The sequence below is a fragment of the Sphingomonas sp. ATCC 31555 genome (assembly GCF_000282895.1).
Lineage (GTDB): Bacteria > Pseudomonadota > Alphaproteobacteria > Sphingomonadales > Sphingomonadaceae > Sphingomonas.
In genome coordinates, this window is the sequence record NZ_ALBQ01000020.1 from 1 (window position 1) to 50,375 (window position 50,375).

The 50,375-nt window shown below is 66.4% G+C and carries 62 protein-coding genes and 1 riboswitch; of the genes, 44 read left to right on the forward strand and 18 right to left on the reverse strand.

The genetic code is table 11. The features are described from left to right. Window positions 1-739 precede the first annotated feature (739 nt). Window positions 740-1,171 carry a cupin domain-containing protein gene (locus tag B215_RS0110660; RefSeq protein ID WP_019369636.1) on the reverse strand — a complete coding sequence of 144 codons (432 nt, stop codon included), beginning with the start codon at window positions 1,169-1,171 and terminating at the stop codon, window positions 740-742. Between the two features lie 101 nt (window positions 1,172-1,272). On the opposite strand from B215_RS0110660, the gene B215_RS0110665 reads away from it, so the two are divergent. From B215_RS0110665 to B215_RS0110675, 3 genes are all read left to right on the forward strand, one after another. After that, window positions 1,273-1,635, forward strand: coding sequence for a glycine zipper 2TM domain-containing protein (locus tag B215_RS0110665; RefSeq protein ID WP_019369637.1), 363 nt, complete (start codon window positions 1,273-1,275; stop codon window positions 1,633-1,635). Between the two features lie 92 nt (window positions 1,636-1,727). Beyond that, window positions 1,728-1,877, forward strand: coding sequence for a hypothetical protein (locus B215_RS21355; protein ID WP_019369638.1), 150 nt, complete (start codon window positions 1,728-1,730; stop codon window positions 1,875-1,877). A 54-nt stretch (window positions 1,878-1,931) separates the two neighbouring features. Beyond that, window positions 1,932-2,510, forward strand: coding sequence for a hypothetical protein (locus B215_RS0110675; RefSeq protein WP_019369639.1), 579 nt, complete (start codon window positions 1,932-1,934; stop codon window positions 2,508-2,510). Between the two features lie 60 nt (window positions 2,511-2,570). On the opposite strand, the gene B215_RS0110680 is transcribed toward B215_RS0110675, so the two are convergent. From B215_RS0110680 to B215_RS0110690, 3 genes are all read right to left on the reverse strand, one after another. Further along, the gene (locus B215_RS0110680) at window positions 2,571-2,912 is read right to left on the reverse strand and encodes a hypothetical protein (RefSeq protein WP_019369640.1); all 342 of its coding nucleotides are present in this window, start codon (window positions 2,910-2,912) and stop codon (window positions 2,571-2,573) included. Between the two features lie 132 nt (window positions 2,913-3,044). Beyond that, a complete protein-coding gene (gene recN, locus B215_RS0110685; protein WP_019369641.1) occupies window positions 3,045-4,706 on the reverse strand; it encodes a DNA repair protein RecN in 1,662 nt (553 codons plus the stop codon). Window positions 4,707-4,749: 43 nt separating this feature from the next. Then, the gene (locus B215_RS0110690) at window positions 4,750-5,574 is read right to left on the reverse strand and encodes an outer membrane protein assembly factor BamD (protein ID WP_019369642.1); all 825 of its coding nucleotides are present in this window, start codon (window positions 5,572-5,574) and stop codon (window positions 4,750-4,752) included. 123 nt (window positions 5,575-5,697) lie between these two features. Between B215_RS0110690 and B215_RS0110695 the strand changes: the two genes are divergently transcribed. Both B215_RS0110695 and B215_RS0110700 read left to right on the forward strand, forming a co-directional pair. Next, window positions 5,698-6,540 (forward strand): class I mannose-6-phosphate isomerase, encoded by an 843-nt coding sequence (locus B215_RS0110695; RefSeq protein WP_019369643.1) that lies wholly within the window; start codon window positions 5,698-5,700, stop codon window positions 6,538-6,540. Window positions 6,541-6,623: 83 nt separating this feature from the next. Then, window positions 6,624-7,160, forward strand: a complete 537-nt coding sequence (locus B215_RS0110700) for a glycine zipper 2TM domain-containing protein (protein WP_026009161.1) — start codon at window positions 6,624-6,626, stop codon at window positions 7,158-7,160. 210 nt (window positions 7,161-7,370) lie between these two features. On the opposite strand, the gene B215_RS0110705 is transcribed toward B215_RS0110700, so the two are convergent. After that, entirely contained in the window at window positions 7,371-7,598 is a 228-nt protein-coding gene (locus tag B215_RS0110705; RefSeq protein ID WP_019369645.1) for a hypothetical protein, read from the reverse strand. A gap of 374 nt (window positions 7,599-7,972) precedes the next feature. Between B215_RS0110705 and B215_RS0110710 the strand changes: the two genes are divergently transcribed. Next, a complete protein-coding gene (locus B215_RS0110710; RefSeq protein WP_019369646.1) occupies window positions 7,973-8,314 on the forward strand; it encodes a hypothetical protein in 342 nt (113 codons plus the stop codon). A gap of 244 nt (window positions 8,315-8,558) precedes the next feature. Here the strand turns inward: B215_RS0110710 and B215_RS0110715 are convergent, their stop codons facing one another. From B215_RS0110715 to B215_RS0110735, 5 genes are all read right to left on the reverse strand, one after another. After that, entirely contained in the window at window positions 8,559-8,984 is a 426-nt protein-coding gene (locus B215_RS0110715) for an OsmC family protein (protein ID WP_019369647.1), read from the reverse strand. Window positions 8,985-9,038: 54 nt separating this feature from the next. Then, window positions 9,039-9,446: a glycine zipper 2TM domain-containing protein gene (locus B215_RS0110720; protein WP_019369648.1), complete on the reverse strand. Its 408-nt coding sequence runs from the start codon at window positions 9,444-9,446 to the stop codon at window positions 9,039-9,041. A gap of 84 nt (window positions 9,447-9,530) precedes the next feature. After that, entirely contained in the window at window positions 9,531-10,019 is a 489-nt protein-coding gene (locus B215_RS20655; RefSeq protein ID WP_050990169.1) for a hypothetical protein, read from the reverse strand. Between the two features lie 127 nt (window positions 10,020-10,146). Continuing rightward, on the reverse strand, window positions 10,147-10,815 hold the full coding sequence (locus B215_RS0110730; protein WP_019369649.1) for a TylF/MycF/NovP-related O-methyltransferase: 669 nt from the start codon (window positions 10,813-10,815) through the stop codon (window positions 10,147-10,149). A 155-nt stretch (window positions 10,816-10,970) separates the two neighbouring features. Beyond that, window positions 10,971-11,894 (reverse strand): hydrogen peroxide-inducible genes activator, encoded by a 924-nt coding sequence (locus B215_RS0110735; protein WP_019369650.1) that lies wholly within the window; start codon window positions 11,892-11,894, stop codon window positions 10,971-10,973. A 234-nt stretch (window positions 11,895-12,128) separates the two neighbouring features. Here B215_RS0110735 and B215_RS0110740 point away from each other — a divergent pair, with 234 nt between their 5' ends. From B215_RS0110740 to B215_RS0110750, 3 genes are all read left to right on the forward strand, one after another. Next, a complete protein-coding gene (locus B215_RS0110740) occupies window positions 12,129-12,533 on the forward strand; it encodes a hypothetical protein (protein WP_152997890.1) in 405 nt (134 codons plus the stop codon). A gap of 79 nt (window positions 12,534-12,612) precedes the next feature. Next, on the forward strand, window positions 12,613-15,360 hold the full coding sequence (locus B215_RS0110745; protein ID WP_019369652.1) for a [protein-PII] uridylyltransferase: 2,748 nt from the start codon (window positions 12,613-12,615) through the stop codon (window positions 15,358-15,360). 14 nt (window positions 15,361-15,374) lie between these two features. After that, a complete protein-coding gene (locus B215_RS0110750; protein WP_019369653.1) occupies window positions 15,375-15,773 on the forward strand; it encodes a VOC family protein in 399 nt (132 codons plus the stop codon). 6 nt (window positions 15,774-15,779) lie between these two features. Here the strand turns inward: B215_RS0110750 and B215_RS0110755 are convergent, their stop codons facing one another. Next, complete coding sequence (locus B215_RS0110755) at window positions 15,780-16,157, reverse strand: PRC-barrel domain-containing protein (RefSeq protein ID WP_019369654.1); 378 nt, start codon at window positions 16,155-16,157, stop codon at window positions 15,780-15,782. A gap of 129 nt (window positions 16,158-16,286) precedes the next feature. Between B215_RS0110755 and recO the strand changes: the two genes are divergently transcribed. The 3 genes from recO (at window position 16,287) to B215_RS0110770 (ending at window position 19,246) form a co-directional block, all read left to right on the forward strand. After that, complete coding sequence (gene recO / locus B215_RS0110760; protein WP_019369655.1) at window positions 16,287-17,018, forward strand: DNA repair protein RecO; 732 nt, start codon at window positions 16,287-16,289, stop codon at window positions 17,016-17,018. A 75-nt stretch (window positions 17,019-17,093) separates the two neighbouring features. Beyond that, a complete protein-coding gene (gene leuB / locus B215_RS0110765) occupies window positions 17,094-18,146 on the forward strand; it encodes a 3-isopropylmalate dehydrogenase (protein ID WP_019369656.1) in 1,053 nt (350 codons plus the stop codon). Continuing rightward, window positions 18,143-19,246, forward strand: a complete 1,104-nt coding sequence (locus tag B215_RS0110770; RefSeq protein WP_019369657.1) for a glycosyltransferase — start codon at window positions 18,143-18,145, stop codon at window positions 19,244-19,246. Before leuB ends, B215_RS0110770 begins: the two co-directional genes overlap by 4 nt. A 45-nt stretch (window positions 19,247-19,291) precedes the next feature. Here the strand turns inward: B215_RS0110770 and B215_RS0110775 are convergent, their stop codons facing one another. Then, a complete protein-coding gene (locus B215_RS0110775; protein WP_019369658.1) occupies window positions 19,292-20,407 on the reverse strand; it encodes an NADH:flavin oxidoreductase in 1,116 nt (371 codons plus the stop codon). 84 nt (window positions 20,408-20,491) lie between these two features. Next, a complete protein-coding gene (locus B215_RS0110780) occupies window positions 20,492-21,796 on the reverse strand; it encodes a phospholipid carrier-dependent glycosyltransferase (RefSeq protein WP_019369659.1) in 1,305 nt (434 codons plus the stop codon). A 1,198-nt stretch (window positions 21,797-22,994) separates the two neighbouring features. Here B215_RS0110780 and B215_RS0110785 point away from each other — a divergent pair. From B215_RS0110785 to B215_RS0110795, 3 genes are read left to right on the forward strand one after another with little or no spacing between them, the layout of a single operon-like run. Further along, the gene (locus tag B215_RS0110785) at window positions 22,995-24,203 is read left to right on the forward strand and encodes a trans-sulfuration enzyme family protein (RefSeq protein ID WP_019369660.1); all 1,209 of its coding nucleotides are present in this window, start codon (window positions 22,995-22,997) and stop codon (window positions 24,201-24,203) included. Next, window positions 24,200-24,604 (forward strand): Co2+/Mg2+ efflux protein ApaG, encoded by a 405-nt coding sequence (apaG, locus tag B215_RS0110790; RefSeq protein WP_019369661.1) that lies wholly within the window; start codon window positions 24,200-24,202, stop codon window positions 24,602-24,604. Before B215_RS0110785 ends, apaG begins: the two co-directional genes overlap by 4 nt. Then, complete coding sequence (locus B215_RS0110795; RefSeq protein WP_026009163.1) at window positions 24,601-25,395, forward strand: LysR family transcriptional regulator; 795 nt, start codon at window positions 24,601-24,603, stop codon at window positions 25,393-25,395. The genes apaG and B215_RS0110795 overlap by 4 nt, the downstream gene beginning before the upstream one ends. Here the strand turns inward: B215_RS0110795 and B215_RS0110800 are convergent. From B215_RS0110800 to B215_RS0110815, 4 genes are read right to left on the reverse strand one after another with little or no spacing between them, the layout of a single operon-like run. Then, window positions 25,392-26,174 carry an ABC transporter ATP-binding protein gene (locus tag B215_RS0110800; protein ID WP_019369663.1) on the reverse strand — a complete coding sequence of 261 codons (783 nt, stop codon included), beginning with the start codon at window positions 26,172-26,174 and terminating at the stop codon, window positions 25,392-25,394. The genes B215_RS0110795 and B215_RS0110800 overlap by 4 nt on opposite strands. Beyond that, the gene (locus B215_RS0110805) at window positions 26,165-27,136 is read right to left on the reverse strand and encodes a FecCD family ABC transporter permease (RefSeq protein ID WP_019369664.1); all 972 of its coding nucleotides are present in this window, start codon (window positions 27,134-27,136) and stop codon (window positions 26,165-26,167) included. The genes B215_RS0110800 and B215_RS0110805 overlap by 10 nt, the downstream gene beginning before the upstream one ends. Beyond that, the gene (locus B215_RS0110810) at window positions 27,133-27,960 is read right to left on the reverse strand and encodes an ABC transporter substrate-binding protein (protein WP_019369665.1); all 828 of its coding nucleotides are present in this window, start codon (window positions 27,958-27,960) and stop codon (window positions 27,133-27,135) included. The genes B215_RS0110805 and B215_RS0110810 overlap by 4 nt, the downstream gene beginning before the upstream one ends. Beyond that, entirely contained in the window at window positions 27,957-29,759 is a 1,803-nt protein-coding gene (locus B215_RS0110815; protein ID WP_236704518.1) for a TonB-dependent receptor plug domain-containing protein, read from the reverse strand. The genes B215_RS0110810 and B215_RS0110815 overlap by 4 nt, the downstream gene beginning before the upstream one ends. Before the next feature lie 153 nt (window positions 29,760-29,912). After that, window positions 29,913-30,107: riboswitch (cobalamin riboswitch) on the reverse strand. 161 nt (window positions 30,108-30,268) lie between these two features. Between B215_RS0110815 and B215_RS0110820 the strand changes: the two genes are divergently transcribed. Further along, window positions 30,269-30,877, forward strand: a complete 609-nt coding sequence (locus B215_RS0110820) for a DUF4142 domain-containing protein (protein ID WP_019369667.1) — start codon at window positions 30,269-30,271, stop codon at window positions 30,875-30,877. 21 nt (window positions 30,878-30,898) lie between these two features. Here the strand turns inward: B215_RS0110820 and B215_RS0110825 are convergent, their stop codons facing one another. Next, complete coding sequence (locus B215_RS0110825; RefSeq protein ID WP_019369668.1) at window positions 30,899-31,348, reverse strand: bactofilin family protein; 450 nt, start codon at window positions 31,346-31,348, stop codon at window positions 30,899-30,901. 288 nt (window positions 31,349-31,636) lie between these two features. On the opposite strand from B215_RS0110825, the gene rpsL reads away from it, so the two are divergent. The 28 genes from rpsL to B215_RS0110965 all read left to right on the forward strand — a co-directional run bounded on the left by rpsL (window position 31,637) and on the right by B215_RS0110965 (window position 50,176). Continuing rightward, entirely contained in the window at window positions 31,637-32,008 is a 372-nt protein-coding gene (gene rpsL / locus B215_RS0110830; protein ID WP_010545715.1) for a 30S ribosomal protein S12, read from the forward strand. 62 nt (window positions 32,009-32,070) lie between these two features. Then, complete coding sequence (rpsG, locus tag B215_RS0110835; RefSeq protein WP_019369670.1) at window positions 32,071-32,541, forward strand: 30S ribosomal protein S7; 471 nt, start codon at window positions 32,071-32,073, stop codon at window positions 32,539-32,541. A gap of 66 nt (window positions 32,542-32,607) precedes the next feature. Further along, a complete protein-coding gene (gene fusA / locus B215_RS0110840) occupies window positions 32,608-34,704 on the forward strand; it encodes an elongation factor G (protein ID WP_019369671.1) in 2,097 nt (698 codons plus the stop codon). 80 nt (window positions 34,705-34,784) lie between these two features. Further along, the gene (tuf, locus tag B215_RS0110845; RefSeq protein ID WP_019369672.1) at window positions 34,785-35,978 is read left to right on the forward strand and encodes an elongation factor Tu; all 1,194 of its coding nucleotides are present in this window, start codon (window positions 34,785-34,787) and stop codon (window positions 35,976-35,978) included. 266 nt (window positions 35,979-36,244) lie between these two features. Next, window positions 36,245-36,556, forward strand: a complete 312-nt coding sequence (gene rpsJ, locus B215_RS0110850) for a 30S ribosomal protein S10 (RefSeq protein WP_010545719.1) — start codon at window positions 36,245-36,247, stop codon at window positions 36,554-36,556. A 362-nt stretch (window positions 36,557-36,918) separates the two neighbouring features. Further along, window positions 36,919-37,668 (forward strand): 50S ribosomal protein L3, encoded by a 750-nt coding sequence (gene rplC / locus B215_RS0110855; protein WP_019369673.1) that lies wholly within the window; start codon window positions 36,919-36,921, stop codon window positions 37,666-37,668. Then, window positions 37,669-38,295, forward strand: coding sequence for a 50S ribosomal protein L4 (gene rplD / locus B215_RS0110860; RefSeq protein ID WP_019369674.1), 627 nt, complete (start codon window positions 37,669-37,671; stop codon window positions 38,293-38,295). It abuts the gene before it with no gap. Further along, the gene (locus B215_RS0110865; RefSeq protein ID WP_019369675.1) at window positions 38,288-38,602 is read left to right on the forward strand and encodes a 50S ribosomal protein L23; all 315 of its coding nucleotides are present in this window, start codon (window positions 38,288-38,290) and stop codon (window positions 38,600-38,602) included. The genes rplD and B215_RS0110865 overlap by 8 nt, the downstream gene beginning before the upstream one ends. Before the next feature lie 2 nt (window positions 38,603-38,604). After that, a complete protein-coding gene (gene rplB / locus B215_RS0110870) occupies window positions 38,605-39,456 on the forward strand; it encodes a 50S ribosomal protein L2 (protein ID WP_019369676.1) in 852 nt (283 codons plus the stop codon). A gap of 3 nt (window positions 39,457-39,459) precedes the next feature. After that, window positions 39,460-39,738, forward strand: coding sequence for a 30S ribosomal protein S19 (gene rpsS, locus B215_RS0110875; RefSeq protein WP_019369677.1), 279 nt, complete (start codon window positions 39,460-39,462; stop codon window positions 39,736-39,738). After that, complete coding sequence (rplV, locus tag B215_RS0110880; RefSeq protein WP_010545725.1) at window positions 39,738-40,115, forward strand: 50S ribosomal protein L22; 378 nt, start codon at window positions 39,738-39,740, stop codon at window positions 40,113-40,115. Before rpsS ends, rplV begins: the two co-directional genes overlap by 1 nt. Next, complete coding sequence (rpsC, locus tag B215_RS0110885; RefSeq protein ID WP_019369678.1) at window positions 40,115-40,822, forward strand: 30S ribosomal protein S3; 708 nt, start codon at window positions 40,115-40,117, stop codon at window positions 40,820-40,822. Before rplV ends, rpsC begins: the two co-directional genes overlap by 1 nt. A 16-nt stretch (window positions 40,823-40,838) precedes the next feature. Further along, window positions 40,839-41,270 carry a 50S ribosomal protein L16 gene (rplP, locus tag B215_RS0110890; protein ID WP_019369679.1) on the forward strand — a complete coding sequence of 144 codons (432 nt, stop codon included), beginning with the start codon at window positions 40,839-40,841 and terminating at the stop codon, window positions 41,268-41,270. Between the two features lie 4 nt (window positions 41,271-41,274). Further along, on the forward strand, window positions 41,275-41,478 hold the full coding sequence (gene rpmC, locus B215_RS0110895; RefSeq protein ID WP_019369680.1) for a 50S ribosomal protein L29: 204 nt from the start codon (window positions 41,275-41,277) through the stop codon (window positions 41,476-41,478). Window positions 41,479-41,491: 13 nt separating this feature from the next. Continuing rightward, on the forward strand, window positions 41,492-41,758 hold the full coding sequence (gene rpsQ / locus B215_RS0110900; protein WP_019369681.1) for a 30S ribosomal protein S17: 267 nt from the start codon (window positions 41,492-41,494) through the stop codon (window positions 41,756-41,758). 143 nt (window positions 41,759-41,901) lie between these two features. Beyond that, window positions 41,902-42,270 carry a 50S ribosomal protein L14 gene (gene rplN, locus B215_RS0110905; RefSeq protein ID WP_019369682.1) on the forward strand — a complete coding sequence of 123 codons (369 nt, stop codon included), beginning with the start codon at window positions 41,902-41,904 and terminating at the stop codon, window positions 42,268-42,270. Beyond that, window positions 42,270-42,587 (forward strand): 50S ribosomal protein L24, encoded by a 318-nt coding sequence (gene rplX / locus B215_RS0110910; RefSeq protein ID WP_019369683.1) that lies wholly within the window; start codon window positions 42,270-42,272, stop codon window positions 42,585-42,587. The genes rplN and rplX overlap by 1 nt, the downstream gene beginning before the upstream one ends. Beyond that, window positions 42,580-43,161 carry a 50S ribosomal protein L5 gene (rplE, locus tag B215_RS0110915; protein ID WP_019369684.1) on the forward strand — a complete coding sequence of 194 codons (582 nt, stop codon included), beginning with the start codon at window positions 42,580-42,582 and terminating at the stop codon, window positions 43,159-43,161. The genes rplX and rplE overlap by 8 nt, the downstream gene beginning before the upstream one ends. Window positions 43,162-43,180: 19 nt before the next feature. Then, window positions 43,181-43,486, forward strand: coding sequence for a 30S ribosomal protein S14 (gene rpsN, locus B215_RS0110920; RefSeq protein ID WP_010545733.1), 306 nt, complete (start codon window positions 43,181-43,183; stop codon window positions 43,484-43,486). Window positions 43,487-43,498: 12 nt separating this feature from the next. Beyond that, on the forward strand, window positions 43,499-43,894 hold the full coding sequence (rpsH, locus tag B215_RS0110925) for a 30S ribosomal protein S8 (RefSeq protein ID WP_019369685.1): 396 nt from the start codon (window positions 43,499-43,501) through the stop codon (window positions 43,892-43,894). After that, window positions 43,894-44,427 (forward strand): 50S ribosomal protein L6, encoded by a 534-nt coding sequence (gene rplF / locus B215_RS0110930; protein ID WP_019369686.1) that lies wholly within the window; start codon window positions 43,894-43,896, stop codon window positions 44,425-44,427. Before rpsH ends, rplF begins: the two co-directional genes overlap by 1 nt. Continuing rightward, window positions 44,427-44,786, forward strand: coding sequence for a 50S ribosomal protein L18 (gene rplR / locus B215_RS0110935; protein ID WP_026009165.1), 360 nt, complete (start codon window positions 44,427-44,429; stop codon window positions 44,784-44,786). Before rplF ends, rplR begins: the two co-directional genes overlap by 1 nt. 2 nt (window positions 44,787-44,788) lie before the next feature. Next, a complete protein-coding gene (rpsE, locus tag B215_RS0110940) occupies window positions 44,789-45,517 on the forward strand; it encodes a 30S ribosomal protein S5 (protein WP_019369688.1) in 729 nt (242 codons plus the stop codon). Window positions 45,518-45,523: 6 nt separating this feature from the next. Next, on the forward strand, window positions 45,524-45,703 hold the full coding sequence (gene rpmD, locus B215_RS0110945) for a 50S ribosomal protein L30 (RefSeq protein WP_019369689.1): 180 nt from the start codon (window positions 45,524-45,526) through the stop codon (window positions 45,701-45,703). A gap of 152 nt (window positions 45,704-45,855) precedes the next feature. After that, window positions 45,856-47,157: a cation:proton antiporter gene (locus tag B215_RS0110950; protein WP_026009166.1), complete on the forward strand. Its 1,302-nt coding sequence runs from the start codon at window positions 45,856-45,858 to the stop codon at window positions 47,155-47,157. 136 nt (window positions 47,158-47,293) lie between these two features. After that, window positions 47,294-47,824, forward strand: coding sequence for a 50S ribosomal protein L15 (gene rplO / locus B215_RS0110955; RefSeq protein ID WP_019369691.1), 531 nt, complete (start codon window positions 47,294-47,296; stop codon window positions 47,822-47,824). 310 nt (window positions 47,825-48,134) lie between these two features. Further along, window positions 48,135-49,496: a preprotein translocase subunit SecY gene (gene secY / locus B215_RS0110960; protein ID WP_019369692.1), complete on the forward strand. Its 1,362-nt coding sequence runs from the start codon at window positions 48,135-48,137 to the stop codon at window positions 49,494-49,496. Between the two features lie 26 nt (window positions 49,497-49,522). Next, window positions 49,523-50,176 carry an adenylate kinase gene (locus B215_RS0110965; protein ID WP_019369693.1) on the forward strand — a complete coding sequence of 218 codons (654 nt, stop codon included), beginning with the start codon at window positions 49,523-49,525 and terminating at the stop codon, window positions 50,174-50,176. Window positions 50,177-50,375: the final 199 nt, after the last annotated feature.

Sequence of the window (50,375 nt, forward strand, 5' to 3'; positions counted from 1 at the left end):
AGTTCCTGCGGATATGATCCAGATTGATCGGAAAACGCTCTAAACGTCCATAGTTGGGGCGCTAGCTGCCATGGCGTCAAATGGAAGGCAGTGAACGTTGCTATTCGAGGCTGTATTTAGTGGCTCCGTTGCAATAACCTAGCTTCAGCCACTGCCCGCCCATGTCCAAGCACGTGTCGACCGCTATTTCGCCGCGCAACCAGCAACCGAGTCCGGCTCCGAGCGTAAGAAGCAGAACAGCCAAGGCAACTTTCTTCCACATCCGAGAACATTTGCGCAGTGCATAGGGAACTACAAGCTCGTCACGATTTTGGATGCGCGCGCGGACTCGCCCTTTGGAAGGCCTGCTCCGCGGAGCGGCCGGGATGCGCGGTGCAATCAAAAGGGGGCCGGCGTTGCCGCCAGCCCCCGTGTCGCCGGCCTGTGCCGCGACGATGCGCCGATCGTCGCCGCTCGGTTCGGCGGCATGCATCGCCCCGTCGGCAGGGACAGGAGCGATGCGGCGGATGCGGAACTCTCTCTAGGGCGAGACAGTCCCGATCCTCGATCGCACGCCGCGGTTTCCGGGTGGCACCAGCGTCGATACGACCGTGCAAGAGGTTGAAATTGCGCCGGTTTCCCGCCGTTTCGTTCACCCTTCCTACGCCCTTGAGGGTCGCATCGATGCCGAGTCGCACCAAGCGCTAACCGGTGGCGCCCGCCTGTTGATAGCGTGGATAACGGGGATAAGTGGCCGCCTTCAGTCGCCCGGCGGCGCCCAGCCCGGCGGCGCCAGTTCGAAGCCGGCAAAGTCGAAACCCGGCACCACCACACAGCTCACCAGCCCCCAGCCGCCGCGCGCCTCGGTCGCCTGCCAGCGGCCGGCGGGCACGCGAATCTGGGGCTGTTGCCCGGCAAGCACGTCGCCGCCCAGCGGAACGCGCTCAATTCCTGCCCCCTCGGCCGCGCCGATCTGCACCTCCAGCGGCGATCCGGCGTGCCATAGCCACAACTCGTCGGCATCCACACGATGCCAGTGCGAGCGCTGCCCGGCCTCCAGCAGGAACCATATCGCGGTGCCGATCGATCGCCCGTCAGGGCCGCCAGGCGCCCGCCACGTCTCGCGAAACCAGCCGCCTTCGGGATGCGGCGCCAGGTCCAGCCGGTCGATCATGGCGCGCGCCTCGGTCATCTCGTCTGCTCCCTGCCTGAACGTCCCGTCGTATCAGGTTCATGCAACCCGACGTAAACCCGCCACGTTGGTTTCATCTACAGCACATCGGGGAGTTTGTTATGCGTACTCTGCTTCTTTCGCTCAGCGCCGCGGCGCTCGCCATTCCTGCCGCGACGGTCCTTCCTGCCGTCCAGGCCGAAGCCAAGGTCGTCAAGCAGGATCGCGACTATCGCGATCGCGGCCGTTATCGCGACGATCGTCGCCGGCACAGCTACCGCGAATGGCGCGGCCGGGACGGCCGCCGCTATTGTCGCAAGCCGGACGGCACCACCGGCCTCGTCGTTGGCGGTGTGGCGGGTGCGCTGCTCGGCCGCACCATCGACACCAGCGGGGATCGTACGGCCGGCACGGTGCTCGGCGGCGTAGCGGGCGCGCTGGCCGGTCGCGCGGTCGAACGCGACGGTAATCGCAACTGCCGCTGATGCCAGGACGCGCGGCGGCCGGATCGGCCGTCGGGGAACCTGAAGGATCGTGCATGGTTTGAGTTTCTGCTGGGGACGTGAGGAGTGCCGCCATGCAGAAACCGAAGCCTTATCGCGCACCGATCCGGCGTGGCAGCCCCACGCTGCTGCCGCCCCGGCGCCTCCGGCGTGCCGCGGGCGGCAATGCGCGCGATCTGGAAATCATCTTCGACTGGGAAGATGCGCCGATCACCCAGCATTGACAGTCCGATTCGACTGGCGGAAGCTTGCCGCCGGATCCGAGACGGAGGCATTGCATGGCCGGCAAGAAGGACAAGAAAGCGACCAAGAGCGCCAAGCCGCCGTCGCTGCTGCCCAAGGTGATCGACGGCATCAAGCTGCCCAAGGATGCCCGCCGTCAACTGGCGGGGCTAGCCAAGCACCCGGTGATCGCCGATCTGATCGCCGCCGGGCTGACGGCGCTGGCCCATCGCATCAAGGGCAGTACCGCCAAGACCGATCCTGCCCCGCCTCCGCCGCCTGCCGATCCCGCCCCCGCAGCCAAAGCCGCGCCGCCGAAGCCTGCCGTGAAGCGCGTCCGCAAGCCTGCGGGGGATGCCGCGAAGCCCGAACCCACCCCGTCGCCGCCGCCTGCCGATCCTGCCCCCGCCACCGAAGCCGCGCCGCCTAAGCCTGCCGCGATGCGCGCGCGCAAGCCCGCAGGCACTGGGCCGAAGCCGGCGGTCAAGCGGGTCCGCAAGCCTGTCGAAACGGCCGCAGCGCCCGCAGCACCCGCTGCGCCTGCGGTGAAGGCACCGCCGCGCCGTGTCCGCAAGCCGGCAGACGCCGCCGCCAAGCCCAGGCAGCGTCGTAAAGCGCCCGCACCGGAGAGCTGATCCCAAAACGAAACGGGCCCCGCCTTTCGGCGAAGCCCGTTTCCTGTTGCTGCGGCGGGATCAGCCGCGGCGGCGGTTGCGATCCTGCTTCTCGTAGCGGACCTTGGCCGACAGCACGTCATAGCGACGATCGAGATCGCGGCGTTCCTGCATCGTCAGGCCAGGGCGCGAGGCGCGATAGCGGGCCTCCAGCCGCACCAGCCCGCGATATTCGTTGCGGATCCGGGTCGCCTCGCGGCGGCTCAGCGCGCCCGAGCGGATACCCTGGTTGATCCGCTGTTCCAGCCGGTCCTGCCGGGCGTTGATATTCTGCCAGCCACCCTGGAATGCGGGTGCAGCGGAGGCGGGAACGGCGGCGGCGGCAACGCCAAGGCCGGCGATCAGCAGCATGAACTTCTTCATCGGATACTCCTCACTTCGACTGGACCGCCCCTGCGGTCGAGAGCCGTTGTGGAACGCCGATGTCGCCGCTTTGTCCCAACGCCATGCCTTTTCCGTCACGAATTGTCGCAGGGCGGGTCGCTTCGTTCAGGTTCAGGCGGCGAGCAGCCGCTCCGCCTGCGCCCGCGCCTCGGGCGTGATCTCCGCGCCGGAGAGCATCCGCGCAATTTCCTCGCGCCGCTGCTCGGGCGTCAGCGGCGTCACGCCGGTGCGGGTGACGACGCCGTCATGGCGCTTGGCGATCAGCAGGTGCCGGGCGCCCCGCGCGGCCACCTGCGGGCTGTGCGTCACCACCAGCAGCTGCGAGCCCTGGGCCAGCCGCGCCAATCGCTCGCCGATCGCATCGGCCACCGCGCCGCCGACGCCGCGATCGATCTCGTCAAAGATCAGCGTGCGCGCGCCGCCTTCTTCGGCGAGCGCCACCTTCATCGCCAGGATGAAGCGCGACAATTCGCCGCCGCTGGCGATCTTCATCAGCGGGGCGAAGGGCGCGCCGGGGTTGGTCGAAACCTCGAACTCCACCCGGTCCATGCCCGATGCGCTCCACTGGCCTTCGTCCAGCGGCTCCACCACGGTGCGGAAACGCGCCGCGTCCAGCTTCAGCGGCTTCAGCTCCGCCGCCACCGCCGCGTCCAGTCGCGCCGCCGCCAACGACCGCACCGCCGATAGCGTCCGTGCCGCCTCGCGATAGCTGCGGTGCGCTTCCTCGGCCGCGCGTTCCAGCCGGGCGATCCCCGCGCCACCGCTGGTCAGCCGCTCCAGCCGCCCGGACAGCTCTGCCAGCAGCCCCGGCAGCTCGTCGGGCTGCACCCGGTGCTTGCGGGCGACGGCGCGCAGTTCGAACAGCCGCGCTTCGTCCGCCTCCAGCGCGGCAGGATCGAAGGCCAGCGCCTCGGCCGCGGCATCCACCTGCGCCTGTGCCTCGCTGCCTTCGGTGATCGCACGATCGATCGCGGCCAGCGCCTCGGCCAGCGCTTCGTGATCGTCGGACACCCGCTCCAGGATGCGCGCCGCCTGCCGCAGCCGCGCCAGCCCGCCGTCCGATCCTTCGAGCAGATCGGCGATGCCCTGCAGGTCGGTGGCGATCTTTTCGCCTCGTTGCATCGTCGCCCGGCGCTCGGCGAGCAGTTCCTCCTCGCCTTCTTGCGGAGCAAGCGCCGCGAGTTCGGTAACGGCGTGCTCCAGCCATTCGCGGTCGCGTTCGGCGCTGTCCTGCTCGGCCCGCGCCACCGCCAGCGCATCCTCCGCCACGCGCCATGCGCGGTGGGCCACCGCAACTGGCCCCGCATCGCACCGGCCGAAGGCGTCGAGCAGCAGCCGGTGGCCGCGCGGGTTGAGCAGGCCGCGATCGTCGTGCTGGCCGTGGATCTCGACGAGATGCGGCGCCAGCTCTCGCAGGAACCCGGCCGAAGCCGGCTGGTCGTTGACGAATGCGCGGCTGCCGCCGTCTGCCTTCACCATCCGCCGGATCAGCAGCGGCTCCCCCCGCTCCAGCTCCATGCCGTTCTGCGCGAAGAGATTGGCCACCGCGCTGTCGGCAGCGGGCGGGACGAAGCTCGCCACCACCACCGCCTGGCCCGCGCCGCTGCGCACCAGGCCGCTATCGGCCCGCGCGCCCAGCGCCAGGCCCAGCGCATCGAGCAGGATCGACTTGCCGGCACCGGTCTCGCCTGTCAGCACGCCCAACCCTGCGCCGAACTCCAGGTCCAGCGCCTCGATCAGCACCACGTCGCGAATGGATAGCGCGGTCAGCATCGCGGCCCCCTATCGCAGGAACAGGAGAAGAACGGAAGTGGTTTTAGCTCGCGGGCTTGGGCGGCGGGCTGGCCTTGGCCGCGGCCGCCACCTTGTCCTGGTTGTCCTGCATCAGATCGTAGGCGCGCTTGTACCAATCGGTGCCCGGGTAATTGGCCCCGAGCACCGCCGCCGCCTTGTTGGCTTCCTCGGGCACGCCCAGCGCCAGATAGCTTTCGGTGAGGCGCATCAGCGATTCGGGCACATGCGTGGTCATCTGATAATTGTCGACCACGGCGCGGAAGCGCAGCGCCGCCGCCAGCCACTGGCCCCGCTTTTCGTAGAAGCGGCCGACTTCCATTTCCTTGCCGGCCAGGTGATCGCGCACCAGGTCCAGCTTCAGCCGCGCATCGGCGGCATATTTCGAATTGGGATAGCGGCGAATCAGCTCGCCCAGCGAATCGAGCGCCTGCTGCGTGATCTTCTGGTCGCGGGTGACGTCGCTGATCTGCTCGTAATAGGAAATGCCGATCAGATAATAGGCATAGGGCGCATCGCGGTTGCCGGGGTGCACCGCCAGGAAGCGCTGCGCCGAGGCGATCGCTTCGGGATAGTCGCGGTTCAGATAGTAGCTGAACGCGCCCATCAGCTGCGCGCGCCGCGCCCATACCGAATAGGGATGCTGGCGCTCCACTTCGTCGAACAGCGCGGCGGCGAGCTTGTACTGGTGCTGGTCCAGTTTCTGCTTGGCCGTGCTGTACAGGGTGCCGACGTCGCGCGCGACATAGGGCAGGTCCTTCACCCCGCCGCGCTTTGCGCAGCCGGCGACGGAAAGGGCGAACACCGGAAGGAGCGCGAACGCAAGCGCGCGAGGCAGGGGACTACGCATATGCCGGGGTTCTTAGACCGGGGCCGTGGCTGCAAACAATCCTTTTCGGGGCGGGATTGCGGCGGAACTCGCTTCGCGCCACATGCGCTCCCGTTCCGGTACCGTCATTCAAGGGGATTCCTCATGCCCGCCACGCTTCTCGCCACCCATCGCGTCGAAAAACCCTGGGGCCGCCACACCCTGTATCCGGGCTTTGCCGATCCTGCCGCGGACGGTGAGCCGGTGGGCGAGGTCTGGTTCCAGACGCCGGGCAATTCAACCCCGGACCTGCTGATCAAATATCTGTTCACCAGCGAGAAACTGTCGGTCCAGGTGCATCCGAACGACGAGCAGGCCCAGGCCGTCGGCCTGCCGCGCGGCAAGGACGAATGCTGGATCATCCTCGATGCCGAGCCCGATTCGACGATCGCGCTCGGTACCAAGCAGCCCTATACCCGCGAGGAGCTCCGCGCCGGCGCGCTCGACGGCTCGATCGAGAACATGCTCGACTGGAAGCCGGTGAAGGCCGGCGATTTCTTCTACTCCGCCTCGGGTACCGTCCACGCGATCGGCGCGGGCATCACGCTGATTGAAGTGCAGCAGAACAGCGAGACGACCTACCGCCTCTATGACTATGGCCGCCCGCGCGAACTGCACCTCGACGAAGGTGTCGCGGTATCGGAGCCGGTGCCGTTCGTGCCGCACCCGATGCCGGGGGCGGTCGCGCCGAACCGCACCATCCTGGTCGAAGGCCCCAAATTCGTGCTCGAGCGCTGGGAAGGCGGCAAGCGCAGCTTCACCCTGCCCGAAGGCACGACCGGCTGGCTGATCCCGGTGAAGGGCGAAGGCGTGGTCGACGGCATCGCGTTCAAGGCGGGCGAGTGCCTGACGCTGGAAGGCCATGTCGCGATCCATGCGGAAGTCGGCAGCGACCTGCTGTTCGCCTATCCGGGCGACGCACGTGTCCCGTCGATGGACGCCGAATGAACCAAAGGTAGTTTCCCGTTCACGCAACCAGCCGCCGCGGGCACACGTTCGACACGCATCGATAACGACAAGGATTTCCCACGATGCGCATGTTGTTTGTTGCCGCTGCGGCGGCGCTGACGGTGACGGCGGTGCCCGCGATGGCGCAGGGCCCCCGCGAGCGCGACGCGCGCCAGGATTGTCGCCAGGATCTGCGCCGGGCGGACAGCCGTGGCGAATATCGCCGCGAGATGCGCGATTGCCGCCAGGATATCCGCCAGGCGTCGCGCGCCGACAATCGCCAGTGGCAGCGCGATTGGCGCCGCTACCGCAATTATGACTATAATCGCCTGCCCGCCGGCGAGCGCCGCTATTATGCCGACCGCTATTATCGCGACGGCCGCTATTATCAGGAACGCCGCCTGAGCCGGAACGACCGCATCTATCGCGGCAATGACGGTCGCTATTATTGCCGCCGCAACGACGGCACGACCGGCCTGATCGTGGGCGGTGTCGCCGGCGGGCTCTTCGGCAACGCGCTGTCCTCGGGCGGCAATGCGACGCTCGGCACGCTGCTCGGCGCGGCCGCCGGCGCGGCGCTCGGCCAGTCGGTGGATCGCGGCAACGTCCGCTGCCGCTAAGGCCGCAAGGTTTTCAGGAAGGGGGCTCGGTTCGACGGGCCCCTTTTTCATTGCGAAGGCAAGGAGCTCGGGAAGAGACGCGCGGTCTGTAGTCGTCATTCCGGCGATGGCCGGAACCCATTAGCGCCTCGACATCGGCTTCTGCCGCGCCAGGAATGGCTATCGCCGGGACAACGATGCGAAGCAAGCGCCACCCGAAGACGGCTGCGATCAGATGATCCCGCCGGTCAGCATCAGCCGCAGCCCGCTGACGATCAGCAGCACGAGGTTGAAGTTCCGCCCCGCCGTGCCCCGCGACAGCATGCCCACCACCGCGCCGGTGAGCGCGATCGGGAAGGCGATCCAGTTGATCAGCGGCACGAACGGGATGGGGATGATCCCCACCAGTGCGAAGGGCAGCGCGACCAGCCCGATCAGCAGCGAGAGTGCGTTGAACATGGCCCGAATGTGGGGCAGCCCAACTGTAGTATCAAGACAGAACACCAACAGAAGATTGCGCGCCGCAGCCGCTACCGCCCAGACGCCAGGTCATGATAGGCTGGAAACCGTCCCATATCTCGCGCCCGGAGGTCTGCTATGCTGCCCGCGCTTTCCGTCTTGCCGCTTGCCCTGCTGCTCGTCGGCGCACCGCTTGGGGAACGGACGCTCAACGTCCAGTACACGGTGACCAATGTCGGCGGCGGCCTTGGCGTTTTCGTCGACGAAACGGTGATTTTCGGCATGGTACCGAGCGGGACTGCGGGGCCACGCTGGGTCGCCGAGCGGGTGCGTCACGATCGACACTGGTGTGGAAAGCAGGGCGGGGACGGCAAATGCATCGCTACCGAACCCGCATCCATGATTGGCTGGACGGCGCGGCCTGCGCCACGGTGGCGCCGGCCTTCACCGCGCTCTGGGCCATTCGCCCCGCCGGTTTCGGCCAGGTTCGTGACTTCACGGTTGTATCCGACTCCTCCACCGTCACCATCAAGGGCACGACGACACAGGCAGGCTATTTCACCGAAGTCAGCGTCAGCCAGGACGCAGGCGACTTCGCCCGCTGGTGGCACAATGCCAGCAACGGATGGAAATCCTGCTGGCAGCACGCCGCGCCGGTGGTGGAAGGACAGGTGCTTGCTCCCCGCCTGGCGCTTCCCGCGAATTCGGCGCCATAAGGCCGGAACCTAGGCACTTTTCCGGGGCAGGCTTCGGCCCGCCTCCGATCTGCGTCAGCCCCGCGGATCCCCCAGCAGATAGACGTCCATCGCGCTGGCGCCTTGGCCGTGCAGTAGCTCGCCTAATCGTCGGTTTCCACCAGACCCAAGCAGTTGGATCCCTTGCGCCGGATGACGGCGGCGAGCGATACCAATCTCGGTTATGGCGGGAGGACCTGCCCGGCCGCGATCAGGCCTTGGGGGTTCAGGCCAGCTCCCATTCCAGCCCGATCTCGGCCTGGAGCAGCTTGGAGACCGGACAATTGGCTTCGGCATCGCGGGCGAGCGCTTCGAACTGCGCCCGATCGATGCCGGGCACCTCGGCGCGCAGTTTGAGATCCGAGCGGGTGATGGTGAAGCCGGCGCCATCCTGTTCGAGTTTGACCGCTGCGGTGGTCTCCAGCGTCCCCTCGTCGAACCCGGCCTTGGCGAGTGCGAAGCTGAGCGCCATGGTGAAGCAACCGGCATGCGCAGCGGCGATCAGTTCTTCGGGGTTGGTGCCCTTTTCGTCGCCGAAGCGGGTGTTGAAGCCATAGGGCGTCGCTTCCAGCACGCCGGAGGGGCTGGTGAGCTGGCCTTTGCCAGCCTTGCCGAAGCCGGAATAGCGGGCGGTGGCGGTGCGGGTGGTCATGGCGGACTCCTGGATTGCGGGGCAGGGCCGGGGATCAACCCCGGCCCCTCGCCCTCAACGGCACTTTACGTTGTCGCGGTCGATCGCACGGCCCGCGGCCGCACCGGCGGCACCACCCAAGATCGTGCCGAGCAAGCCCGAACCGCCCGGGGCGATGAGGTTGCCGAGCACGCCGCCGGCGACACCGCCGACGATCAGGCCGGTCGTGCCGTCGTTACGGCGGCAGTAATAGCGCCCGTCCTGCCCGCGATAGATGCGGTCGTTGCGCGAGAGGCGGCGCTCGCGATACTTGCCCTCGCGATAATAACGATCGGCATAATAGCCGTTATAGGCGGGATCCGGCCGGTTATAATCGTAGTCGCGATAGCCGCGATTATTGGCCGAACCTGCGCCAAAGCCGTCGCCGACACAGCCCGACAGCAGCGTGGCCGCAGCGACCGCGCCCAGAGCGAAACTACGCATGGACTCTCTCCTGATCCTGATTGGTATGAAGGGGCAATGCACGACCGCGCCGAAGGTTGCGCGGTCGTGCAGCTTGCCGGGCGATCAGGAGGGGGCTGCGTCGATGCGGCGCAGTTCATCGGCCTGGCCGGCGACCAGGGTGGGGGCCGATCCACCAGCCAGCGCCGGGCGCAGCGCTTCGCGCTCGCTTTCGGGCACGGGTGCGGTGGGATCGGGCCGGAAGGCCTCGATCGCGCGCTCGCCGCCATCGGGATGCGATTGGCCCATGAGATCGGTGGGCACCGTGCCGGGTTCGGCGGCGGCGTTGCGACGGTTGCGCAGCACCCCGAAGGCGATCGCCCCGATCGCGCCCAGCCCGGTCGCGGCGATGGCGGCGAGGCCGGTCTTGCGCAGGGTGGAGCGCTTTTCGACCTTGGTCGCGGGCGCGGCTGCCTTGGGTGCGCGCTTTGGCCGAGCCTTGGGCGCCGGCTTGGCTGCGGCAGGATCGGCCTTGGCGGAGGTGGCGGCAGCGGCGGGCTTGGCGGTGCGCTTGCGCGGCGTCTTGGGCTTGGGGGCGTCGGGAGTGGTGGCCATCGGAATCTCCTTGCGGTTGCGTGCCGATCAACGGGCCGAAGCGGCCGCCTGTTCCGGACCGTCAGGAGAAGCGCGGCGAAGGGCCGCAAAGAACCGCGATTCCGGCGCCCGCCCGGCGCCGCCGCGGTCAGGGTGCGCGGAAGAAGGCGGGGATGACGTAATTGGACAGCTTTTCCATGCGGACGCCGAGGCGATCGCAGGCTTCGTCCGCGGCGCGCGTGGCACCCTTCAGCAGGGCGTAATCGTCGAACACGACCAGACCGCCCCGGGCCATATGCGGCAACAGGCGATCAAGCGCGAAGGCGGTCGGCTCGTACACGTCCATGTCGAGGTGCAGCAGTGCGATCTTCAGCGCGGGATGCGCTTCGAGGAACTGCGGGATGGTATCGAAGACATTGCCCTCCACCAGCGTGGTGTTGGCGAAGCCCTTGGCGTCGAGCAGATCCTGCAAGCCGGCACGGGAAATGCCGTCGCCGCCGGCCGCCTCGAACCGCTTGATGAAGGCCTGATCGGTGGCTTCGGCGACGCCGTCGCTGGGGAAGCTGCCGAAAGCATCGAAGCCGACGACCATCCGGCTATAGGCATTTTCCAGAAGCTGGCGGAAGCTGGCAAAGCGCATCAACGACGCGCCCTTGTATACGCCAAGCTCGACGATCGCGCCCGGCAGGTCGACGATCTGCCGGTACAGCTCGTAGTGCGCCAGCAGCTTTGCCATGCGCGAGGGATGGGAGCGCAGGTAGAACTGGTTTTCGACCTCATAGGGGTCGAGCTGGTCCGTGGGCTGGTAATGCGCCATGTTATTCCCCTGCATTCTCGAACGTCGGTGCGGCGTCGTCGGTGGATCGGGCGCGGACCGAGGTTAACAGCGCCCGCACGCTGCCTATTGCCATCATAGCAGGCGTTGTGGCGCGCGGGACAAGAGCACCGCATTGTACCGCATCGCCCGGGGCTTCAGACGTCGGCGGCGATGCCGCGGGCGAGGATGGCGTTGGCCGAGCGACGTACCTCTTCGGCGATCAGCTGGAAGGCGGCATCCATGCTGCTGGCCTTGCGCCAGGCGAGCGCGATCGACCGATAGCGCGACCAGCCGGCGACGTGCAGCACGCGCAGGCCGGAGGTGCCGCCCACGTCCGAGGCAAGGTACAGCGTCGGCAGCAGGGCCATGCCGAGGCCGCTCGCTACCATCTGGTGCAGGCTGTCCAGGCTGGTGCCTTCGTAATCCGGCGTCATCCGCATCCCATAGGCTTCGGCGATGTGCGAGCATTGGCGGTGGAAATGGTGGCGCGGATCGAGCGACAGCAGCGCCCGGCCGCGCAGCAGCGCCGGATCGACTCGATCCAGCTTGGCCAGCGGATCGTCGACCGCCGCGACGAGGTGCAGCGGTTCGCGGAACAGCGGCTCCACCACCAGCTCGTCGCCCTCGATCGGCATCGGCCCGAGCAGCAGATCGAGCGCGCCGCGCGACAGTTCCTGCGTCTGTTCGGCGGGGATGCCCTCGCGCACGTACAGGTGCAGATCGGGCGCGACGCGGTGGAGCTCCGCGACGATCGGCGAAAGCAGATAGGGGCCCAGCGTGGGCGTGGTGCCGAGCTTGAGCGTGCCGGTGAGCGTGTCGGACGAGCGCGCCGCCAGGCTCTCGATCTCGCGAACCTCCGCCAGCACCTCGCGCGCCTTGGCGACGATCGCGCGCCCGACCGGCGTCAGCATCGCGCCGCCGGCACCGCGATCAAGCAGCCGCACGCCTAGTCGATCTTCCAGCGCCTTGATCTGATGGCTGAGCGTTGGCTGCGATACATGGGCGGAGCGCGCCGCCCGCACGAACGAGCCGGTGTCGGCCAAGGTGACCAGATAGTGGAACTGGCGAAGCGTCGGCATCAAAGGGGTATAGAGCCGTTCTATCGAATCTGCGCAAGTCTTTCGATTGGCCGGGCGGGCGCGATCCGGCTATTCAGTGTCTACCGGAGCGGCAGAGGAACCAAGTGCGTTGCCCCCTCGCACTTCCCAAGCCGACAGGCCTCTGCCGCTGCGGACCAGCTCACGCCCCATGGGGGCAGGCGATATCGCCCCTTGCGGAGACAGCTTCTCCGCCCTTCACCAGAAAGCTTTTTGATGCTGAAGCTATTGCTGCTCTCTATATCCATGGTCGTCGCCGGTGCGGCGGGCGCGACGACCATCCGCGTCGAGAACCACTCGGCGGCAACCCTCAGCCTATCGGCGCACGATGCCACCGGCGGCCTGCAGCGCCAGCTGCGCGGCACGTTGCTGCCGCATGCCAGCACCTTCGTGCGGCGGCCCGGCGGCAAAGTGCTGGCGCTGCGGCGCGAGGCCGACAAGCATCTGTTCGACATCGTCGTGACCAGCGAAGACGGGCGCGGGTGCCGGTTCCGGACGGTCGCCGAGCAGCATAGCGAGGAATGGGTGCTGATCATTCCCGTGGCGCACCCGATCGGGACCGGTCGCTGCGAGGCGCGCACCGGCCGCACCATCGGCGATTTCGTGTTCATCGCTTCCTGAACAGGGGCAGGCGCGCGAAGTTTGCCCGAAACCGCCTTGATGGGTGAACTTCATGGTGAATCCTCCTATCTGACTCGCCATGCCCACCCGCTTCGCTTCCGTTCCCCATCGGCGCTCCCTGATCGACCGCCGTGCCGTCGCCGAGCAGCTCGCAGCGCTCGACGCGCGCGACACCGCGGCACTGCGCCAGGCCGCGACCGGCGTGCTGAAGGCGGCGCTGGACCGCGGCCGCGCGGAGATTGCGCGGCGGCTGGCCGAGCATCCCTCGCGCGGGCTGGAAGCGGCGGCGGCGGGCGCGTTCCTGACCGACCAGATCCTGCGGCTGCTGTGGGACTTTACCGTCGAGCGGCTGCACCCCAATGCGAACCCCACCGCCGCCGAGCGGATGACGCTGATCGCGGTGGGCGGCTATGGCCGCGGCGAGATGGCGCCGCATTCGGACATCGATATCGGCTTCCTTACCCCCTGGAAGGTCACCGGCTGGAGCGAGCAGGTGATCGAATCGATGCTCTATTCGCTGTGGGACATGCGGCTGAAGGTGGGGCATTCGTCGCGCTCGCTCGACGAGATGGTGCGCCAAGCCAAGGCGGACGTGACCGTGTGCACCGCGCTGCTCGAGGCGCGCTATGTGTGGGGCGATACCGACCTGTACGAAGAGGCGGCAGTACGCTTCAAGGCCGAGGTGCAGGCCGACAGCGCGCGCGGCTTCATCACCGCCAAGCTCGACGAACGCAATGCGCGCCACAAGAAGATGGGCGACAGCCGCTATGTCGTCGAACCCAATGTGAAGGAAGGCAAGGGCGGCCTGCGCGACCTGCACACGCTGTTCTGGATCGGCAAGTTCGCCTATAACGTGCGCGAGCCCGCCGAGCTGGTGGAAGCCGGGCTGCTGACGCCGGCCGAATATCGCCAGTTCCGCCGAGCCGAGAATTTCCTGTGGGCGGTGCGCTGCCAGCTGCATCTGATCACCAACCGGCCCGAGGACCGGCTGACCTTCGACGTACAGCGCGAGATTGCCGAACGGATGCGCTTCGCCGATCGGCCCGGCATGTCCAAGGTCGAGCGCTTCATGCGCTATTACTTCCTGCAGGCGAAGGTGGTGGGCGACCTGACCGGCGTTTTCCTGGCGCATCTGGACGAGAAGTTCGCCAGTAGGGGTCGGCGGTTCGGTTTGCCGGCGCTGTGGCGCGGGCGGCGCAAGCTGAAGGGATTCGTACTGGAGCGCGGGCGGCTGGCACTGCCGCGCGACGATTTCTTCCGCGAAGATCCGGTGCGGCTGATCGAGCTGTTCGCGCTGGCCGATCAGCACGAGCGGGAGATCCACCCGCTGGCGATGCGGGCGGCGGCGCGCGACGCCAAGCTGGTCGACGACGTACGCACCGATCCGCGCGCCAACGCGCTGTTCCTTTCGGTGCTCACCTCGCCGCGCGATCCGGAGACGGTGCTGCGCTGGATGAACGAGGCGGGTGTGTTCGGCCGGTTCGTGCCGGACTTTGGCCGCGTCGTCGCGCAGATGCAGTTCGACATGTATCACCACTATACGGTGGACGAGCACTCTATCCGCGCGATCGGGCTGCTCAGCCGGATCGAGAAGGGGCAGCTGAAGGAAGACCATCCGCTTGCCAGCGGGATACTGCACCAGTTGACCTCGCGCCGGGCGCTGTATGTCGCGGTGCTGCTGCACGATATCGCCAAGGGCCGCAGCGGCGATCATTCCATCCTGGGTGCTGAAGTCGCCGAGCGGCTTTGCCCGCGACTGGGGCTCACCCCCGCCGAAACCGAAATGGTCGCGTGGCTGGTGCGCTGGCACCTGCTGATGTCGGCCACCGCGTTCAAGCGCGACCTGGCGGACTTCAAGACGATCCTCGACTTCACCGCGCAGGTGCAGAGCGCGGAGCGGCTGCGCATGCTGCTGGCGCTGACCGTGGTGGATATCCGCGCCGTGGGGCCGGGGGTGTGGAACGGCTGGAAGCGCCAGCTGCTCGGCAACCTTTACGAAGCCGCCGAGGAAGTGCTGCGGCTGGGCCATAAGCAGCGTGGGCGCGGCGAGCGAATCGCCGCCAAGCAGGACGATCTAGCCGCGGCGCTCGGCTGGGACTCTGCGCGGTTCGAGGCGTTCAAGAAGCGCTTCACCGAAAGCTACTGGATCGCCGAGCCGTCCGACGTGCTGGAGCGCAACGCGGTGATGGTGGCGCAGGCGGGCAACGCGACGCTGCACGTCGAGGCGCAGGTATATCCCGATCGCGGCGCGACGCTGGTGACGGTCTATGCGTCCGACCATCCGGGCCTGTTCTATCGCATCGCCGGTGCGATCCATGTCGCGGGCGGCAACATCATCGATGCGCGCATCCACACGACCCGCGACGGCATGGCGCTGGACAATTTCCTCGTACAGGACCCGTTCGGCCAGCCCTTCGACGAGGAGGCGCGACTCAATCGGCTGAAGGCCGGCATCGCCGATGCGCTGGCAAACCGCGCGCGACTGTCCGAACGGCTGAAGACCAAGGCGCCAGTGCGGCTGCGCGCCGATGCCTTCTCGATCGAACCCAATGTGTTCATCGACAACAAGGCATCGAACCGCTTCACCGTCATCGAGATCAACGCGCGCGATCGACCGGCGCTGCTCTACAGCCTGGCGCACGCGCTGTTCCAGTCGAAGGTTACGATCCATTCGGCCCATGTCGCCACCTATGGCGAGCGGGCGGTGGATACCTTCTACCTGACCGATCTCATCGGTGATAAGATCACCTCCACGTCGAGGCTCAAAACGATCGAGCGGCGGTTGCTGGAGGCAGCGGCAGGCGAAGAGATCGCGCAGGCCGCCTGACAGGGGGGCGGGGCATGCCGGTGGTTGGACTGGGCGGATATTTCTTCCGTGCGCGGGATCCTGAGGCGCTGGCGACCTGGTATCGCGAGATGCTGGGCGTGGGGGGCGGGTGCGGGACCGATGCCCAGGGGCAGCCCAGCCCGTGGTTCTGGTATCCAGAAGCCGGGCCGGTGGTGTTCCAGCCCTTTGCCGCGACCACCGACTATTTCGCCGCCGACAAGCAGGCGATGCTGAACCTGCGCGTCATCGATCTGGACGGGCTGCTGGAGCAGCTGCACGCCGCCGGCGTGGCGATCGAGACGCGCGCCGAATGGGACACGCCCGAAATCGGGCGTTTCGCGCGGATCCACGATCCGGAGGGCAACCCGATCGAGTTATGGGAGCTGCCGGCCGAAGCCGACTCCGCCGCCTGACGCGGCTCAGCCCGTGGGCAGGCGATCGACGCGGGCCGCCGACAGGCCGTAATAGCCGGACACGCGATCGGCATAGGCCTGGGTAAATTCGGGGGGATTGCTCGCCCAGCTCGGCCCGCCTTCGAGCACACGCCGATCGATGGTGACGATGTAATCATCGCCACCGGCATCATAGGCGATCAGTTCGAACGGCAGCGGATAATAGCTTTTGCCCATGCCGAGAAACCCGCCGAGGCTGAGCACGGCATAGAGCGTCTGTCCGCTGCCCTTTTCGACCATGAATGCCTGGACCTGACCCAGCGAATCACCATCGCGGCTGCGTACCTTCAGCCCGTCGACGCGGGCGGTGACGAGCAGGCTGGTGGTTTCGGTCGATTCGGACATGACGGGTCGTTCCTCTGCTTGGCTGCAGCGTTTGGAATGCCTGAAGCGCATTGTCGTTCCGGAGGCGCGACGAGCGGCGTGCCGGCAGATGGCATTTCCTATCGCCCGCGCTCCGCCTAGAGGAGAGCGATGCATCTGCGCGCCGAGGCCCTGATCCTGAGCGTTCGCCCGCATGGCGAACATGGCGCGATCGTACGGGCGCTGACCGCCGCGCACGGGGTGCAGCCCGGCTATGTGCGGGGCGGCCGATCGCGGGCGTTGCGGCCGGTTCTGCAACCTTCGAACGCCGTGCTGGGCGAGTGGCGCGCGCGCACCGATGAACAGCTTGCGGGGCTGGCCGTCGAATTGCTCCACAGTCGCGCGCCGCTGTTCGGCGAGCCGTTGCCGGCGGCGGCGCTGGCGTGGGTGACCGCGTTGACCGCGGTGACGCTGCCGGAAGCCTTGCCCTTTCCCCGACTATATTCGGCGCTGGAAGGGGTGCTGGCGGCGATCGAGGCGGCGCCCGCCGCACGGGGATGGGCCGTCGCGCTGGTGCGGTACGAGCTGCTGCTGCTGGCGGAACTCGGCTTCGGGCTGGACCTGACGCGGTGTGCGGTGACGGATGCGACCGAAGATCTGGCCTTTGTGAGCCCGAAAAGCGGCATCGCGGTGAGCCGTACGGGCGCGGCAGGCTATGAGGCGCGGCTGCTCGCGCTGCCTCCCTTCCTGCAGATGGGGGGCGAAGCGGGATGGGACGATATCCTCGCCGGATTGCGGCTGACCGGCCATTTCCTCGCGCGCGACTTGCTGACCGGCAAGGGGGCTGAGCCGATCGCGGCGCGCGAGCGGCTGGTGGACCGATTGTTGCGGGCGGTTGCCTAAACCGCCCCCGGGCGGCTAAGCGGCGTCCCCAGTCTCTCGCCCGTCGATCCCGATGGGCGTCGTCAGGGAAATGCGATGCCGTTGATTGCTGTTCTGCCCGGTGACGGGATCGGCCCCGAAGTGACGCGCGAGGCGCGCCGGGTTCTCGAAGCGCTGGACCTGGGCCTGACCTTCGAGGAAGCCCCGGTGGGCGGTGCCGCCTATCTGGCCACCGGCCGCCCGCTGCCCGAGACGACGCTGGCGCTGGCCAAGCGCGCCGATGCGGTGCTGTTCGGCGCGATCGGCGATCCGCGGTTCGAGGGGCTGGAGCGGGCGTTGCGCCCCGAAGCGGCGCTGCTGGGCATCCGCCGCGAGCTGGGCCTGTTCGCCAATCTGCGCCCGGCCACGCTGTTCGCCGGCCTGGAAGACGCGTCGCCGCTCAAGCCCGAGGTGGTGCACGGCCTGGACATCGTGATCGTGCGCGAACTGACCGGCGACGTCTATTTCGGCGAAAAGGGCCGCCGCAGCACGATGGAAGGGCTGCGCCAGGGGTTCGACGTCATGAGCTATGACGAGCGCGAAGTAGAGCGGATCGCACGGGTGGGCTTCGAGATGGCGAAGCGTCGTCGCAAGAAGCTCTGTTCGGTCGACAAGGCGAACGTGCTCGAGACCTCGCAGCTGTGGCGCGACGTCGTCAACGAGATGGCGACCGACTATCCCGAGGTCGAACTGACCCACATGTATGTCGACAATGCCGCGATGCAGCTGGTGCGCGCGCCGGCGAAGTTCGACGTGATCGTGACCGGCAACCTGTTCGGCGACATTCTGAGCGACCAGGCGAGCATGTGCGCCGGATCGATCGGGATGCTGCCGTCGGCATCGCTGTCCGACTGGTCGGGCGCGAACGGCATGTACGAGCCGATCCACGGCAGCGCGCCCGACATTGCCGGCCAGGGCAAGGCGAACCCTTGCGCTGCCATCCTTTCCGCTGCCATGTTGCTGCGGCACTCGCTGGACGATGAAGCATCGGCCCAGCGCATAGAAAAAGCGGTTGCCGCAGCGCTCGCCAAGGGCGCTCGGACGGCCGATCTCGGGGGTTCCCTTCCAACCACCGCGATGGGGGATGCGGTGCTGCTGGAGCTTCAGTGAGCGACACCCTGCTCGAACTTGCGATCGTTATTCCCACGTTCAACGAACGCGCCAACGTTCCTTTGCTGATCGCCAAGCTGGATGCGGCCCTTGCCGGTCGCGCCTGGGAAGCGATCTTCGTCGACGACGACAGTCCCGATGGGACCGCCGATGCCGCGCGTGCGATCGGGCGGGCGGACCCGCGCGTGCGCGTGATCCAGCGGATCGGGCGGCGCGGGCTATCCTCCGCCTGCATCGAGGGGATGTGCGCCACCGCGGCGCCGTGCGTGGCGGTGATCGACGGCGACCTGCAGCATGACGAGACGCTGCTGCCGAAGATGCTCGATGCGCTGCAGGCGGATGCGACGCTGGACGTGGTGGTCGGATCACGCTTCTGCGAAGGTGGCTGCACCGGCGACTGGGACCGCGAACGTGTGGCCAAGTCCGCCTTCGCGACCAAGCTCTCCCGCCAGGTGCTGAAGGCCGACCTGACCGATCCGATGAGCGGATTCTTCATGATCCGTAGCGAGATCCTGCGCGGGCTGGCGCCGGTGCTGTCGGGCATCGGCTTCAAGATCCTGCTCGACATCATGACCGCGAGTCCGAAGCCGCTGCACTTTCGCGAGCTGCCCTATGTGTTCCGCGTGCGGACGGAAGGGGAGAGCAAGCTCGATTACGTCGTGGCGATGGAATATCTGATCGCGCTGTACGACCGGATGTTCGGCAAGGTGGTGCCGGTGCGCTTCGCGATGTTCTCGGCGATCGGGGCGGCGGGAGCGGCGCTGCATCTGGCGGTGCTGTTCGTGCTGTTCCGCATGCTGGGCCTGCCGTTCGTGACCGGCACGATCCTGGCCACGATCGTCGCGATGACGTTCAATTTCCTGCTCAACAATGCGCTGACCTATCGCGAGCGACGGCTGAAGGGCGCCGGGCCGATGCTGGCGGGATGGTTCAGCTTCTGTCTGGTGTGCGGCGTGGGTGCGGCGGCCAATGTCGGGCTCGCGGCCTTCCTCCACAATGTGCAGCATGGCGACTGGCGGCTGTCGGCGCTGGCCGGAATCGCGGTGGCCGCGGTGTGGAATTTCGCGCTGTCGTCGCGGTTCGTGTGGGGGCGGTATTGACCGAACGATAGCCCCTCCCCTTCAGGGGAGGGGCTTACGTCCGCCTTACACCAGCTCCGCCAGGGCCGCCGGGCTGAAGTCCTTCAGGCCTTCGCTGTCGCCGGCCTGCACCTTCTTCGCCCAATCGGCATCGCTGATGAGGGCGCGGCCGACGGCGATCAGGTCGAACTCGTCGCGCTCCATCCGATCGATGAGCTTGTCCAGATCGGTGCGCTGCGAGGTCTCGCCGCCGAACGCCGCGATGAATTCGCCCGACAGCCCGACCGAGCCGACGCTGATCGTAGCAGCGCCGGTGAGCTTCTTCGCCCAGCCGGCGAAGTTCAGGCCGTTCTCGCCATCGACCTCGGGAAACTCCGGCTCCCAGAAGCGGCGCTGCGAGCAGTGGAGCACGTCCGCGCCGGCATCGACCAGCGGCTGGAGCCACGACGCCATCTCGTCCGGCGTGGTGGCGAGACGAGCGGCATAGTCCTGCTGCTTCCACTGGCTGAGGCGCAGGATAACCGGGAAGTCCGGGCCCACCGCCGCGCGGACGGCCTTCACCACGTCGACCGCGAAGCGCGAGCGTTCGGCGATCGTCGCGCCGCCGTAGCTGTCCTCGCGCGTGTTGGTGCCGGCCCAGAAGAACTGATCGATCAGATAGCCGTGCGCGCCGTGGATCTCGACCGTGTCGAAGCCGAGCCGCTTGGCATCCGCAGCAGCCTTGGCAAAGGCGGCGATGGTATCGGCGATGTCCTGCTCGCTCATGGCTAGGCCGCGCGGCTTATCCGGCGCGAGCAGGCCCGAGGGGCTTTCCACGTCCACGTCCGGCACCCAATCGGTCATCGTCCGCGTGGAGCCGGTGTGCCAGATCTGCGGCGCCATCTTGCCGCCGGCGGCGTGCACCTCGTCGATCACTGTCTTCCAGCCGGCAAGCGCTGCGTCGCCGTGGAAAAAGGGAATGCCCGGATGGTTGCGCGACGCCGGACGATCGATCACCGTGCCTTCTGACAGGATCAGGCCAACGCCGCCGTCGGCCCGGCGGCGATAATAGGCGGCATTGGCGTCGCCGGGAATTCCTTCGGGGGCGAAGGTCCGTGTCATCGGCGCCATGACGATCCGGTTGGGCAGATCGAGCGACTTGATGCGAAAGGGGCGGAAGAGGACGTCGGTCGGCGCGGCCATGGGGGCTCCGTTGCGATCTGAAACTGATGTGAAGCTAGGGCCTGCCGACCGCGCTTCAAGATGGCTGCGCGACCGCAACGAAATTTATCGCCAGTTGGGGAACCACATCCAGTGGGTGAAGCCCAGCGGGCCGTCGAGCGGGGCGGCGGAGAGGATCGGGTAAAAATAGCCGAAGCAGACCAGCGCCAGCGCGACATACCATTCTTCCCAGCCGCGCTGGCGGTTGCGATCGAAGTGATCGAAGGTCACCGGCAGCACCAGGCAGAGGAAGATCGCCGAGAGGTGATAGTAATAATAGAAGCCGAGCGACTTCGGGATGATGGCATAGATCGCCACCGAAAAGGTCCAGAGCAGCGCAAGCGCAACCGGGCGCACCGCTCGGCTGCGGAACCAGGCGGCATAGGCGGCGAGCACCGCGACCAGCCCGCCCCACATGATCACCGGGTTGCCGATCAGCAGCACGCCCCGCTGGGCCCCGGAATCCCATTCGTAGAAGAACCAGATCGGCCGCAGCATCAGCGGCCAGCTCCACCAATCCGACTGGTAATTGTGCGGGGCGAGCACCTGGGTCTGCGCCGCGTACATTTCGCGCTGGAGGGTAAGCAGGCCGCCCAGCCCCTCGGTCGCGCCGGTGAGATAGAAGAAGGTTGGGGCAAAGGTGAGGAAATAGACGGGAATGCTGATCGCGCCGAGCAGCACCAGTGCCGCCAGGGTGGACAGGCCGGGCCAGTGCGGCTGATCGGGTGCGAGCAGCGTGGCGGCGAGCGGGCGCTGTGCGCGGCGCGCATCCCGCACGCGGATCGCGACGAAGGCGAGGGCGACCATCGCGATATAGGGGGCCGCCGCCCATTTCACCGCGGTCGCCAAGCCGAACAGCGCCGCGCCGACGCACCAGCGCCAGCGCACCTGCGCAGGGCTGCCGCGCATCGCCCAGAGCAGGAATACCAGCGCCCAGAGCAGAAAGGCGCCGAGGAACACGTCGAGCATGGCGGTGCGCGCCTGGACGAACAGGCTCTGGTTGAGCATCGCCAGCGCCGCCCCGGTCACCGCCACCCGCAGCCGACCGCGCATCAGGATCATCAGAAAGGCAAAGACGCCGAGCACCGTCACGGTGCCCGCGATCGTCGGCATCAGCCGCCAGCCAAAGACATTGTCGCCGAGCAGATCCATCCCCGCGCCGATCAGCTCCTTGCCGAGCAGCGGATGTTCGATGTTGCGCGGGCCGGACAGTTCGATCAGCGCCTTCGCCGCGGGCACATAATGTACCTCGTCGAACATGATGCCGCCGGGCCGATCGAGATGGATGGTGAACAGCAGCTGCGCGGCCAAGCCGATCAGCAGGGCAACGAGCCACGGACGGGTGGCGAGAGCCGGAAGGCGGGGACGCATGGGCGCAGGCCTAGCGGAGGCGACCGCGGAGCGGAAGAGTGCGCGGCGACGAAGATCGTAGCAAGGCGCTTCGCCCAATTTTGGCGGCGGCCACCGGGCAAAGTTTAGGAAGTTTAGGCCTTCGCGGGTCTCGCGACGGCCGAGTGATGGGATGCGAAGTTTAGGAAGTTTAGGCTCGTGGAGGTTCCGCATCCGCCTGCTCCCCCAAAGCACGGCCCCGGGGCCGCGAAGCGCATCGCGCGCAGAAAGCGTCATGCAACGGAGTCAAAGAGCGCCCGCCAGGAGGCAGGACTGCTGGTACAAATAGGGAACACGTTGACGGACGCAAGGAGATGCCTGCCGCGTACGACCAATAGGATGATCATGGCAGCGAACGGCCAGAGTTGGGTGGAAAGCGGACACGTCGGTCATCAGTTTATAACGGGCCGAACAGACTTCCACGGTGCTTCCGCACAACCTCGCCTTCTGCAGAATCCTGCCTTCACCACTTCCGTCCTCACCCACGCAGCGCGCTTGGTTGAAGTGCCCGGTTCAAATTGAATTACGACCCGGCCGCCGCCGTTTGGAAACTTCGCCTTCTCAGCCAGGTATTTCACCAGCGTGCTAGCACTTATCGGCTGCGTGTTCCAAAAAAATTCACCGGATTTAGGAACTTCTATCAAGTCGCCATCGAGGAACTTGGAGGTGTTATCCGATGGAAAGGCATCTACATACGCTACTTGCTCGGAGGGCAAGCTGCTTGGTGGCCCGTTGCTTTTGTCACAACCCAAAAGCGACATGGCTATAACTGTGAGGCCAATAGCTCGCATACGCACAGTGTCTCAGGGACCTTCAATGTCCGCAAGTGGGCGAGAACCGCCTGTGTGGAATCTCGCGATGTGGTTGCTCGCCTGATTTGCATAGCCGACGTCGATGCAGGCGGGAAGGAACGCACCGCCCGTAAGGCCAGCATGAATCTAGTTCGCGAACTCATCAGCCCCACAGTGCCCGGCCATGCCGACGTCTGCTCGCCGGGCGAACGCCCGTCCCCTTTCGCCGGATCGTTCGGCCGCACGAGGCGCTTGTTGCTGCGGGTGGGGTTCCGGGCTGGTGGCCCGCTCCTTGTTCTTCGCCAGAAGGCGAGCGCTTTCGCCGTCGCTTCGCGCGCCATCGCGCCAAAAGGTTGACGCCGCGCCCCCAAGCGCCGCAAAGCAAACCCATGAAGCGTCGTACCGGACAAGACCCGAGCATCACCCGAACCTGGAAGCCCGCGACTCAGGCGGTGCGCGGCGGCACGGCGCGCTCGGAATTCGGCGAGACCAGCGAGGCGCTGTTCCTCACCTCGGGCTATGCCTATGATTGCGCAGGCGACGCCGCCGCGCGCTTTGCCGGCGAACAGGCCGGCATGACCTATTCGCGCCTGCAGAACCCGACGGTGGAGATGCTGGAGCAGCGCATCGCCCTGTTGGAAGGCGCGGAGGCATGTCGCACCATGGCGACCGGCATGGCGGCGATGACGGCTGCACTCCTTTGCCAGGTGCGCCAGGGCGATCATATCGTACAGGGCCGCGCCGCCTTCGGATCGTGCCGCTGGCTGACCGACACGCTGTTGCCGCGCTTCGGCGTGGAGACCACCACGATCGATGCGCGCGATCCGCAGCAGTTCGAGGATGCGATCCGGCCGAACACCAGGATCTTCTTCTTTGAAACGCCGGCCAACCCGACGATGGACGTAGTGGACCTGGAAGCGGTCTGCGCCATCGCGCGGAAGCACGGTATCGTGACGGTGGTCGATAATGCCTTCGCCACGCCCGCGCTCCAGCGGCCTATGGACTTCGGCGCGGACGTGGTCGCCTATTCCGCTACCAAGATGATGGACGGGCAAGGCCGCGTGCTGGCGGGCGCGGTGTGCGGATCCGAGGATTTCATCACGAACACGCTGCTCCCCTTCACCCGCAATACCGGCCCGACGCTGAGCGCGTTCAACGCCTGGGTGGTGCTGAAGGGACTGGAGACGCTGGACCTGCGCATCCGCCGCCAGAGCGAGAATGCGGTGAAGGTGGGCAGCTTCCTGGAGAAGCGGGTACCGCGGGTGAACTTCCCCGCGCTGCCCAGCCATCCGCAGCACAAACTGTTCATGCGCCAGATGGCCGCCGCCGGACCGATCTTCAGCTTCGAAGTCGATGGCGGCCGCAAGCAGGCGCATGCGCTGCTCGACGGGCTGGCGCTGATCGACATCTCCAACAACATCGGCGATTCGCGCTCGCTGATGACGCACCCGTCCTCGACCACCCATTCGGGCCTGGCCGAGGAGAAGCGGCTGGAGATGGGAGTCACCGAGGGAATGATTCGCATCAACGTCGGCCTGGAAGATGCGGACGACCTGATCGCCGATCTGGACCAGGCGCTGACGGGTGCCGGCTTGTGAAGGCGCTGTTCACCGACGAGGCGACGACGCGCGGCGTGGTCGTTCGCGTTTCGGTGTCGTACCTGCCCGAGCAGTCGGAGCCAGATCGCGGCCGCTGGTTCTGGGCCTATCATATCCGCATCGAGAACGAAGGCCCAATGGCAGTGCAACTGCTCACCCGGCACTGGATCATCACCGATGGGCGCGGCCTGCGCCACACGGTGGAAGGCGAAGGCGTGGTGGGCGAGCAACCGGTGATCGCGCCCGGCGCGAGCTTCGACTATGTCTCCGGCTGCCCGCTTTCGACCCCGAACGGATCGATGCAGGGGAGCTATCACATGATCGGCGAGGACGGATCGGCGTTCGACGTTGCGATCCCCCGCTTTTCGCTGATCGCGCCGGCCGTGGCGGGCGAGCAGTGAAGCGGACCCATCTTCCTCTCAATGGCATGCGCGTGCTCGATGCTGCCGCGCGCCATCTCTCCTTCACCCGCGCGGCGGACGAGCTGGCGGTGACCCCGGCTGCCGTCGGCCAGCAGATCCGCGCGCTGGAGGATACGCTGGGCGTGGTGCTGTTCCGCCGCACCACCAAGGGCCTGGAACTGACGCCCGAGGCGCAGAGCGGGCTGGCGGCGCTGCGCAACGGATTCCTGCAGTTCGAGGAAGCGGTGCGCGCGATGCAGGCGGGGCAATCCTCCAAGTCGCTGACCATCGCCGCGCCGCGCGACCTGACCGCCAAGTGGCTGATGCCGCGTCTGTCCGACATTGCCCGCGCCGATCCCGACCTGCGCTTCGTGCTGGTGCCCGCCGACGATGCGCTCGATTTCACCGAAGCCAATCTCGACCTGGCGATCCGCTGGGGCGAGGGCCCGGGGGAGCATGAAGGCGAGGCGCTGGAAAGCGACGGCATGATCACCGTCGAGCGGCCCGGTGGCGGCGGCATCGACGTGCGGATCTCCTGGCCCGGCTGCATGGCCGAGGATGCCGGATCGCTGGTGCGCGTCGCAGATGCGGGGCTCGCGATCGACGCGGCGGCGCAGGGGCTGGGCCGGGCGACCGTGCCCGAGCTGCTCGCCCGCGCCGATATGGAGGCGGGCCGCGTGGGCGTGGTCGGCGAGCCCAAGGCGTCGCGACTCGGCTATTGGCTGGTCGCCCCGCTGCCGCAATGGCGACAGAAGAAGGTTCAGACGCTGGTCGAGGCGCTGGGGGGCTAAACGCTTCTGGTGCGGCCGATCGGCACCGGCAGCAGCCGGCCCTGGTCGTCGCCGATCACCATCACCTCGACGCCGAAGGCATCGCGCAGCGGCTGGTGGGCGAGGGCGGTCTCGGCCGGGCCGAAGGCGATGGTTCTGCCCTCGCGCAGCAGCAGCACATCATCGGCGGCGCGGGCCGCCTGGACAAGATCGTGCAGCACGATCACCACCCCCATGCCGCCGGCCGCAAGCGCGCGCAGGCGATCGAGCAGATCGAGCTGGTGGACGGGGTCGAGGCTGGCGAGCGGCTCGTCGGCGAGCAGCCACTGCGGCTGCCCCGCCAGCACGCGCGCCAACAGCACGCGGGCGCGCTCGCCGCCCGAAAGCTGCGTGACGAGTCGATCGGCGAGGGGAGCGATGGCGGTGGCGTCGATCGCAGCATCGATGGCGGCGCGATCTTCGGTCGACAGCCCGGCGAACGGCGCGCGATGCGGCAGGCGGCCGAGCGCGACGAGATCGGCCACGCGAACATCCCAGTGCACCGTCGCTTCCTGCGGCAGATAGCCGATGCGGCGGGCGCGTTCGCGCGGGTCGAGCCGGCCGAGCAGCTTGCCGCCGAGCTTGACCTGGCCGGCATCGGGATCGAGCAGCCCGGCAAGCGTGCGCACCAGCGTGGATTTGCCCGAACCGTTCGGGCCGAGGATCGCGGTGACCTTGCCCGGTCGCAGCACCGCGTCCAGCCCCTGCAGCACCCGGCGCTTGCCGAGGCTGACGGCGAGATCGGAGACGCTCAATTCCATGTCGACCGCCGGAGCTTGAGGAGCAGCGCGAAGAAGAACGGGGTGCCGAGCAGCGCCATCGCCACCCCCAGGCGGATCTCGCCGGGGCCGGGGGCGAGGCGGACCAGGCTGTCCGCCGCAAGTACCAGGGCGGCACCGCCGAGCGCGCTGGGCAGGAGCAGCGCGGAAGGGCGGGCACCGGTGACCGGGCGGAGCAGGTGCGGCACGATCAGGCCGACAAAGCCGACGACGCCGGTCACCGCCACGCTGGCCCCGACGGCCAGGCCGGTGCCGAGCACGACGAGCAGCTGCGTACGCTCCAGCCGCAACCCCATCGATCGCGCCGCCGCCTCACCCAGAGTCAGCGCATCGAGCGCGCGGCCGGTGAACAGCAGCAGCGCGCAGCCGACCAGGATGAAGGGCAGAGCAAGCTGCACTTCGGCGTAGCTGCGGTCGGTGAGCGCGCCCATGATCCAGTCGAGAATCTCGGCGGTGGCATAGGGGTTGGGCGCGATCGAGATCAGGAAGCTGGTAAGCGCGGCGCCAAGGCTGGCCAGCACAGTGCCCGCGAGGATGAAGGCCACCGCGCTTTCCGCGCGCCAGGCGAGGCCGGCGAGCAGCAGCATCGATCCGCAGGCGGCCGCCATCGCGCAGCCGAACAGCATCAGCGGCGCGGTGCTGCCCAGCAGCACGATTGCGCCGACCGCTCCCAGCGCGGCGCTGGAAGAGACGCCGACCACGGCGGGATCGGCAAGCGGGTTGCGCAGGAACCCCTGCAGCACCGCGCCGGACAGGCCCAGCGCCGCGCCGATGGCAAGGCCCAGGATCGCGCGGGGCAGGCGCAGCTCGGCGATGATCCACCAGCGCGGATCGGAGCTGAACCAGGCGGCCGGCGGCACCCAGAACTTGCCCGCCATCAGCGAGCCGGCGAACAGCAGGGCGACAAGCAGGGCCAGGCCGGCATGGAGAACGACTCGGTTCAAGGAACACTCCGGCGGATGGCGGCGAGGCGAGTCATCGCGGCGGGAATAACGGGGCCGCCGCAATTGACCAGATGGCGCGGGAAGCGCGCTTGAAGCACGGACAGGCCGGTTTCGGCAATGACGCGCTTGCGCAGCGCTGCGGCGCGCGAGTCGCTGTCGTGCCCGGCGCCATCGGGTGCGAGCATCACGCGCGGCGGATCCGCGATCACCCGCTCCATCGGCAGCTGGCCGGTATGGACCAGCCCGTAACGCGCCGCCTGGTTGGTGAAGCCCGTGCGGACCATCATGTCGTCGAGCAGCGTCTGGCTGCCGTTGACGAGGTTGCCGCCGATCCACAGCAGCGCGGGAGCGCCGGCACCGTGCCAGCGGGTGGCGGCGACGGCGGCATCGATCCGGGCGTTCATTGCAGCGCCCTTGGCCGATGCACCCACGGCGGCGGCGAGTTCGGTCACCTGGGCCTTGCTCGCCTCGATCGACGACGGGATGTCGAGGTAGAGCGTCCTCAGCCCGGCGCGGGCGAAGGCTTCGCGCGTGGAAGGCGGGGTGAAGCTGCTGGCGATCACCAGATCGGGCTTCATCCCGATCACTTCCTCCGCCGTGCCGCTGGTGCCGCGAAAGCGGCGGGCGAGGTCGAGCGGAATGGAGGTGGATTCCGCCGCTTGCGAATAATGGCTGATCGCGGCGATGCGCGCGGGTGGCACCAGCTCCATCAGGGCTGCATCGGCGCAGGGATTCATCGAAACGATGCCGCCGCCGCCGGTGGACGGCGGCGCCGCGCAGCCCGCGGCCATCAGGCAGGCGAGCAGCGCGGCGCCGCGGATCACTGGAACCGCACCCGGATGCCGCCGTACGCCGCACGGCCATAGCTGCTGTAGCCGGCGATCTGCTGATAGCGTGCGTCGCCGATGTTATCGACGCGGCCATAGACCGACAGCAGGCGGTTGAGCGGCATTTCCGCCCGCACGCCGGCCAGCGCGAAGCCGTCGATGCGGGTGGCGTTGCCGGCATCGTTGAAGCTGTCGCCCACCATCGTCACCGTGCCGCCGACCGAGAGGCCGAAGGGCAGGCGATAATCGGCAGAGACGCTGCCGCTGTCGCGCGGGCGCCGAGGCAGGTCGCGGCCGAGGCTGCCCGCGCTGCGGTTCTCGGCATAGACATGGGTGAAGTTGGCGCGCACCGTCATCGCCTCGACCGGTCGGAGCACGGCTTCGAGCTCGATGCCCTCTGCACGCGTCTTGTTGAGATTGAAGTAGCTGGACGTGGCGAAGTTATAGTCAATCTGGTTGTCCGCGTCGCGGTGGAACCAGGTGGCGCCCAGCGCGAGCTTGCCGCCCGCGAGCATCTGGCGCACGCCCGCCTCGTAGCTCTGCGCGGTTTCGGGTTGCAGGTCCGCAAAGCCATAGGCGCTGTAGAGCTGGTAGAGCGTCGGCGCCTTGAAGCCTTCGCCATAGCTGGCGTGGAGCAGCGTATCGGCAGTGGCGCGCACCGCGAGATCGGCGTTCCAGGTCCAGTGATTGCCGAAGCGGCTGTGATCGTCGTTGCGGACGCCCGCCGTCACCGTCACCGGCGCGATCGGCGTGACGATCGCCTGACCATAGACGCTGGTGATGCCGGCCGAATAGCGGCCGGTGCTGCCAAAGCCTTCGTCATAGCGGATCCGGCTCTGCTCATGCTCGGCGCCGAACACGATGCGGAGCTGCTGCGCGATCCGCGCATCGCCCTGATAGAGATAGCGTTCGGCGCGGCCGCGATAGCGATAGGCGATGCTGTCATCGGCATTGTGGCCGTCGCGATCGATATCGGAGAAGGTGAAGCCGATCCGGCTGCGCAGCGCGCCGCCAAAGGCTTCGTGGCGCAGGCCGGCATAGCCATAGACTTCCTGGGTCTTGGCATATTCGCCCGTGTCGCCGAACGCGAAGCTGGGCGGCGCATAGCCGTCGAGATCGACCTTGCCGTCGGCATAATAGCCGCGCAGATCGATCGCCAGGCCTTGGGCGAGGTTCACCGTGACGTTGCCGGTGGCGCCGAACTGGCGATAGCCGTCCGCTTCCGTGCCGCTGGCCGCCGCCGAGATGCCGTCGGTGGTGAGATACCCGGCGGAGAGCCCCGCGGTGATCCGATCGTTGCCGCCGGCAATCGCGGCGTTGCCGTTGAACGTGCCGAACGATCCACCCTCGGCATTGCCGCGGACCTTCAGGCCCTGGCTGCCCTGCAGCGTGGTGACGTTGACCACGCCGCCGATCGCCTGGCTGCCCCAGATCACCGAATTGGGCCCGCGCAACACCTCGACCCGTTCGATCGAGCCGGAGAGCAGGCTGGCGAAGTTGAACGCACCGCCGGTGGAAGAAGGATCGTTCACGCGCACGCCGTCGATCAGCACCAGTGTCTGGTCGCTCTGCGCGCCGCGGATCGAGAGCGCGGTCGCAGTGCCGAGACCGCCGTTGCGCACGGCGGTGATGCCGGCGGTGGTGGCGAGCAGATCGGAGAGCGCGACGGTCTGGCGCTGCTCGATCTCGGTGCGGTCGATCACCGTCACGGAACGGCCGACTTCGTCCGCCGGCTGGGCGACGCCGCTGGCGACGACGATGATCTTTTCGTCCTCGCGCTGAGCATGGGCAGCCATCGGTGCGAGCGCGGCGGTGGCAGCAAGGGAAAGTCGCAGGAATCGCATCTGGTACAGACACCCGAAAACGCGGGCCAACCGGGCCCGGCATGGTTTGGTGTCGCTCGCGCGGGGATTTCAGCCCCGATCACCCGGTGCACCCCGCCCGCGTGAAGGAATCGACGGCAACGGGCAGGTCTCCTGGCTTCCGGGTCGTCGCTGGCGTGCCGCCTTCCCGAAGCCGGCGGCTCCAGTGGCAGAGAGTGGCACGCCGGCTCGCCGGCTACAGTTGCGGGGGCAGCCTCGGACTATGGACCGAGTTCCCTTTTCATCCTCCCGTGGGAGGACACCCATTGCGGCGGCGGCTTTAGCGCCAAGGCGCGGCGGCGGGCAAGCCCCGGCGGCCGGCAATGCCTTGAGAGCTCTTAACCTGGCATAGTTTCGCAATTGAAATCAGGTAGATGGATTCGAGGTTTCGGAACAGCACGGTGCAAGGCGCGTTCAGTCGTGCCAGGAACGAGGAGTATCCAATGATGAAGAAGCACCTGCTGATCCTGGGTCTTGCACCCGTGCTCGCGCTGGGCGCCTGTGGCGGCAACACCGAGAATACGGCGATGGACAATGGCGCCGTGGTCACCAACTTGCCCGCCGACGAGGGCATGGGCGACAATATGGGCGCGATGAACGGGATGGGGGACAACGCGATGGCGGCCGCCCCGATGACCGGGCAGGATTTCGCCAACACGGTCGCCGCCAGCGACGCCTATGAGATCGCCGCCGGCCGGCTGGCGCAGACCAAGGCGACCAGCGACGACCTGAAGGATTTCGGCAAGGACATGGTGGAGGAACACACCAAGTCGACGGGCAAGCTGAAGACCGCGGCCGGCACCGCCAGCCCGGCCATCACCCCTGCTGCGGCGATGACCGCCGAGCAGCAGGCCAATCTGCAGGCGTTGCAGACGGCGACGGGCACGGCGTTCGACACCGAATACAAGGCACAGCAGGTGGCCGCACATGAAAAGGCGCTTGCTGCCGTGCGCGCCTATGCCGCCAGCGGCGACGTGCCGGCGCTGCGCGAGTTCGCCAGCGATGCCGAAGACATGATCTCCAAGCATCACGACCGCATCCGCGGCATGTGAGTGCCGGCGGGGAAGGCGGGTTCAGCCCGTCTCCCCGCCCACTGCCTGAAGCAGCACCGGGGCCGGCGCCGCGGCGGCCGCATTGGCGCCGCCCATATGCTTCAGCCGGCCGTCGATATGGCCGCCCTGTTCCACCGTCAGCGTTTCGTATTCGACATCGCCGGTGATTCGGGCGGTTCGTTCGATGGTGAGCTGGCGCACGCAGACCGATCCTTCGACCAGCCCGGCCAGCCGCGCGTCTTCGGCTTCCACCCGCCCGAAAATCTGACTTTCGGCGCCCTGAACCAGGCTGCCGCAGCGCACATCGCCCTCGATCCGGCCGTCGACATGCAGATCGGACGTCGCGGCGATGTTGCCGGCGACGACGATATCCGCGCCCAGTACCGAGAACTGGCCGCGCCGGGCATGCCCCTGCGCCTGGGCGCTGCCCGAGGCGGGACGCTCGTCGCGATTGCGGTTGCCGTTGAACATGTCTGCTCCCCATGCGGTGGTTGCCGAATCCCTGGTCCGCGGGCTAGCACAGCCGCGTTGCGGTGGCAGCCCCGGGAAGCTGCGAGCCCGCGCGGGCGCAGCGGTTGACCGCGAGGGCGCGCATCGATATAGGCCGCCCGGTTCCGCGTGGGGCGATTCCCCTTGTGGCGCAAAGAGCTGAACGTTGCTGGAGACGCAATCGCCCGGGGGGCTGAGGCCGCCGGGGCTTTTTCGTATTCTGTCCAACAGGGCTCCAGCAAAGTAACCATCTGAAAGGTGAAGGGCTTCATGCCGACGATTAACCAGCTGGTCCGCAAGGGCCGCGAACCGCAGAAGGCCAAGAGCAAGGTCCCTGCGATGGAACAGAACCCGCAGAAGCGCGGCGTTTGCACCCGCGTGTACACGACGACCCCGAAGAAGCCGAACTCGGCGCTTCGCAAGGTGGCCAAGGTCCGTCTGACCAACAGCCGCGAAGTCATCAGCTACATCCCGGGTGAAGGCCACAACCTGCAGGAGCACTCGGTGGTGCTCATCCGCGGCGGCCGTGTGCGCGATCTTCCCGGCGTCCGCTACCACGTCCTTCGCGGCGTGCTCGATACGCAGGGCGTCAAGGATCGCAAGCAGAGCCGTTCGAAGTACGGCGCGAAGCGTCCGAAGTAATCAGGCCATAGTAAGCCCCGAACAGGTTTCGGAACGGCTGAAGATCATAAGGAAAAGTTGAGATGGCACGTCGTCGTCGTCCCGAGAAGCGGGAAATCCTGCCCGACCCGAAGTTCGGGGATGTGGTTCTTTCGAAGTTCATGAATTCGGTGATGCTGGACGGCAAGAAGTCCGTCGCCGAAGCGATCGTGTACGGTGCGCTCGAAACCGTCGAGACCCGCGCCAAGCGCGAGCCGCTCGGCGTGTTCCATGACGCGCTGAACAACATCAAGCCCGGCATCGAAGTCCGCAGCCGCCGCGTCGGCGGTGCGACCTACCAGGTCCCCGTCGAAGTGCGCCCCGAGCGCGCCCAGGCGCTGGCGATCCGCTGGCTGATCGCATCGGCTCGCAACCGCAGCGAGCACACCATGGCCGCCCGTCTTTCGGGCGAGCTGATGGATGCGGCGAACAACCGCGGCAACGCGGTGAAGAAGCGCGAGGACACGCACCGCATGGCGGAAGCGAACCGCGCCTTCAGCCACTACCGCTGGTAAATTTCTTACCTACATATTGGGGAGCTGGACGGTCCGGCTCCCCAAATTTTCAAGGAAACCACGATCATGGCCCGCAGCCATCCGCTCGAGCGTTACCGCAACATCGGCATCATGGCCCATATCGACGCCGGTAAGACGACCACGACCGAGCGCATCCTTTATTACACCGGCAAGTCCTACAAGATCGGCGAAGTGCATGAAGGCACCGCCACGATGGACTGGATGGAGCAGGAGCAGGAGCGCGGGATCACGATCACGTCTGCTGCGACCACGTGCTTCTGGCGCGCTGCCGACGGCAAGGGCGAAGAGCACCGCATCAACATCATCGACACCCCCGGCCACGTCGACTTCACCATCGAAGTCGAGCGTTCGCTGCGCGTGCTCGACGGTGCGGTTGCGTGCTTCGACGGCGTTGCCGGCGTTGAGCCGCAGTCGGAAACCGTGTGGCGCCAGGCCGACAAGTACGGCGTGCCGCGCATGTGCTTCATCAACAAGCTCGATCGCACCGGCGCCGACTTCTATTTCTGCGTGAACTCGATCGTCGACCGCCTCGGCGCGCGTCCGGCAGTGCTGTATCTCCCGATCGGCATCGAGGGCGGCTTCAAGGGTCTCGTCGACCTGGTCGAGAACCGCGCGATCATCTGGCTCGAAGAGAGCCTGGGTGCGAAGTTCGAATATCAGGAAATCCCGGCGGATCTCGCCGAGAAGGCTGCGAAGTATCGCAGCGACCTGATCGAGATGGCCGTCGAGCTCGATGACGAGCTGATGGAAGCCTATCTCGAAGGCAACGAGCCGAGCGTCGCCGACCTCAAGCGTCTGATCCGCAAGGGCACGCTGGAGATGGCGTTCGTGCCGGTGATCTGCGGCTCGGCGTTCAAGAACAAGGGCGTGCAGCCCCTGCTCGACGCCGTGATCGACTATCTGCCGAGCCCGCTCGACGTTCCGGCGATCAAGGGCGTCAAGCTCGACGGCGAGACGCCGGACGAGCGTCCGTCCTCGGACACCGAGCCGTTCGCGGCGCTGGCGTTCAAGATCATGAACGACCCGTTCGTCGGCACCCTGACCTTCGCGCGCATCTATTCGGGCAAGCTCGAAGCGGCCACCACCGTGATGAACTCGGTGAAGGACAAGAAGGAAAAGGTCGGCCGCATGCTGCTGATGCATGCGAACAGCCGTGAGGACATCCAGGAAGCCTATGCGGGTGACATCGTCGCGCTCGCCGGCCTCAAGGATACCACGACCGGTGACACGCTCTGCGCGCAGAACGCCCCGATCATCCTCGAGCGGATGGAATTCCCCGAGCCCGTGATCGAGCTTTCGGTGGAGCCGAAGACCAAGGCGGACCAGGAAAAGATGGGCGTCGCGCTCAATCGTCTTGCCCGCGAGGACCCGTCGTTCCGCGTCTCCTCCGACTCGGAGAGCGGCCAGACCATCATCAAGGGCATGGGCGAGCTCCATCTCGAGATCCTGGTCGACCGCATGAAGCGCGAGTTCAAGGTCGAGGCGAATGTCGGCGCGCCGCAGGTGGCGTATCGCGAATATCTCGCGAAGCCGGTCGACATCGACTACACGCACAAGAAGCAGTCGGGCGGCACCGGCCAGTTCGGTCGCGTCAAGGTCAAGCTGACGCCGGGCGAGCGTGGTTCGGGCATCATCTTCAAGGATGAGATCAAGGGCGGTAACATTCCGAAGGAATATATCCCCGCGATCGAAAAGGGCTTCCGCGAGACGGCAGCTACGGGCTCGCTGGTCGGCTTCCCGATCATCGACTTCGAAGTGCTGCTGTATGACGGTGCGTACCACGACGTCGACTCGTCGGCGCTGGCCTTCGAAATCACCGCACGTGCGGCGATGCGCGAAGCTGCCCAGAAGTCCGGCATCAAGCTGCTCGAGCCGATCATGAAGGTCGAAGTCGTCACCCCGGAAGACTATCTGGGCGACGTCATCGGCGACATGAACAGCCGTCGTGGCCAGATCCAGGGTACGGACACCCGCGGTAACGCGCAGGCCGTCACTGCCATGGTGCCGCTGGCGAACATGTTCGGCTATGTGAACGCGCTCCGCTCGTTCACCCAGGGCCGCGCGCAGTACACGATGCAGTTCTCGCACTATGACGAAGTGCCCGCCAACGTCGCCGACGAAGTGAAGGCAAAGCTGGCGTAATCGGAAAACAGCCGCTATGGGGCCGCGTTCTCGCGAGTCCCCTGGCGGCACGGGAAATTGAATCAGAAGGTAGGAAGACAATGGCGAAGGCAAAGTTCGATCGGAGCAAACCGCACCTCAACATCGGCACCATCGGTCACGTCGACCATGGCAAGACGTCGCTGACGGCTGCGATCACCAAGATCCTCGCGGAGAACGTTGCGGGCAACGCCGCGGTCGATTTCGCGAACATCGACAAGGCACCGGAAGAGCGCGAGCGCGGCATCACCATCTCGACCGCGCACGTCGAGTATGAAACCAACAGCCGCCACTATGCGCACGTCGACTGCCCGGGTCACGCCGACTATGTGAAGAACATGATCACCGGCGCGGCCCAGATGGACGGCGCGATCCTGGTGGTGGCAGCGACCGACGGTCCGATGCCGCAGACCAAGGAGCACATCCTGCTCGCCCGTCAGGTCGGCGTGCCGACGATGGTCGTGTTCCTCAACAAGGTCGACCTGGTCGACGACGAGGAAATCCTCGAGCTGGTCGAAATGGAAATCCGCGAAGAGCTCTCCAAGCGTGAGTTCGACGGCGACAACATTCCGATCATCCGTGGTTCGGCTACCGCCGCGCTCAACGGCACCGACGACAAGCTCGGCAAGGAAGCCATCCTGGCGCTCATGGCCGCCGTCGACGAATCGATCCCCGAGCCGGATCGTCCGCTCGACAAGCCGTTCATGATGCCGATCGAAGACGTGTTCTCGATCTCGGGTCGCGGCACCGTGGTGACCGGCCGTGTCGAAACCGGCATCATCAAGGTTGGTGAGGAAGTCGAGATCGTCGGCATCCACGACACCCGCAAGACCGTCGTGACCGGCGTGGAAATGTTCCGCAAGCTGCTCGACCAGGGCCAGGCCGGCGACAACGTCGGTGCGCTGCTGCGTGGCGTCGCTCGTGACGAGGTGGAGCGTGGTCAGGTTCTGGCGAAGCCGGGCTCGATCAAGCCGCACACCGAGTTCAAGTCGGAAGTGTACGTCCTGTCGAAGGACGAGGGCGGCCGTCACACGCCGTTCTTCGCGAACTATCGTCCGCAGTTCTACTTCCGCACGACCGACGTGACCGGCACCGTCGAGCTGCCCGAGGGCACCGAGATGGTGATGCCGGGCGACAACGTCTCGCTGGGCATCAAGCTCATCGCGCCGATCGCCATGGACGTCGGCCAGCGCTTCACGATCCGCGAGGGCGGCCGTACCGTCGGCGCCGGCGTGGTCGCGCAGATCGACAAGTAAGCACTTCGCCGGCGCATGCCGGCAGGTGAAAGAAGCAGCCGCCCGGCACCCGAAAAAAGGGGTGTCGGGCGGTTGCCTTTTTATAGGAGCGCCGTTAAAGGCCGCCCCTTCGGTTTTAGAGTTCAACAGCAAGAGGCGGCCATTCAGCCGTCGTCCCGGTTCAACCGGCGCCAGTTCGATCCGCTTTCCAGGCGGCAGGGCAGGGGCCGGGGCTTCGCCGGGGTGGCATTGGGTGCGCAGCCCCGCTCTTTCGCATCGGTAGGACCATGGAAACGCAGAATATCCGCATTCGCCTCAAGGCGTTCGATCACCGCGTGCTCGATCAGGCTGCCGGCGACATTGCCGACACCGCTCGCCGCACCGGCGCCCTTATCCGTGGCCCCATCCCGCTCCCGACTCACATCGACAAGTTCACCGTCAACCGGGGTCCGCACATCGATAAGAAGTCGCGCGAGCAGTTCGAGACCCGCACCTACAAGCGCATGCTCGACATCGTTCAGCCGACCCCGCAGACCGTGGACGCGCTGATGAAGCTCGACCTGGCCGCTGGCGTCGACGTCGAGATCAAGCTGGCCTGAGCCGGCACCGGCCCCCGCGCTTCGCGGGGGCTTTTGGCGTTCGCCCCTAAAAAGGTGGACAGGGAAGCGCAGCTGACGTAAAGGCGCCGCTTCCACGAGATTCGCGACTTCCCTGAGGGGAGTCGCCATCCTCCTCGACCGGATCGTTCCCCGATCCAATGCAAGGAGCGCCGAGCCGGAACGGCTCGCATCGACAAGGGATACCGCCGGCGGCTTTCGAGTGGCCGGGCCTGCGTCCCCCGTCTCTCCCGCCGCAAGGCGGGGGTTCAGCCCGGACGGGGGCTTCGCAGTAAATTCTAGGGCTGAACACGCACCCGCGGGAATGGTCCCGGGGGTGCCTCTGTGATAGGAGCAACAGGCCGATGCGCACTGGCGTTATCGCGAAGAAGATGGGGATGACCCGCCTGTTCCAGGACGATGGCCGGCACGTGCCGGTGACCGTTCTGGCACTGGAAGGCGTCCAGGTGGTGGCACAGCGCACCACCGAAAAGGATGGCTATGTGGCCGTTCAGGTCGGCGCCGGCACGGCGAAGGCCAAGAACGTCGCCAAGCCGCAGCGCGGTCACTTCGGCAAGGCCGAAGTCGAGCCCAAGGCGATCCTCTGCGAATTCCGCGTCGAGGAAGATGGTCTGCTGGACGTAGGCGCCGAAATCTCGGCCGACCATTTCGTCGCAGGCCAGCTGGTCGACGTGTCGGGCCGTACCCAGGGTAAGGGTTTCGCCGGCGCCATGAAGCGTTGGGGCTTCGGCGGTCTGCGCGCCACCCACGGCGTTTCCGTCTCGCACCGTTCGCACGGTTCGACCGGTAACCGCCAGGATCCGGGCCGCGTCTTCAAGAACAAGAAGATGGCCGGTCACATGGGCGACCGCAATCGCACCCAGCAGAATCTGGAAGTGGTCGGCACCGATGCCGAGCGCGGCCTGATCTTCGTCAAGGGCTCGGTCCCGGGCTCGAAGGGTGGCTGGCTGATCGTGAAGGACGCCGTCAAGGTCGACCGTCACGCCGATGCGCCGTACCCCGCCGGCCTCAAGGCCGTCGCGAACAGCAACGAGGCTCCCGCCGAAGCGCCCGCCGCGGCCGCTCCGGAAGCCACCGAAGGCCAGGAGGGCTAAGTGAAGGTCAAGGTTCAAACCCTCGACGCCGCCGAAAAGGGCGATATCGAGCTCAACGACGAGATCTTCGGTCTCGATCCGCGCGCCGACATCCTGCATCGCGTCGTCACCTGGCAGCTCGAGAAGCGTCGCGGCACCGCCCGCGGCACCCGCGAGCGTGCGGACGTTGCGCGTACGGGCAAGAAGTGGGGCCGCCAGAAGGGCGGCGGCACGGCACGTCACGGCGATCGCCGCGCCCCGGTGTTCATCGGCGGTGGTAAGGCGCACGGCGCTCGCGTTCGCGACTTCAATCCGTCGCTGAACAAGAAGATCCGCGCGCTGGGCCTGAAGATGGCGCTGTCGAGCCACGCCAAGGCGGGTTCGCTGATCGTCATGGACAGCCTGGTCGTCGAGAACGGCAAGACCAAGGTGCTCGCGGGCAACCTGGAAAAGCTGGGCTTCGGCAAGAAGGCGCTGGTGATCGACGGCGACACCGTCGAGACCACGTTCGCGCTGGCGGCGGGCAACCTGCACCAGGTGGACGTGCTGCCGGCAATCGGCGCCAACGTCTACGACATCCTGAAGAGCGACACGCTGGTTCTTACCCGCGCTGCCGTCGAGAAGCTGGAGGCGCGCTTCAATGGCTAAGCAGTCCAAGCCGGTCGACAACCGTCACTATGACGTGATCGTCGCACCGCACATCACCGAGAAGTCGACGCTCGTCTCCGAGGCGAACGCCGTGGTCTTCAAGGTCGCCAGCGATGCGACCAAGCCGGAGATCAAGGCCGCCGTCGAAGCGATCTGGAACGTGAAGGTCACGGGCGTGAACACGCTGGTCCAGAAGGGCAAGACCAAGAAGTGGAAGGGTGCGCCCTACCGCCGCTCCGACATGAAGAAGGCGATCGTCACCCTCGCTGAAGGTGAGCAGATCGACGTGACGCAGGGGGTCAACTGACCATGGCGCTCAAGAATTACAATCCGACGTCGCCGGGCGTCCGCGGGCTGATCCTGATCGATCGTTCGCAGCTCTACAAAGGTCGCCCCGTAAAGGCGCTGACCGAGGGCAAGACCAAGACCGGCGGCCGTAACAACAAGGGCCATGTCACTTCGCGCGGCATCGGCGGCGGTCACAAGCAGCGCTATCGCGTCGTCGATTTCAAGCGCCGCCTGTGGGACGTCGAAGGTACCGTCGAGCGGATCGAGTATGACCCGAACCGCACCGCCTTCATCGCGCTCGTGAACTACGGCGCCGGCGAAGACGGCAAGGATCGTCTGGCGTACATCCTGGCGCCGCAGCGCCTGGGCGTCGGCGACAAGGTGATCGCCGGCAAGAAGACCGACGTGAAGCCGGGCAACGCCATGGAGCTGGGCCAGATGCCGGTCGGCACCATCGTCCACAATGTGGAGATGAAGCCGGGCAAGGGCGGCCAGATCGCCCGTTCGGCCGGTGCGTACGTCCAGGTTGTCGGTCGTGACCGCGGCATGGTGATCGTGCGTCTGGGCTCGGGCGAGCAGCGCTATATCCACGCCGCCTGCATGGCGACCGTGGGTGCGGTGTCGAACCCCGACAACCAGAACCAGAACTTCGGCAAGGCCGGTCGCAGCCGCTGGCAGGGCAAGCGTCCGCTTACCCGCGGCGTCGCCAAGAACCCGGTCGACCACCCGCACGGCGGTGGTGAAGGCCGCACCTCGGGCGGCCGTCACCCGGTCACCCCGTGGGGCAAGCCGACCAAGGGTGCGCGCACCCGCCACAACAAGGCGACGGACAAGATGATCATCCGTTCGCGTCACGCGAAGAAGAAGGGCTGATAGATGGCTCGCTCCGTATGGAAGGGTCCGTTCGTGGACCTGCACCTTCTCAAGAAGGCTGAAGCCGCCCAGGAAGCTGGCACGCGCGCTGGTCCGATCAAGACCTGGTCGCGTCGCTCGACGATCCTCCCGCAGTTCGTCGGCCTGACGTTCAACGTGTACAACGGCCGCAAGTTCGTGCCGGTGTCGGTCAACGAGGAAATGGTCGGCATGAAGCTCGGCGAGTTCGCGCCGACCCGCTTCTTCCCCGGCCACGCCGCCGACAAGAAGGGTAAGCGCTAATGAGCAAGCAGGCAGCCCCCCGCAAGGTTGGCGACAAGGAAGCCCTTGCCGTCGCCACGCAGATCCGCGGTTCGGCCCAGAAGCTGAACCTGGTCGCGGGCCTGATCCGCGGCCGCACGGCGGCCGAGGCGATGAACATCCTCGCTTTCTCGAAGAAGGCGATGGCGGTCGACGCCCGCAAGGTGCTGGCTTCGGCCATCGCCAATGCCGAGAACAACCACAATCTCGACGTCGACGCGCTCGTCGTCGCCGAGGCTTCGGTTGGCAAGTCGATCACGATGAAGCGCTTCGCGACGCGCGGCCGTGGCAAGTCCACCCGCATCCTGAAGCCGTTCAGCCGTCTGCGCATCGTCGTGCGCGAGCAGGAAGAAGCATAATGGGTCAGAAGAGCAATCCCATCGGTCTGCGTCTGCAGATCAACCGCACCTGGGACAGCCGCTGGTTCGCAGAAGGCGCCGATTACGGCCGCCTGCTGCTTGAGGACCTCAAGATCCGCAAGTTCATCGTCAAGACGCTGCCGCAGGCCGCGATCTCGAAGGTGGTGATCGAGCGTCCGGCCAAGCTGTGCCGCATCTCGATCTTCGCGGCACGCCCCGGCGTGATCATCGGCAAGAAGGGCGCGGACATCGAGAAGCTTCGCAAGAAGCTGGGCGAGATGACCTCGTCGGACGTGTCGCTGAACATCGTCGAGATCCGCAAGCCGGAAGTCGATGCGAAGCTCGTCGCGCAGGGCGTGGCGGACCAGCTGGAGCGCCGTATCGCGTTCCGCCGTGCGATGAAGCGCGCGGTGCAGTCGGCGCTGCGTCTCGGCGCCGAGGGCATTCGTATCACCTGCGCCGGCCGTCTGGGTGGCGCGGAAATCGCCCGCACCGAATGGTATCGCGAAGGCCGCGTTCCGCTGCACACGCTGCGTGCGAACGTCGACTATGCCGAGGCCGAAGCGCACACCGCCTATGGCGTGTGCGGCGTGAAGGTCTGGATCTTCAAGGGCGAGATCCTGGGTCACGATCCGATGGCGCAGGACCGGCTGAACGTCGAGGCGCAGACCTCGGGCGTGCGCCCGGCGCGCGACGATCGCCGCTAAGGACTAGGACAGAACAATGCTGCAACCGAAGCGCACCAAGTTCCGCAAGGCCTTCAAGGGCCGCATCCATGGCGAAGCCAAGGGTGGCACGGCGCTCAACTTCGGCTCCTATGGCCTGAAGGCAATGGAGCCCGAGCGGATCACCGCGCGCCAGATCGAAGCGGCTCGCCGCGCGATCACGCGTCACATCAAGCGTCAGGGTCGTCTCTGGATCCGTATCTTCCCGGACGTTCCCGTTTCGTCGAAGCCGGCCGAAGTCCGCATGGGCTCGGGTAAGGGTTCGCCGGAATTCTGGGTGGCCCGCGTCAAGCCCGGCCGCATCCTGTTCGAGCTGGACGGCGTTCCCGGCCCGCTCGCGGCGGAAGCGTTCGAGCGCGCTGCGATGAAGCTGCCGATCAAGACCAAGGTCGTCGCTCGCCTCGGCGACACGTCGCACCTGGAGGGCTGATAGAATGACCAAGGCAACCGACCTTCGGGCGAACACCGACGACCAGCTCGCCGAGCAGCTGGGCAACCTGAAGCGCGAGGCATTCAACCTGCGCTTCCAGGCTGCCACCAGCCAGCTCGAGAAGCCGACCCGCGTGCGGGAAGTGCGTCGCGACATCGCCCGTATCAAGACGCTGCAGAACGAGCGCTCGCGCTCGGCTGCGAAGTAAGAGGACCGAGACCATGCCGAAGCGCGTGCTGACCGGAAATGTCGTCTCGGACAAGGGCGACAAGACTGTGGTGGTTCTCGTCGAGCGTAAGGTGAAGCACCCGCTCTACGGGAAGATCATCCGCCGCTCGAAGAAGTACCACGCCCATGACGAGGCGAACGAGTACAAGGCCGGCGAGACCGTGCGCATCGAAGAGACTGCGCCGATCTCCAAGCTGAAGACCTGGAAGGTGATCGAGCGGGTGAACACCCACGCGACGCCGAACAAGGTCGACGCATAATCGTCATCTCCGCTCTTGCGGAGAACTCGAGTTGCGGCCATAGGCCGCCGCTTTGGTGCCCCGGCCGGTAAGGCCGGGGTGACGCATTAGAAACGGAACCACCGGGCGCGTCCCGGCAGGCCAAACGAGAAGGAACCGGATCAATGATCCAGATGCAGTCCAATCTCGACGTCGCAGACAACAGCGGCGCGAAGCGGGTGCAGTGCATCAAGGTGCTGGGCGGGTCGAAGCGTCGCTTCGCCGGCGTGGGCGACGTGATCGTCGTCAGCATCAAGGAAGCCGCTCCCCGCGGCAAGGTTAAGAAGGGCGACGTGCACCGTGCGGTGATCGTCCGTACGGCGAAGGACATCCGTCGCGCCGACGGTTCGGTGATCCGTTTCGACGGCAACGCCGCTGTGCTGGTCAACAAGAACGAGGAGCCGATCGGCACCCGTATCTTTGGCCCGGTGGTCCGCGAGCTCCGCTCGAAGGGCTTCATGAAGATCATTTCGCTCGCCCCCGAGGTGCTGTGATGGCTGCTGCCAAGATCAAGAAGGGCGACAAGGTCGTTGTCCTGTCCGGCAAGGACAAGGGCAAGACCGGTGAGGTCGTCAAGTCGCTGCCGAAGGACGACAAGGTCGTCGTTGCCGGCGTGAACATCGCCGTGCGCCACAAGAAGCCGACCCAGGGCGATCCCCAGGGTGGTCTGGTGCGCACCGAAGCGCCGCTGCATGTCTCGAAGGTCGCGCATGTGACCGCCGACGGCAAGGCGACCCGCGTTCGCTTCGAAACCCGCGACGGCAAGAAGGTTCGCGTCGCCGTCAAGACCGGGGAGGTCATCAATGGCTGATTCCTACACGCCGCGGATGCGGAAGCTGTACGACGAGACCATCGTCAAGGCGATGACCGAGAAGTTCGGCTACAAGAACGTCATGGAAATTCCGCGGATCGAAAAGATCGTGCTGAACATGGGCGTTGGCGAAGCCACCCAGGACAAGAAGAAGGTCGAGCAGGCCGCTTCTGAAATGGAACTGATCGCCGGCCAGAAGCCGGTCGTGACCAAGGCGAAGAAGTCGATCGCGCAGTTCAAGCTGCGTGAAGGCATGCCGATCGGCTGCAAGGTGACCCTGCGCCGCGAACGCATGTACGAGTTCCTCGATCGCTTCATCACGATCGCGCTTCCCCGCGTCCGCGACTTCCGTGGCCTCAACCCGAAGTCGTTCGACGGTCGCGGCAACTATGCCTGCGGCATCAAGGAACAGCTCGTGTTCCCCGAGATCAACTATGACCGCATCGACAAGGTGCGCGGCATGGACGTGATTGTTACCACCACTGCCAAGACGGATGACGAGGCTCGCGAGCTTCTCCGTCTCTTCGGTTTCCCGTTCCCGCAGGCGGACGGCGAAGCGAAGCAGGCGGCGTAAGGAAGGAAGAACTTAAGTCATGGCGAAACTGAGTTCGATCAACAAGAACGAGCGTCGCAAGCAGCTGGTGAAGAAGTATGCCGGCAAGTATGCGAAGCTGAAGGCGATTGCGAACGACGAAAGCCTGGATGAGACCGAGCGTCTCATCGCACGGCTCAAGATGGCCGAGATTCCCCGCAACGGGAACCCGACCCGCATTCGCAACCGGTGTGAGCTGACGGGTCGTCCCCGCGCTTATTACCGCAAGTTCCGTCTCGCACGTGTCATGCTGCGCGATCTGGCCAACAAGGGCCTGATCCCGGGTGTCACGAAGTCGAGCTGGTAAAGGACACGCAAGATGGCAGTGACCGATCCCCTGGGTGATATGCTCACCCGCATCCGCAACGGCCAGCGTGCGCGCAAGGACTCCGTCCTCACGCCCGCGTCGAAGCTGCGTGCCCGCGTCCTCGACGTGCTTCAGCGCGAGGGCTATATCCGTGGTTACAGCGAAGAGCAGATGGGCCCCGCGGCCGGCATCCGCATCGAGCTGAAGTATTTCGAGGGTCAGCCGGCGATCAAGCACGTCGCGCGCATCTCGAAGCCCGGCCGCCGCATCTATTCGGGGGCGCAGGAACTTCCGCGCATCCGCAATGGCCTCGGCATCACGATCGTCTCGACGCCTCGCGGCGTTCTGTCCGACGCGGAAGCGCGCGAACAGAATGTCGGCGGCGAAGTGCTGGCGGAGGTGTTCTGATGAGCCGCATCGGCAAAAAGCCGGTTCCCGTCCCCCAGGGCGTGACCGCGAACATCGACGGCGGGCAGATCTCGGTGAAGGGCCCCAAGGGCACCCTGACCATGCCGCTCGCCGACGACATCAAGTACGAGATGGTCGAAGGCGGCATTTCGGTGCAGCCGGCGAACGACACCAAGCGCGCTCGTGCCTTCTGGGGCATGCAGCGCACCCTGGTGCAGAACCTCGTCACCGGCGTGACCACCGGCTTCACCAAGAAGCTGCTGATCACCGGCGTGGGCTACCGCGCTGCGTCGCAGGGCAAGGTCCTGAAGCTGCAGCTCGGCTATTCGCACGACGTCAATTTCGACATTCCCGAGGGAATCGAGATCAAGACGCCGGATCAGACCACGGTCGAGATCTCGGGCATCGACAAGCAGAAGGTCGGCCAGGTGGCCGCGGAAATCCGCCGTTGGCGCAAGCCGGAGCCCTATAAGGGCAAGGGCATCAAGTACGATGGCGAATTCATCTTCCGCAAGGAAGGGAAGAAGAAGTGATCAGCACCAAGGGTCTTTCGCTTTTCGAAAAGCGTCGTCGTCGCAACCGTACCGCGCTGCGTGCGCGGGCCGGTGGCCGTCCTCGTCTGTCGATCCATCGCTCGGGCAAGCACATCTATGCCCAGGTGATCGACGATACCCAGGGTCGCACCGTCGCCTCGGCCTCCACGCTCGAGAAGGACGTGCGTGGCCAGACCGGCGCCACGATCGCCGCGGCACAGGAAGTGGGCAAGCGCGTTGCCGAGGCCGCCAAGGCTGCAGGCATCACCCAGGTCGTCTTCGACCGCGGTGGCTTCCTCTACCATGGTCGCGTCAAGGCGCTGGCGGATGCCGCGCGTGAGAGCGGATTGGAGTTCTAAACATGGCCGATGAAATCAACACGACCGATACCCCGGTCGAGGCGCAGGACGCCGGCCAGGCGGCCCCCGAGCAGCAGGGCCGTGGCCCGCGCGGCGGCCGTGGCCGTGGCGGCCCCGGTGGCGGTGACAACCGCGGCCGTGGCGGCCGGGACGGCAACCGTGGTCGTCGCGACGATCGTCGCGGCGCGCAGGAAGATGGCGGCGAAGAGCTGATCGAAAAGCTCGTCCACATCAACCGCGTCTCGAAGACGGTGAAGGGCGGTAAGCGCTTCGGTTTCGCCGCGCTCGTCGTGGTGGGCGATGGCAAGGGCCGTGTCGGCTTCGGCCATGGCAAGGCGCGCGAAGTGCCGGAAGCCATTTCGAAGGCGACCGCTTCGGCCAAGAAGGCGATGGTTCGCGTTCCGCTGAAGGAAGGCCGCACGCTGCACCATGACGGCAACGGGCATTTCGGCGCAGGCCGCGTGACCGTCCGTTCGGCGCCGCAGGGTACCGGCATCATCGCCGGCGGCCCGATGCGCGCGATCTTCGAATCGCTCGGCGTTGCCGATGTGGTGACCAAGTCGGTCGGCACGTCCAACCCGTACAACATGATCCGCGCCACGTTCGAGGCACTGGGTGAGCAGACTTCGCCGAAGTCGGTCGCGCAGCGCCGTGGCAAGAAGATCGCCGACCTGCTCGGCCGCGGTGGTTCGCAGACCGCCGAGGCGGACGCTGCGGCCGTTACGGAGTAAACGATCATGGCGAAGATCAAGATCAAGCAGATCGGCTCGCCGATCCGCCGCACCAAGGATCAGCGTGCCACGCTGATCGGCCTTGGCCTCAACAAGATGCACAAGGTTTCGGAGCTGGAGGACAGCCCCGAGGTCCGCGGCATGATCCGCAAGCTGCCGCACATGGTCGAAGTGATCGAGGGCTGAGCCTTCGGCTCGCTGGACCAGCGACATTGGAAAAGGGCGGTGGGCAACCACCGCCCTTTTTCGTTGTGCCGGGGGAGAGGGACGGTGGCGGGGCAGGCGTGCAAATCGTCGGAGCGGAGGACCGATCCGCCACTCCGATCGCTTATCCAGCGATGAACGCTACTGCTCTGCTTCCAGACCCGTACATCCTGATGCTGACGGGGTTGGGCGTGCTCATCGCGCTGGTCGCTTGGCTGCCCTTGGCGCTGCGGCGCTTGCCGTTGTCGCTTCCGATCGTCTGCATCGGCATTGGCGCGGGCATCTTCCTGTTGCCGGGCGTGACGTTGCGCCCGCTGCCGTGGCGCTATCCCGAGATTACCGAGCGCTTCACCGAGCTGATCGTGATCATCGCGTTGATGGGCGCGGGACTGAAGATTGATCGTCTATTCGGCTTGCGGCGCTGGGCCTGCACCTGGCGGCTGATCGGCATAACGATGCCGCTCAGCATCCTTGCGATCGGCGTGCTCGCGGGATGGGCGCTGGGCGTGCCGATCGCGATCGCGTTGCTGCTGGCGGCCAGTCTCGCGCCGACGGACCCCGTATTGGCAGCGGACGTCCAGGTGGGGCCGCCGAGGAGCGGCGAGGAGGACGAGGTTCGTTTCGGGCTGACGTCGGAGGCCGGCTTCAACGATGGTGCGGCCTTCCCGTTCGTCCACTTGGCCATCATGCTCGCCGCAGCCGCCGCATCCGGGGGGCCTTGGCTTGTGGAATGGCTCACCTATCGGGTGGCCTGGGAAATCCTGGGCGGTGTGATCGCGGGCTGGCTGGTCGGTCGTGCCTTTGGCTGGCTCACCTTCCACATCCCGGCAGAGACCAAGCTGGCGAGGACCGGGGACGGCCTGATCGCCCTGTCCGCCACCTTCGTGTCCTACGGTCTCACCGAGGCGATCGACGTCTATGGCTTCCTGGCGGTGTTCGTGACCGCGCTCACCTTCCGCCATGCGCACCGGGAGCATGATCTGCATCACGAGATGCACACCATCATCGAGCAGGTGGAGCGGCTGGTGATGATGATCCTGCTGATCCTATTCGGCGGTGCGTTGGTGAGCGGCTTGCTGGCGGCAGTGACCTGGATCGATGTCGCCGTAGCAGCAGTGATCCTGCTGGTGATCCGGCCGCTCTGCGGCTGGATCGGTCTGCTGGGCTATCCCGCCGATGCGGGGGAGAAGTGGACGCTGGCGTTCTTCGGGATCCGGGGAGTGGGAACGATCTACTACCTCGCCTATGGCCTGAATCACATGCAGGTCGCCGATGTTGGGCGGCTTTGGGGCGTCGTCGGTCTCGTCATACTCTTTTCGATCCTGCTGCACGGTCTGACGGTAACGCCGATCATGCGCTCGCTGGACCGATGGCATGGTCGGGATCCAGACGCCGCGGGTGCACCGCCCGGGCTGCAGGGGCCTGCGCGCGACTGACCGGCTGGGGCCTGCGCGGCGATCGCTGTGAGACGGCCGAGGAGGCCCAAACAAGAGTCGACATTCCCCCCGCACGCCGCTATGAGCCCGCGCTTCCCATCAACGCGCGACCAAAGCGAAAGCGAGTGCACACATCATGAAGCTGAACGAACTCAACGACAACCAGGGCGCCCGTCATCGCCGCATGCGCGTGGGCCGTGGTATCGGTTCCGGCAAGGGCAAGACCGGCGGCCGCGGCGTCAAGGGTCAGAAGAGCCGCGAAGGCGTCTCGATCAACGGCTTCGAGGGCGGTCAGATGCCGCTCCACATGCGTCTGCCGAAGCGCGGCTTCAACAACATCTTCGCCAAGGACTATGCCGAGGTGAATCTGGGCGCGATCCAGAAGGCCGTCGACGCCGGCAAGCTGACCGCGACCGACATCGATCACGCCGCGCTGAAGGCCGCGAACCTGGCCCGTGGCGGCAAGGACGGCGTCCGCATCCTCGGCAAGGGCGAACTGACCGCCAAGCTGACCTTCACCGTCGCCGGCGTGTCCGCCTCGGCGCGTGAGGCGATCGAGAAGGCCGGCGGCACGGTCAACGTGATCGAGGTGGTTCCGGCCGCCGACAAGGCCAAGGCGAAGCACCGCACGGCACAGGCCGCTGCCAAGGCCGCCAAGCAGGGCTGACGAAATGCGAAGGCGGGGCTCCCAAGGCCCCGCCTTCCTTCGTGCTGGGCCTGGTGGGCGCGTCGTGAACGACGCTGTTTCCCCCAGATCCGTCATCCCGGCGAAAGCCGGGATCCATTCGCCGCTCCGTCGCGGCAAGCGCCGAAACGCAGACCCCAATGGATTCCGGCTTTCGCCGGAATGACCGGGGAAGGGGCAACGCCCGGTTTCTTTCGGCGCCCGCAGCCATTAGACAAGCCGCGCACAACCCCTATATGCGACTCCGCAGGGCGGGGGAGCGCCCGTCACTTATCCGGGACGAAGATACGAAATGGCATCCGCAGCCGACCAGCTGGCCTCCAGCATCAATCTGGCGAAGTTCAGCAAGGCCACCGACCTCAAGAAGCGCCTGTGGTTCACCCTCGGCGCGCTGATCGTCTTCCGCATGCTGAGCTATGTGCCGCTGCCGGGAATCGACCCGACGGCGCTCGGCCTGCTCGCGCAGCAGACACAGGGCGGCGTGCTCGATTTCTTCAACAATTTCACCGGCGGCGCGCTGTCGCGCATGTCGATCGTGGCGATGGGCGTGATGCCCTATATCACCGCGTCGATCGTCGTGCAGCTCGCCTCCTCGCTGTCGCCGCAGCTCGCCGCGATCAAGAAGGAAGGTGAAAGCGGCCGCAAGCGGCTGAACCAGTATACCCGCTACGGCACCGTGTTGCTCACCGCCGTCCAGGGCTATTTCCTCGTGCAGGGACTCGAGGCTGCCGGCGCCGCTAACGGTCTCAGCCCGGTCGTCGAACCCGGCATCGCCTTCACCATCACCGCCGTGGTCAGCCTGATCGGCGGCACCATGTTCCTGATGTGGATCGGCGAGCAGATCACCAGCCGCGGCATCGGCAACGGCATTTCGCTGATCATCATGGCCGGCATTGTCGCCCGCCTGCCGGTCACGCTCGTCCAGCTGTTCGAAAGCGGCCGTTCGGGCTCGATCGATCCGCTGCGCCTGATCTTCGTGATCGTCTGCGTCGCGGCGCTGGTGCTGTTCATCTGCTTCATGGAGCGCGCCCAGCGTCGCATCCTGATCCAGTATCCGAAGCGCCAGACGGCGCGCGGGGTGCAGGCCGAACGCAGCCACCTGCCGCTGAAGCTCAACACCGCCGGCGTGATTCCGCCGATCTTCGCCTCGTCGCTGCTGCTGCTGCCGCTCACGATCACCCAGTTCGCCGGCCAGGCCACCACGGGCGAAAGCTGGTGGGGCGATCTGATCGCGAACCTGAACATCTGGCTGCGCCATGGCTCGCCGATCTACATGTCGCTCTATGCCGCCGGCATCATCTTCTTCTCGTTCTTCTACACCGCGGTCGTGTTCAATCCCGAGGAGACGGCCGACAATCTGAAGCGCTATGGCGGTTTCGTGCCCGGCATCCGCCCCGGCAAGAACACCGAGCTGTACTTCGATTACGTGCTGACGCGCATCACCGTGATCGGCGCGGCCTATCTGACCATCATCTGCCTGCTGCCGGAATGGGCGTTCTCCGCGATGAGCATCCCGTTCCTGATGGGCGGCACTAGCCTTCTGATCGTTGTCAACGTAACCATGGACACGGTGACGCAGATCCAGTCGCACCTGCTGGCCCACCAGTATGGCGATCTGATCAAGAAGGCGAAGCTCAAGGGCCGGATGCGCTAAGCGCGCGGTCGTAAGGGGAGGATCTGTTGAATATCATCCTGTTGGGCCCGCCGGGGGCCGGTAAGGGCACCCAGGCGAAGCGGCTCGAGACCGAGCGCGGCATGGTGCAGCTGTCCACGGGCGACATGCTGCGCGCGGCGGTGAAGGCGGGCACGCCGACGGGCCTGAAGGCCAAGCAAGTGATGGAAGCGGGGCAGCTCGTCTCCGACGAGATCGTCTCGGGCATTATCGGCGAGCGGCTCGATATGGCCGACACCGAACAGGGCGCGATCTTCGACGGCTATCCGCGCACGTACGCCCAGGCCGAGTCGCTCGACGACCTGCTCGCCGAGCGCGGCCGCAAGCTCGATTATGTGATCGAGCTGCTGGTCAACGAAGAGGCGCTGGTCGATCGCGTCGAGGGCCGCTTCACCTGCGCCAAGTGCGGCGAGGGCTATCATGACAAGTACAAGCTGCCCCAGGTGGACGGCGTGTGCGACGTGTGCGGCGCGACCGAGTTCAAGCGCCGCCCTGACGACAATGCCGAGACGGTGCGCACCCGCATGGCGGAATACCGCGCCAAGACCGCGCCGATCCTGCCCTTCTACGAAGAGAAGGGGCTGGTCCGGCGTGTCGACGGCATGGCCGATATCGACGAAGTGACGCGGCAGATCGCCGCGGTGCTCGACGGGCAGGGATAACGAAAAGGGCGGGGGACACCCCGCCCTTTTTGATTCGGGGGCATTCACTCGGGCGATGTGCCATCGCCCAGTCGCGGGCGTTCAGATCGTGCACCTGCGATCCTAAAAACTGCCGATCATTGCGGGGGATCCGTGCCGATCTCTCTTTTCCGGCGCGCTAGAGCGGATTTCGACCGCACTGAATCGGTGAGGGATTCCC

Excerpts from the sequence above, each read along its gene's own strand:
- B215_RS0110785 (WP_019369660.1), top strand. The coding sequence starts at position 22,995 with ATGAAGCGTCGTACCGGACAAGACCCGAGCATCACCCGAACCTGGAAG.
- B215_RS0110865 (WP_019369675.1), top strand. The coding sequence starts at position 38,288 with ATGGCTAAGCAGTCCAAGCCGGTCGACAACCGTCACTATGACGTGATC.
- B215_RS0110660 (WP_019369636.1), bottom strand. The coding sequence starts at position 1,171 with ATGACCGAGGCGCGCGCCATGATCGACCGGCTGGACCTGGCGCCGCAT.
- rpsH (WP_019369685.1), top strand. The coding sequence starts at position 43,499 with ATGGCAGTGACCGATCCCCTGGGTGATATGCTCACCCGCATCCGCAAC.
- B215_RS0110705 (WP_019369645.1), bottom strand. The coding sequence starts at position 7,598 with ATGTTCAACGCACTCTCGCTGCTGATCGGGCTGGTCGCGCTGCCCTTC.
- B215_RS0110755 (WP_019369654.1), bottom strand. The coding sequence starts at position 16,157 with ATGTCCGAATCGACCGAAACCACCAGCCTGCTCGTCACCGCCCGCGTC.
- leuB (WP_019369656.1), top strand. The coding sequence starts at position 17,094 with ATGCCGTTGATTGCTGTTCTGCCCGGTGACGGGATCGGCCCCGAAGTG.
- fusA (WP_019369671.1), top strand. The coding sequence starts at position 32,608 with ATGGCCCGCAGCCATCCGCTCGAGCGTTACCGCAACATCGGCATCATG.
- rplO (WP_019369691.1), top strand. The coding sequence starts at position 47,294 with ATGAAGCTGAACGAACTCAACGACAACCAGGGCGCCCGTCATCGCCGC.
- B215_RS0110665 (WP_019369637.1), top strand. The coding sequence starts at position 1,273 with ATGCGTACTCTGCTTCTTTCGCTCAGCGCCGCGGCGCTCGCCATTCCT.
- rpsQ (WP_019369681.1), top strand. The coding sequence starts at position 41,492 with ATGCCGAAGCGCGTGCTGACCGGAAATGTCGTCTCGGACAAGGGCGAC.
- B215_RS0110820 (WP_019369667.1), top strand. The coding sequence starts at position 30,269 with ATGATGAAGAAGCACCTGCTGATCCTGGGTCTTGCACCCGTGCTCGCG.
- rpsS (WP_019369677.1), top strand. The coding sequence starts at position 39,460 with ATGGCTCGCTCCGTATGGAAGGGTCCGTTCGTGGACCTGCACCTTCTC.
- B215_RS0110740 (WP_152997890.1), top strand. The coding sequence starts at position 12,129 with ATGCTGAAGCTATTGCTGCTCTCTATATCCATGGTCGTCGCCGGTGCG.
- B215_RS0110690 (WP_019369642.1), bottom strand. The coding sequence starts at position 5,574 with ATGCGTAGTCCCCTGCCTCGCGCGCTTGCGTTCGCGCTCCTTCCGGTG.
- B215_RS0110680 (WP_019369640.1), bottom strand. The coding sequence starts at position 2,912 with ATGAAGAAGTTCATGCTGCTGATCGCCGGCCTTGGCGTTGCCGCCGCC.
- recN (WP_019369641.1), bottom strand. The coding sequence starts at position 4,706 with ATGCTGACCGCGCTATCCATTCGCGACGTGGTGCTGATCGAGGCGCTG.
- rpsL (WP_010545715.1), top strand. The coding sequence starts at position 31,637 with ATGCCGACGATTAACCAGCTGGTCCGCAAGGGCCGCGAACCGCAGAAG.
- B215_RS20655 (WP_050990169.1), bottom strand. The coding sequence starts at position 10,019 with ATGGCCACCACTCCCGACGCCCCCAAGCCCAAGACGCCGCGCAAGCGC.
- rplB (WP_019369676.1), top strand. The coding sequence starts at position 38,605 with ATGGCGCTCAAGAATTACAATCCGACGTCGCCGGGCGTCCGCGGGCTG.
- rpsG (WP_019369670.1), top strand. The coding sequence starts at position 32,071 with ATGGCACGTCGTCGTCGTCCCGAGAAGCGGGAAATCCTGCCCGACCCG.
- B215_RS0110780 (WP_019369659.1), bottom strand. The coding sequence starts at position 21,796 with ATGCGTCCCCGCCTTCCGGCTCTCGCCACCCGTCCGTGGCTCGTTGCC.
- B215_RS0110715 (WP_019369647.1), bottom strand. The coding sequence starts at position 8,984 with ATGACCACCCGCACCGCCACCGCCCGCTATTCCGGCTTCGGCAAGGCT.
- rplV (WP_010545725.1), top strand. The coding sequence starts at position 39,738 with ATGAGCAAGCAGGCAGCCCCCCGCAAGGTTGGCGACAAGGAAGCCCTT.
- rplP (WP_019369679.1), top strand. The coding sequence starts at position 40,839 with ATGCTGCAACCGAAGCGCACCAAGTTCCGCAAGGCCTTCAAGGGCCGC.
- rplC (WP_019369673.1), top strand. The coding sequence starts at position 36,919 with ATGCGCACTGGCGTTATCGCGAAGAAGATGGGGATGACCCGCCTGTTC.
- rpsN (WP_010545733.1), top strand. The coding sequence starts at position 43,181 with ATGGCGAAACTGAGTTCGATCAACAAGAACGAGCGTCGCAAGCAGCTG.
- B215_RS0110730 (WP_019369649.1), bottom strand. The coding sequence starts at position 10,815 with ATGGCGCATTACCAGCCCACGGACCAGCTCGACCCCTATGAGGTCGAA.
- rpsJ (WP_010545719.1), top strand. The coding sequence starts at position 36,245 with ATGGAAACGCAGAATATCCGCATTCGCCTCAAGGCGTTCGATCACCGC.
- B215_RS0110720 (WP_019369648.1), bottom strand. The coding sequence starts at position 9,446 with ATGCGTAGTTTCGCTCTGGGCGCGGTCGCTGCGGCCACGCTGCTGTCG.
- rpsC (WP_019369678.1), top strand. The coding sequence starts at position 40,115 with ATGGGTCAGAAGAGCAATCCCATCGGTCTGCGTCTGCAGATCAACCGC.
- B215_RS0110675 (WP_019369639.1), top strand. The coding sequence starts at position 1,932 with ATGGCCGGCAAGAAGGACAAGAAAGCGACCAAGAGCGCCAAGCCGCCG.
- rpmC (WP_019369680.1), top strand. The coding sequence starts at position 41,275 with ATGACCAAGGCAACCGACCTTCGGGCGAACACCGACGACCAGCTCGCC.
- B215_RS0110815 (WP_236704518.1), bottom strand. The coding sequence starts at position 29,759 with ATGGCTGCCCATGCTCAGCGCGAGGACGAAAAGATCATCGTCGTCGCC.
- B215_RS0110700 (WP_026009161.1), top strand. The coding sequence starts at position 6,624 with ATGCGCATGTTGTTTGTTGCCGCTGCGGCGGCGCTGACGGTGACGGCG.
- tuf (WP_019369672.1), top strand. The coding sequence starts at position 34,785 with ATGGCGAAGGCAAAGTTCGATCGGAGCAAACCGCACCTCAACATCGGC.
- rpmD (WP_019369689.1), top strand. The coding sequence starts at position 45,524 with ATGGCGAAGATCAAGATCAAGCAGATCGGCTCGCCGATCCGCCGCACC.
- rplF (WP_019369686.1), top strand. The coding sequence starts at position 43,894 with ATGAGCCGCATCGGCAAAAAGCCGGTTCCCGTCCCCCAGGGCGTGACC.
- rplN (WP_019369682.1), top strand. The coding sequence starts at position 41,902 with ATGATCCAGATGCAGTCCAATCTCGACGTCGCAGACAACAGCGGCGCG.
- rpsE (WP_019369688.1), top strand. The coding sequence starts at position 44,789 with ATGGCCGATGAAATCAACACGACCGATACCCCGGTCGAGGCGCAGGAC.
- recO (WP_019369655.1), top strand. The coding sequence starts at position 16,287 with ATGCATCTGCGCGCCGAGGCCCTGATCCTGAGCGTTCGCCCGCATGGC.
- B215_RS0110950 (WP_026009166.1), top strand. The coding sequence starts at position 45,856 with ATGAACGCTACTGCTCTGCTTCCAGACCCGTACATCCTGATGCTGACG.
- B215_RS0110710 (WP_019369646.1), top strand. The coding sequence starts at position 7,973 with ATGCATCGCTACCGAACCCGCATCCATGATTGGCTGGACGGCGCGGCC.
- secY (WP_019369692.1), top strand. The coding sequence starts at position 48,135 with ATGGCATCCGCAGCCGACCAGCTGGCCTCCAGCATCAATCTGGCGAAG.
- B215_RS0110800 (WP_019369663.1), bottom strand. The coding sequence starts at position 26,174 with ATGGAATTGAGCGTCTCCGATCTCGCCGTCAGCCTCGGCAAGCGCCGG.
- B215_RS21355 (WP_019369638.1), top strand. The coding sequence starts at position 1,728 with ATGCAGAAACCGAAGCCTTATCGCGCACCGATCCGGCGTGGCAGCCCC.
- B215_RS0110750 (WP_019369653.1), top strand. The coding sequence starts at position 15,375 with ATGCCGGTGGTTGGACTGGGCGGATATTTCTTCCGTGCGCGGGATCCT.
- B215_RS0110825 (WP_019369668.1), bottom strand. The coding sequence starts at position 31,348 with ATGTTCAACGGCAACCGCAATCGCGACGAGCGTCCCGCCTCGGGCAGC.
- B215_RS0110745 (WP_019369652.1), top strand. The coding sequence starts at position 12,613 with ATGCCCACCCGCTTCGCTTCCGTTCCCCATCGGCGCTCCCTGATCGAC.
- B215_RS0110775 (WP_019369658.1), bottom strand. The coding sequence starts at position 20,407 with ATGGCCGCGCCGACCGACGTCCTCTTCCGCCCCTTTCGCATCAAGTCG.
- rplE (WP_019369684.1), top strand. The coding sequence starts at position 42,580 with ATGGCTGATTCCTACACGCCGCGGATGCGGAAGCTGTACGACGAGACC.
- B215_RS0110735 (WP_019369650.1), bottom strand. The coding sequence starts at position 11,894 with ATGCCGACGCTTCGCCAGTTCCACTATCTGGTCACCTTGGCCGACACC.
- B215_RS0110695 (WP_019369643.1), top strand. The coding sequence starts at position 5,698 with ATGCCCGCCACGCTTCTCGCCACCCATCGCGTCGAAAAACCCTGGGGC.
- rplX (WP_019369683.1), top strand. The coding sequence starts at position 42,270 with ATGGCTGCTGCCAAGATCAAGAAGGGCGACAAGGTCGTTGTCCTGTCC.